Annotated in this window: 47 protein-coding genes (2 of these 47 only partly in view); 33 read left to right on the top strand and 14 right to left on the bottom strand. The window is 62.1% G+C overall.

The annotated features are described in order from the left end of the window. Positions 1-519 carry the start of a homogentisate 1,2-dioxygenase gene (locus AAFP29_RS14125; protein ID WP_419217981.1) on the bottom strand. It extends 564 nt beyond the left edge of the window, so the window shows 519 of its 1,083 coding nt (coding positions 1-519); its start codon is at positions 517-519; the stop codon falls past the left edge of the window. Between the two features lie 161 nt (positions 520-680). Between AAFP29_RS14125 and AAFP29_RS14120 the strand changes: the two genes are divergently transcribed. The 8 genes from AAFP29_RS14120 to recD all read left to right on the top strand — a co-directional run bounded on the left by AAFP29_RS14120 (position 681) and on the right by recD (position 13,017). Then, on the top strand, positions 681-1,073 hold the full coding sequence (locus tag AAFP29_RS14120; RefSeq protein ID WP_419217980.1) for a VOC family protein: 393 nt from the start codon (positions 681-683) through the stop codon (positions 1,071-1,073). Continuing rightward, the gene (locus tag AAFP29_RS14115; RefSeq protein ID WP_419217979.1) at positions 1,046-1,849 is read left to right on the top strand and encodes a helix-turn-helix domain-containing protein; all 804 of its coding nucleotides are present in this window, start codon (positions 1,046-1,048) and stop codon (positions 1,847-1,849) included. Before AAFP29_RS14120 ends, AAFP29_RS14115 begins: the two co-directional genes overlap by 28 nt. Positions 1,850-1,950: 101 nt before the next feature. Continuing rightward, the gene (locus AAFP29_RS14110) at positions 1,951-2,385 is read left to right on the top strand and encodes an Rrf2 family transcriptional regulator (RefSeq protein WP_419217978.1); all 435 of its coding nucleotides are present in this window, start codon (positions 1,951-1,953) and stop codon (positions 2,383-2,385) included. A gap of 81 nt (positions 2,386-2,466) precedes the next feature. Beyond that, complete coding sequence (locus AAFP29_RS14105) at positions 2,467-3,693, top strand: globin domain-containing protein (RefSeq protein WP_419217977.1); 1,227 nt, start codon at positions 2,467-2,469, stop codon at positions 3,691-3,693. 113 nt (positions 3,694-3,806) lie between these two features. After that, the gene (locus AAFP29_RS14100; RefSeq protein ID WP_419217976.1) at positions 3,807-4,202 is read left to right on the top strand and encodes a hypothetical protein; all 396 of its coding nucleotides are present in this window, start codon (positions 3,807-3,809) and stop codon (positions 4,200-4,202) included. 136 nt (positions 4,203-4,338) lie between these two features. Continuing rightward, complete coding sequence (recC, locus tag AAFP29_RS14095) at positions 4,339-7,722, top strand: exodeoxyribonuclease V subunit gamma (RefSeq protein WP_419217975.1); 3,384 nt, start codon at positions 4,339-4,341, stop codon at positions 7,720-7,722. After that, positions 7,719-11,153, top strand: coding sequence for a UvrD-helicase domain-containing protein (locus AAFP29_RS14090; RefSeq protein WP_419217974.1), 3,435 nt, complete (start codon positions 7,719-7,721; stop codon positions 11,151-11,153). Before recC ends, AAFP29_RS14090 begins: the two co-directional genes overlap by 4 nt. Further along, positions 11,146-13,017: an exodeoxyribonuclease V subunit alpha gene (recD, locus tag AAFP29_RS14085; protein WP_419217973.1), complete on the top strand. Its 1,872-nt coding sequence runs from the start codon at positions 11,146-11,148 to the stop codon at positions 13,015-13,017. Before AAFP29_RS14090 ends, recD begins: the two co-directional genes overlap by 8 nt. 56 nt (positions 13,018-13,073) lie before the next feature. Here recD and AAFP29_RS14080 read toward each other — a convergent pair whose 3' ends face one another. Beyond that, positions 13,074-17,513 (bottom strand): amino acid adenylation domain-containing protein, encoded by a 4,440-nt coding sequence (locus AAFP29_RS14080; RefSeq protein ID WP_419217972.1) that lies wholly within the window; start codon positions 17,511-17,513, stop codon positions 13,074-13,076. Between AAFP29_RS14080 and AAFP29_RS14075 the strand changes: the two genes are divergently transcribed. Then, complete coding sequence (locus AAFP29_RS14075; protein WP_419217971.1) at positions 17,512-18,603, top strand: iron-containing redox enzyme family protein; 1,092 nt, start codon at positions 17,512-17,514, stop codon at positions 18,601-18,603. The genes AAFP29_RS14080 and AAFP29_RS14075 overlap by 2 nt on opposite strands. On the opposite strand, the gene AAFP29_RS14070 is transcribed toward AAFP29_RS14075, so the two are convergent. Beyond that, a complete protein-coding gene (locus AAFP29_RS14070) occupies positions 18,546-19,367 on the bottom strand; it encodes a HemK2/MTQ2 family protein methyltransferase (RefSeq protein WP_419217970.1) in 822 nt (273 codons plus the stop codon). The genes AAFP29_RS14075 and AAFP29_RS14070 overlap by 58 nt on opposite strands. Before the next feature lie 204 nt (positions 19,368-19,571). Here AAFP29_RS14070 and AAFP29_RS14065 point away from each other — a divergent pair, with 204 nt between their 5' ends. From AAFP29_RS14065 to AAFP29_RS14035, 7 genes are all read left to right on the top strand, one after another. Continuing rightward, the gene (locus AAFP29_RS14065; RefSeq protein WP_419218110.1) at positions 19,572-20,456 is read left to right on the top strand and encodes a metal ABC transporter substrate-binding protein; all 885 of its coding nucleotides are present in this window, start codon (positions 19,572-19,574) and stop codon (positions 20,454-20,456) included. Further along, positions 20,453-21,196 (top strand): metal ABC transporter ATP-binding protein, encoded by a 744-nt coding sequence (locus AAFP29_RS14060; RefSeq protein WP_419217969.1) that lies wholly within the window; start codon positions 20,453-20,455, stop codon positions 21,194-21,196. Before AAFP29_RS14065 ends, AAFP29_RS14060 begins: the two co-directional genes overlap by 4 nt. Continuing rightward, entirely contained in the window at positions 21,193-22,071 is an 879-nt protein-coding gene (locus tag AAFP29_RS14055; protein WP_419217968.1) for a metal ABC transporter permease, read from the top strand. Before AAFP29_RS14060 ends, AAFP29_RS14055 begins: the two co-directional genes overlap by 4 nt. Before the next feature lie 51 nt (positions 22,072-22,122). Beyond that, positions 22,123-22,890: a crotonase/enoyl-CoA hydratase family protein gene (locus AAFP29_RS14050; protein ID WP_419217967.1), complete on the top strand. Its 768-nt coding sequence runs from the start codon at positions 22,123-22,125 to the stop codon at positions 22,888-22,890. Between the two features lie 206 nt (positions 22,891-23,096). Continuing rightward, positions 23,097-23,726 carry a hypothetical protein gene (locus tag AAFP29_RS14045; RefSeq protein WP_419217966.1) on the top strand — a complete coding sequence of 210 codons (630 nt, stop codon included), beginning with the start codon at positions 23,097-23,099 and terminating at the stop codon, positions 23,724-23,726. A 7-nt stretch (positions 23,727-23,733) separates the two neighbouring features. Next, positions 23,734-24,369: an RES family NAD+ phosphorylase gene (locus AAFP29_RS14040; protein ID WP_419217965.1), complete on the top strand. Its 636-nt coding sequence runs from the start codon at positions 23,734-23,736 to the stop codon at positions 24,367-24,369. Positions 24,370-24,415: 46 nt separating this feature from the next. After that, positions 24,416-25,456 carry a hypothetical protein gene (locus AAFP29_RS14035; protein ID WP_419217964.1) on the top strand — a complete coding sequence of 347 codons (1,041 nt, stop codon included), beginning with the start codon at positions 24,416-24,418 and terminating at the stop codon, positions 25,454-25,456. Position 25,457: 1 nt separating this feature from the next. Here the strand turns inward: AAFP29_RS14035 and AAFP29_RS14030 are convergent, their stop codons facing one another. From AAFP29_RS14030 to acnA, 4 genes are all read right to left on the bottom strand, one after another. Further along, positions 25,458-25,790, bottom strand: a complete 333-nt coding sequence (locus AAFP29_RS14030) for a hypothetical protein (RefSeq protein WP_419217963.1) — start codon at positions 25,788-25,790, stop codon at positions 25,458-25,460. Positions 25,791-25,819: 29 nt separating this feature from the next. Beyond that, positions 25,820-27,352: a GMC oxidoreductase gene (locus AAFP29_RS14025; RefSeq protein WP_419218109.1), complete on the bottom strand. Its 1,533-nt coding sequence runs from the start codon at positions 27,350-27,352 to the stop codon at positions 25,820-25,822. A 165-nt stretch (positions 27,353-27,517) separates the two neighbouring features. Further along, entirely contained in the window at positions 27,518-28,084 is a 567-nt protein-coding gene (locus AAFP29_RS14020) for a TetR/AcrR family transcriptional regulator (protein ID WP_419217962.1), read from the bottom strand. 35 nt (positions 28,085-28,119) lie between these two features. Next, on the bottom strand, positions 28,120-30,924 hold the full coding sequence (gene acnA, locus AAFP29_RS14015; protein WP_419218108.1) for an aconitate hydratase AcnA: 2,805 nt from the start codon (positions 30,922-30,924) through the stop codon (positions 28,120-28,122). A 339-nt stretch (positions 30,925-31,263) separates the two neighbouring features. Here acnA and AAFP29_RS14010 point away from each other — a divergent pair, with 339 nt between their 5' ends. The 8 genes from AAFP29_RS14010 (at position 31,264) to AAFP29_RS13975 (ending at position 40,050) form a co-directional block, all read left to right on the top strand. Next, positions 31,264-31,989, top strand: a complete 726-nt coding sequence (locus AAFP29_RS14010; protein WP_419217961.1) for a DUF6676 family protein — start codon at positions 31,264-31,266, stop codon at positions 31,987-31,989. Positions 31,990-32,294: 305 nt separating this feature from the next. Next, a complete protein-coding gene (locus AAFP29_RS14005) occupies positions 32,295-33,743 on the top strand; it encodes an NlpC/P60 family protein (RefSeq protein ID WP_419218107.1) in 1,449 nt (482 codons plus the stop codon). 198 nt (positions 33,744-33,941) lie between these two features. Then, a complete protein-coding gene (locus tag AAFP29_RS14000; protein WP_419217960.1) occupies positions 33,942-35,345 on the top strand; it encodes an AAA family ATPase in 1,404 nt (467 codons plus the stop codon). After that, complete coding sequence (locus AAFP29_RS13995) at positions 35,332-36,282, top strand: DUF58 domain-containing protein (protein ID WP_419217959.1); 951 nt, start codon at positions 35,332-35,334, stop codon at positions 36,280-36,282. Before AAFP29_RS14000 ends, AAFP29_RS13995 begins: the two co-directional genes overlap by 14 nt. A 5-nt stretch (positions 36,283-36,287) precedes the next feature. Continuing rightward, complete coding sequence (locus tag AAFP29_RS13990) at positions 36,288-37,256, top strand: VWA domain-containing protein (RefSeq protein ID WP_419217958.1); 969 nt, start codon at positions 36,288-36,290, stop codon at positions 37,254-37,256. Between the two features lie 64 nt (positions 37,257-37,320). Further along, positions 37,321-38,058, top strand: coding sequence for a 3-oxoacyl-ACP reductase FabG1 (fabG1, locus tag AAFP29_RS13985; RefSeq protein ID WP_419217957.1), 738 nt, complete (start codon positions 37,321-37,323; stop codon positions 38,056-38,058). A 49-nt stretch (positions 38,059-38,107) separates the two neighbouring features. Further along, on the top strand, positions 38,108-38,947 hold the full coding sequence (inhA, locus tag AAFP29_RS13980; RefSeq protein WP_419217956.1) for an NADH-dependent enoyl-ACP reductase InhA: 840 nt from the start codon (positions 38,108-38,110) through the stop codon (positions 38,945-38,947). 11 nt (positions 38,948-38,958) lie between these two features. Beyond that, complete coding sequence (locus AAFP29_RS13975; protein WP_419217955.1) at positions 38,959-40,050, top strand: ferrochelatase; 1,092 nt, start codon at positions 38,959-38,961, stop codon at positions 40,048-40,050. 252 nt (positions 40,051-40,302) lie between these two features. Here the strand turns inward: AAFP29_RS13975 and AAFP29_RS13970 are convergent, their stop codons facing one another. Further along, positions 40,303-41,127, bottom strand: a complete 825-nt coding sequence (locus AAFP29_RS13970; protein ID WP_419217954.1) for a hypothetical protein — start codon at positions 41,125-41,127, stop codon at positions 40,303-40,305. A 39-nt stretch (positions 41,128-41,166) separates the two neighbouring features. Between AAFP29_RS13970 and AAFP29_RS13965 the strand changes: the two genes are divergently transcribed. The 3 genes from AAFP29_RS13965 to AAFP29_RS13955 all read left to right on the top strand — a co-directional run bounded on the left by AAFP29_RS13965 (position 41,167) and on the right by AAFP29_RS13955 (position 44,066). Further along, on the top strand, positions 41,167-42,045 hold the full coding sequence (locus tag AAFP29_RS13965; RefSeq protein ID WP_419217953.1) for a DUF3097 domain-containing protein: 879 nt from the start codon (positions 41,167-41,169) through the stop codon (positions 42,043-42,045). 208 nt (positions 42,046-42,253) lie between these two features. Next, positions 42,254-42,682 (top strand): NfeD family protein, encoded by a 429-nt coding sequence (locus AAFP29_RS13960; RefSeq protein ID WP_419217952.1) that lies wholly within the window; start codon positions 42,254-42,256, stop codon positions 42,680-42,682. Between the two features lie 31 nt (positions 42,683-42,713). Continuing rightward, on the top strand, positions 42,714-44,066 hold the full coding sequence (locus AAFP29_RS13955; protein ID WP_419217951.1) for an SPFH domain-containing protein: 1,353 nt from the start codon (positions 42,714-42,716) through the stop codon (positions 44,064-44,066). 18 nt (positions 44,067-44,084) lie between these two features. Here AAFP29_RS13955 and AAFP29_RS13950 read toward each other — a convergent pair whose 3' ends face one another. Both AAFP29_RS13950 and AAFP29_RS13945 read right to left on the bottom strand, forming a co-directional pair. Beyond that, positions 44,085-44,846 (bottom strand): ATP-grasp domain-containing protein, encoded by a 762-nt coding sequence (locus tag AAFP29_RS13950; RefSeq protein WP_419217950.1) that lies wholly within the window; start codon positions 44,844-44,846, stop codon positions 44,085-44,087. A gap of 4 nt (positions 44,847-44,850) precedes the next feature. After that, positions 44,851-45,579 carry a TVP38/TMEM64 family protein gene (locus AAFP29_RS13945; RefSeq protein WP_419217949.1) on the bottom strand — a complete coding sequence of 243 codons (729 nt, stop codon included), beginning with the start codon at positions 45,577-45,579 and terminating at the stop codon, positions 44,851-44,853. A 188-nt stretch (positions 45,580-45,767) separates the two neighbouring features. Between AAFP29_RS13945 and AAFP29_RS13940 the strand changes: the two genes are divergently transcribed. The 5 genes from AAFP29_RS13940 (at position 45,768) to AAFP29_RS13920 (ending at position 53,846) form a co-directional block, all read left to right on the top strand. Continuing rightward, entirely contained in the window at positions 45,768-47,678 is a 1,911-nt protein-coding gene (locus AAFP29_RS13940) for a methylmalonyl-CoA mutase family protein (protein ID WP_419217948.1), read from the top strand. After that, entirely contained in the window at positions 47,675-50,023 is a 2,349-nt protein-coding gene (gene scpA, locus AAFP29_RS13935) for a methylmalonyl-CoA mutase (RefSeq protein WP_419217947.1), read from the top strand. Before AAFP29_RS13940 ends, scpA begins: the two co-directional genes overlap by 4 nt. After that, a complete protein-coding gene (meaB, locus tag AAFP29_RS13930; RefSeq protein WP_419217946.1) occupies positions 50,024-51,010 on the top strand; it encodes a methylmalonyl Co-A mutase-associated GTPase MeaB in 987 nt (328 codons plus the stop codon). A gap of 285 nt (positions 51,011-51,295) precedes the next feature. Beyond that, complete coding sequence (locus AAFP29_RS13925) at positions 51,296-52,669, top strand: hypothetical protein (protein ID WP_419217945.1); 1,374 nt, start codon at positions 51,296-51,298, stop codon at positions 52,667-52,669. 10 nt (positions 52,670-52,679) lie between these two features. After that, the gene (locus tag AAFP29_RS13920) at positions 52,680-53,846 is read left to right on the top strand and encodes a lipase family protein (protein WP_419217944.1); all 1,167 of its coding nucleotides are present in this window, start codon (positions 52,680-52,682) and stop codon (positions 53,844-53,846) included. A gap of 75 nt (positions 53,847-53,921) precedes the next feature. Here AAFP29_RS13920 and AAFP29_RS13915 read toward each other — a convergent pair whose 3' ends face one another. Further along, positions 53,922-54,509 (bottom strand): TetR/AcrR family transcriptional regulator, encoded by a 588-nt coding sequence (locus AAFP29_RS13915; RefSeq protein WP_419217943.1) that lies wholly within the window; start codon positions 54,507-54,509, stop codon positions 53,922-53,924. A gap of 95 nt (positions 54,510-54,604) precedes the next feature. Here AAFP29_RS13915 and AAFP29_RS13910 point away from each other — a divergent pair, with 95 nt between their 5' ends. Further along, a complete protein-coding gene (locus tag AAFP29_RS13910; RefSeq protein WP_419217942.1) occupies positions 54,605-55,474 on the top strand; it encodes a haloalkane dehalogenase in 870 nt (289 codons plus the stop codon). Between the two features lie 113 nt (positions 55,475-55,587). Here AAFP29_RS13910 and AAFP29_RS13905 read toward each other — a convergent pair whose 3' ends face one another. The 3 genes in view from AAFP29_RS13905 to AAFP29_RS13895 are tightly spaced (at most 35 nt apart) and all read right to left on the bottom strand, a layout consistent with a single transcriptional unit that may run on beyond the window. Continuing rightward, positions 55,588-56,565 (bottom strand): ABC transporter substrate-binding protein, encoded by a 978-nt coding sequence (locus AAFP29_RS13905; RefSeq protein WP_419217941.1) that lies wholly within the window; start codon positions 56,563-56,565, stop codon positions 55,588-55,590. Positions 56,566-56,600: 35 nt separating this feature from the next. Beyond that, positions 56,601-57,314 (bottom strand): SDR family oxidoreductase, encoded by a 714-nt coding sequence (locus tag AAFP29_RS13900; RefSeq protein WP_419217940.1) that lies wholly within the window; start codon positions 57,312-57,314, stop codon positions 56,601-56,603. Between the two features lie 5 nt (positions 57,315-57,319). Continuing rightward, a protein-coding gene (locus AAFP29_RS13895) for an isochorismatase family protein (RefSeq protein WP_419217939.1) crosses the window boundary here: on the bottom strand, positions 57,320-57,671 show its 3' portion. The gene runs 305 nt beyond the window's last position; the window shows 352 of its 657 coding nt (coding positions 306-657); the start codon falls outside the window, past its right edge; its stop codon occupies positions 57,320-57,322.

Here is a 57,671-nt window from a genome sequence, read left to right as displayed (position 1 = left end):
GAAGTGGCGGCCGAGCGTGCCAGCTGGCGGTACGCGGAACTCCTCGGTCGCCTCGATCATGAACAGATACGACTGATTGTCGGGAATCTGCCGGTAGGTCAAGGCTTTCGGTAGATACACCCAGTCGCCGGGGCGGTAGTCCAGCGGCCCCATCTCGGTCTCAAAGACGCCATTGCCTTCGTGCACGAAGATCAGCAGATCGCCGTCGATATGTCTGAGATGAAATGGCATCTGCGTGGTGCGTCGACTCAGCGAGATTCGACAATCGTCGTTGTGGAACAACAACATTGGTTCGCCGCGGGGGTCTTCGGCGTCGGTGGGAGTCAGGTCGGCGCATTGGGCGTCGATAGGACGCAGGGGGCCAGCTGATCGATACTCGGTTGGATCATTGCGCCGGTAAAGATGAGCGGTGCGCCCGGTGAATCCGTTGCGTCCGAGTTCGTCGTCTTTGAGCCCGTCGAGGTCGGCATGGACCCGGCGCGGCGTGACGCCCCGGCGCAAGTGGACGAACGATTCCATCAAAACTCCTCGGTGTGGCACCCGGGCAACGATCGGCATCGCGTCGGTCTTTGGTCAGAAAACTGAATCTGACATTAGATTAAGGTTACGGCACTGACAAGGGGGATCCGCCCTGCCGATTTCTTCAAGACAGTCCGGTCGCTGCCTGCGAAGGTTGACATATGAACACACGACACGACATGAATATTTGGCCAGGGCTGTCCTACAACGACCCCATTGCGCAGCGGCAGTGGCTGGCAGCGCTCGGTTTCGGTGAAGGGATTTGCGTCGACGGTGACGGGCCGGGGGAAGTGATCCACTCCGAAATGCTCTGGCCCGATGGCGGCCGCGTCATGATCTCCAGCGTCTGTAAGACTGATCCGACCTTCGTCACCCCAACCGGATCGGGCAGCGTCTACGTGGTGGTCTCCGATCCGGACGCAGTCTGGACGCGTGCGATAGATATCGATGCGACGGTTGTCCGCGAAATGCGCGACGAGGACTATGGATCGCGAGGGTTCTCCATCGCCGATCCGGAAGGCAATAAGTGGAGCTTCGGTACCTACGCGGGTTAAGCGCATCGCTGGGAATCACGTCGGTGGTGGACTACGACATCACCGGTGCGCTTCCGGGCACCCACTTGGGGATGCCATCGCCAAACGTCACGGTGGTCATCGATCTGCGCGACGGTCTTGACCTCTCCGGTCCTGGGCTAAGCGACATAACCCGTTTCCGGGTTTGTCTGGGTGGGCTTCACTCAGCGCCCTATCTCATCCACCACGACGGTACTCAGGTTGGCGTTCAGATTGGCCTCTCGCCAACCGGCGTCCGGCGTCTGTTCGGTCTTCCAGTCGCCGAATTGGCCGACCGCGCAATCGATCTTGACGAACTCGGGCCAGCTCGCGCCGACGAGTTGGTTGGCCGGATCGCCGCTGCGCCAGCCACTGATCGTGCCCGAATCGGCGCCGAGACGATGCTCAGCTGGGCCAGCGATCCCGGCGTGGCCGATGGTCGGTGGGCTCCGCAGCCAGATGCCGCCGCCGCGTGGGGGCATATTGTGGCAACGGGTGGTCGGTGTGCGGTATCTGAGCTCACGTCACGGTCGGGATGGTCGACGAGATATCTGACGACTCGATTCGTCGCCGAATACGGCATGGGTCCCAAGCAGGCTGCCCGCTTGGTTCGCTTCGACTGTGCGTTCCGGGCCCTTCGTCACGGCGTCGCGATCGACGCGGTTGCGGCCGGCTGCGGTTATGCCGATCAGGCGCACCTCACGCGCGAGTTCGCCGACTTCGCGTCGATGTCGCCGGCGCGCTACTTGGCTCGCGAGGAGTTCCCGCCCGCCAGCTGAACGCCTATCTGCGCAGGTAGAAAATCCGCAGCAGTTGTCGTGTTTAAGGCCACCGTGCGCAAGTCTGGTATCGGAGGGTTGCGGTTACTACCGTTTGTCGTATGCAGCTCAGCAGATTCAGCGACCTCGGCCTCCGAGCGATGATGCTGCTGGCTGCCGCGGATGACGGGCGTTCGACAACGAAAGCGATTGCCGCGGCCGCGCAGGCATCTGAACACCACATAGCCAAGGCGATTACCAGACTGTCGGCATTGGGCTGTGTGTCGTCCTTGCGCGGCCGCGGCGGCGGTCTGCGGATCACCGATACCGGGCGTGACATGCGGGTGGGCGAGTTGATTCGTCTGCTTGAACACGACCGGCCCGTCGTCGAATGCGGTGGCGACAAGCCGTGTCCGCTGGTGCCCGCGTGCCGGCTGAGGCGTGCACTCGCCGATGCGCAGGCATCGTTCTATCGCGAACTCGACCAGTACACGGTTGCCGACCTCGCTGGGCCAACCCTTCTTCCGCTGACTGGACTGCGCACAGCGGTCGGCTAGTCATTCCGAATTTCCAACAGGACTGTGTGACAGCACATTCCTCTCTTCAACGATCCCGCAGAACCACAGAGAGAGATATCAATGACGATCACCCGCGATCCAGTACTGGTCGACACGCTCAGTGACGAACACGCCGCGATCATCCGCACGACACTGCCACTTGTCGGAGCAAACGTCGACACGATCACCGAGACGTTCTACGACAGGATGTTCACTGCCCACCCGTCGTTGTTGCGTAACCTGTTCAATCGGGGCAATCAGGCGCAGGGCGCTCAGCAGCGCGCGTTGGCCGCATCGATCGCGACGTACGCGACGCACCTGGTAGATCCCGCTTTGCCGCATCCGGCCGAGTTGTTGTCGAGGATCGGGCACAAGCACGCATCGTTGGGTATCACGGCTGATCAGTACGGCATCGTCCGCGAGCACCTGTTCGCCGCCATCGTCGAGGTGCTCGGAGCCGATACGGTGACTGCCGACGTCGCCGAGGCCTGGGACGCGGTGTACTGGATGATGGCGCGCACACTGATAGAGCTCGAAGCGAAACTCTACGCCGACGCCGGGGTCGCGGCGGGCGATGTGTACCGCCGCGCAATAGTGACCCGTCGTGTCGACGACCCATCCGGTGTGGTGTTGGTATCGGTAGCATCCGGCGACGACGGAGCTGCTGAACATAGTGCGGCGCAGTATATTTCGGTCGGTGTGACTCTCCCGGATGGAGCGCGACAACTGCGTCAGTACAGTATCGTCAATGCCCCTGGCGAGCGCGAAACCACGTTCGCCGTCAAGCCGGTCGGGGCAGGACGGGGAACCCCCGCGGGTGAGGTGTCGAATTGGATCGCCGACCATCTGGCCGTCGGAGACCTGATTGATGTCACGATGCCATTTGGTGATCTACCGACAGCCGGTCTGGGATCGGCGCCAGTGGTATTGATTTCGGCGGGTGTCGGCATCACGCCGATGGTCGGGATTCTCGAGCACCTGGTTTCGGCCGCGCTTCAATGTCCGGTTCAGGTACTCCATGCCGACGAATCTGCGGCGTCGCATCCGCTGCGCGAGAGGCAACGAAATCTGGTGACGAGCCTTCCCCATGCCACCCTCGATATCTGGTACTCCGACGGAGGCGAGCGCGATTCACATGCGGGTTTCATGAACTTGTCGGCGGTGACCATCGACGACGTCGCTGACATTTACCTGTGCGGCAATAATGCCTTCGTCCAGAACATTCGGGCGCAGTTGACCGACCGGGGGGTGGCGGCCGATCGAATCCACTGTGAGCTGTTCTCACCGAATGACTGGTTGGTGAGTTAATAACCTTGGCCTCAAGCGATTTCCTGGCGCGCATTCGTAAAGACCCGACTCGGTCGCGGCTCATGAGGCATGATTGACCACCGAACGTGACCCGATCAGCAGCAGGAGAGTCGATGTCGAGAATCCGGATCGCCGCCGCAGCCGGCGTAGTGGCAGTCGGCGCGGCGACGCTGGTCAGCGCCCCCGCGCCCGCGGCGCCGGCAGGCAAGGTCGACCCAGGTGCCATGTTCTCATCGGTGCACTACGGAACCGGCTGCATGTACCAGATGTCGGTGCCGGTCAATTCCTCAGGCTGGGTGGCCTTCTACGAACGCAAAGGTCCAGGTTACCCGGTCCGGTTGATCGGCCGCGCCAAAGCGAACGGTGCGCAAGCAGTCGTTTCGTGGATACCGAACCGACAAGGACTGCGCCAGCTCTACGCGGTTCAGAACGGCAAGCGCGGACCCATCGCATCTGCGCGCGTCACCCAGGGGTACGGCTCTGGCCCAATGTGTTTCGCGTGGCCGTGATCATCGCCTCGACCATCGATCGGAATGCTCACACTATTCCTTCACATTCACCCGTAATCGAGAGGTGTACGTGAGATAGCGGGACTCGTTAGCGCCTGGCGCCCATACCCTGTCTCACTCGATAGGATGGTCAGCGATGTTTACGGTGCATAGGGCGGAGCGGGCCGACACGCTGGCGGACGCGTTGGCTCGGGAGTTGGCTATCCCGCTGGCCGACCCGATGCAGACCGAGATCGTCGCGGTTCCGGCTCGCGGCGTCGAGCGATGGTTGCAGCAGCATCTCGCCATGACTCTGGGTGCGGCGGACGGGGACGCCGATGGGATCGCGGCCAACATCGATTTCTCCGCACCGAGGAGGATCGTATCCGATATCGTCAGTTCGTTGTCCAAAGATGCTGCCGGAGAAGAATTTTGGCGCGCTGACCGACTTATCTGGCCGGTGCTCGCGACGCTCGACGATCATATCGACGATCCCCGGCTGGCGGTGATAGCCCATCACATCGGGCATGACGAATCTTCTGACGCGCGGTTGCGTCGCGGCCGGCGACTGTCGGCGGCGCGCACTATCGCCAATCTCTTCGATTCGTACTCGTGGCAGCGCCCCTCGATGCTGCGCGAGTGGGCGGCGGGCCGAGACATCGACGGAGCTTCGGAACTGTCTGACGCTCTGGCGTGGCAACCCTGGTTCTGGCGGTTGGTTCGTGAGCGCGTCGGCGTGCCGCATATCGCCGAGGAATTGGATGCGATTGTCGCGCATGTGACCGAACATCCCGAGTCAGTTGATCTTCCCGCACGCCTCGCGCTCTTCGGTCCGTCCCGCATTCCGCAGACGATGCGGGATATCGTGCGGGCGCTCGCTGTTCATCGCAACGTCAACCTCTATCTGCCACACCCCAGCGACGCATTGTGGCAGTCGGTGGCTGCTGCCGGCCGTACCGCGGATATGGTGCGCAGATCCGCGAATGGTCCTGTGCCAGTGCGAAATCCATTGCTGGCCAGTATGTCTCGCGATATCATCGAGTTGCAGCAGTGCCTGAGCGGACTCGCCGACACAATTCATCACGCCGGTCCCGCTATGGTGCCGCGAACACTCCTCTCGCATGTGCAATCCGCTCTGCGCGACGACGTTCACAGTTCGGCCCCCGGCGCGCGTGCTGACACCTCGCTTGAGGTCCACTCCTGTCACGGCCCTGAACGCCAAGTCGAAGTCTTACGCGATCGGCTCCTGCATTTGTTCGCCGATGATCCAACGCTGCAGCCACGAGATGTTCTCGTCATGTGTCCCGACGTTGAGGTCTACGCACCGCTCATCCGTGGTGCGTTCGGTCAGCTCGGCCTCGGTCACCCGGCGTTCAAATTGCGTGTGCGCCTTGCTGATCGCGGACTGCGGCAAACCAATGACGTGCTCGATGCTATTGCGGCTCTCCTTGAAATGGCTGCGGGGCGCGGCACCGTCGGTGAACTCCTCGACTTCGCCGGGCACGAATCGGTACGTGGTCGTTTCGATTTCACCGACGACGATCTCGACACTCTGACCAATTGGGCGCAGCGCGCCAATTTCAGGTGGGGCATCGACGACACTCAACGAACTCGCTTCGGGCTCAGTGGGTTTCCGCAGGGAACCGCGCAGACCGGCTTGGACAGAATCGTCCTCGGCGTCGTCGCCGACGAATCTGAGGACGAATGGTTATCGACGGCGCTGCCGCTGTCCGGTGTTGACTCCACCGACACTGACCTGGTCGGCCGCTTCACGGAGTTTGTCGACCGACTCGGTGGCCTGGTGACGACTCTTGGCACATCGCGGCCGGCCAGTCGGTGGGCCGAGACCCTGTTGACTGCTATCGACCTGCTTACCGCTACCGACTATGAGACGGAATGGCAACGGGCACAAGCGGTGGGATTACTCGGCGATGCCCTGACGCTGCCACCTGGAATCGACCCGCCAGACCTTGAACTGAACGATATCCGCGACCTGATGACGAGCCTGCTGGCCGCGCGACCGACCAGGTCGAACTTCCGCACCGGCGAATTGACTGTGTGTTCAATGGTGCCGATGCGATCGGTGCCACATCGAGCGATCATCCTGCTGGGTATGGATGATGGTGCTTTTCCCCGCACGCAGGGAATCGACGGTGACGACATTCTCGCGGTGGTTCCGCTCGTCGGTGAGCGCGACATTCGTACGGAGGACCGTCAGGTCTTCCTCGATGCCATCACCGCGGCGAGCGATCATCTGCTGGTGTTCTACAGCGGCGCGGATCCGGTGTCGGGCAGAGTGATTCCGCCAGCCGTAGTGGTCAACGAACTGATCGATGCCGCCGACACAGTTCTCGACGCGCCCGACCGAGCGCAATCACCAATTCTGCGGCGACATTCACTACATGCGTTTGAATCGGCCAATTTCGAAAGCTCGGCGAATTCGGCACCGCGCAGTTTCGATGCCGCGCTGCTGCCCGGCGCACGGGCACTCGCGGCACTGAACGCCTCCGGTGACAAGGGAATCGAGAAGGTTCATCTCGCTGCTGCGCGGCTGCCGCCGCTGCGACATTCCGATATCACCCTCGACGATTTGGTGCGCTTCCTTGTCAATCCACTGGAAGGCTTTGTGCGACAACGACTCGGTGGGCAGATCCCGGAAGTCGCCGTCGGCCAGCCCGACCAGTTGCAGGTCACCCTCGACCCGCTTGATGCCTGGGGGATCGGTGACCGGTTCTTGGCCGCGCTGCTCGCCGGCGACGATGTCGGTGTAGCGCAGCAAGCCGAGATGCGGCGGGGTACGTTGCCGCCGTTTGCTTTTGGCACGCAGGCGATGAGACCGATTGTCGATCGCGCCACTTCGGTGTACCAAGCAGCACGATTGTGGCGTGCGGGTTCGGCAGATGCAATCGATATACGGGTGGAGCTGCCCGATGGACGCCGCATCTACGGCACCGTCGGCGACATCTACGCCACCGAATCTGGGTCACGGCGACTGTGCAGTGTCACTTACTCGTCATTGTCGAGTAAGCACCGCCTGCAGACATGGATCAAATTGCTCGCATTGGCGGCAAATAGCTCGTCCGCGCCACGGGTGACCGAGGCGGTCGTCGTGGGGCGAGGCAAGGGGAGAGGACCGGCGACAGCATCGAGCACCTTTCACCCACCCGCCGACGCGGTAGACATTTTGACAATGCTCGTCGCCTTCCGCGACGCCGCGCTGTGCAGGCCCATCTCTTTGCCACTGTCCGCCGCGAACGCATGCGCGCAGGAATTCGATCGGACCGGGAATCACACCAGTGCCCGCCGTCGCGCTGGATATGCGTTCAGCAACTCATTCGCCGATCGCGACGACGGTTATCTGGGTCTTGTTTTCGCCGACCAGCCAGGTGCCGCAATCGATTTCGATACCGTCGTCGCAGCTATGCCCGATGACCTGACAGCTCTGACTCATTGGCTGCCTGGTGAGGACGATGTACCGATGTTCGTCCGGGTAGCGTCGGCAGTTTTCGGACCACTGCTTGAGCACGAGGACGCACGATGACCACGCCTGTTCCCTTCGACCTGGCCGGACCGCTGCCTACCGGCACGACCGTGTTGGAGGCCAGCGCGGGTACCGGCAAGACCTATGCGATCGTAAGTCTCGCGGTGCGCTACATTGCCGACGGCGTTCCTATCTCCCGGCTCCTGATGGCGACATTTTCCAACGCTGCATCGGCCGAATTGCGGGATCGGACCCGATCCAGGCTGCTCGAATCGGCTGCGGCACTGTCAGATCCGGCGACAGTTGATGGTGCGGACAAGCTACTTTCCGTGCTCGCCGATGGCACGAACGCCCAGATCGCGCTCCGCCGCAGACGAATCGCCGACGCACTGTCCGATTTCGATTCGGCGACGATGGCCACTACGCACACCTTCTGCAATCGGATGCTGGCGGCACTGGGCTTTTTGGGTGAACGTGAACAGCAGTTCCCGATTCTGGAAAATGTCGACGACTTGGTTTCCGACGTCGCGCGTGATCTATACATCCGGAAATTCGCAGGGGCGCCTAGTGATTCATTGTCGTTCAACGATGCGGAGCAGATAGCCAAGGACGCGGTGCGCAATCCGGTGGCGACTCTGGCACCGATCGAGTATGAGGGTAAGCCACTGTCGGAGACGACGACGATGCGCATTCGGTTCGCCGAGGCCGTTCGCGCAACTACCGCCGAACGTAAACGGCTCGCTCGCGTTCGGACTTATGACGATCTGCAGGGCACGTTGCATCATATCGTGACCGACGATCAGGTGGGTCCTCAAGCGCGCCAACGGATTCGCGAGCAGTTCGATGTCGTATTGATCGACGAGTTTCAAGACACTGATCCCCAACAGTGGGCAATTGTGCGGCACTGCTTTCACGATGCGGACGACGTCACCTTGATTCTTGTCGGCGACCCGAAGCAGTCCATTTACGCGTTCCGCGGGGCCGAAGTGCTCAGCTATCTGAATGCGGTCGCAACCGCAGGTGAACGGCAGATCCTCACTACCAATTACCGTTCTGACGAAGACGTCGTCCGCGGTGTCGGCACGTTGTTCGCCGATGCGACGCTGGGCCATCCGTTGATAGCGGTTCACCCGATCACCGCCAAACAAGCCGGTAGCAGAATTTTCGGAGCGCCCTCGGTGCGCCTGCGCGCCTTCACCCGGGGAGATTTCCGAGTACATACCCAGGACGGCACCACGCCGTTGGTCCCGGGTGTGCGAGCGAAGGTGACTGACGACGTCGCCGACGACATCGCCTCCCAGCTCGCCGGCTCTGCCACACTCGAAGTAGCTGGAGAGCAGCGACCGATCCAGCCGGGCGACATCGCAATCCTGTTGCGGCAGAACAAGTCCATCGAGCCACTGCAGCTAGCTTTGGCCAGACGTGGCGTCGCCTCGGTCGTGCGGTCGGGTACCTCGATTTTCCAGACCGCGGCTGCGCGGCACTGGTGGTATGTGTTGCAAGCGATGGAGCAGCCATCACGGGTGACCCGGGTGCGGATGGCCGCGCTGACTCCGATTATCGGCTTTGACGCTCTGTCACTCGACGCGTATGGCGACGCTGGCGTCGGAGAGCTTTCCGGTGAACTCGCGCAGTCGGCACGGGTATTCGCAGAAGGCGGGTTCGCAGCTATGGCGGCTCGACTCCTCGATGATCGGCGTACGCACGAACGTGTGCTCGGCTCGGAGGATGGCGAGCGAATGTTGACCGATCTGCTCCAGGTCTCCGCGTTGTGCAATCGGCAAGTGGCCGAAACCTCTTGCGGGCTAGCCGGCCTGGTTGCCTGGTTGGGAGAGAACATCGCCGACGACTCGCGGTGGAGTCAGTACGCCGAGGCCACCCGCCGCCTTGATCGCGATACCCAAGCCGTGCAGATCATGACGATTCACGGCAGCAAGGGACTCGAATTCCCGATCGTCTACGTCCCGTTCGGGTGGGACGGCGCGCGCAACTTCAAGCCGACGACATTCGTCTACCACGAGGGGACTGAGAGGCGTTTTCTAGATATCGGCGGACAGTCCGCAGCAGGCTTCGCCAGTCGATGGGCGGCGAATACCGAGGAGAATGCCGGTGAGGATCTGCGGTTGCTCTATGTCGCCGCGACTCGGGCACGATCTCAATTGGTGTTGTGGTGGGCGCCGAGCACTACAACACGAAGCGGCGCTCTACACCGACTGCTGTTCACCAGAATTGATCGGACGGCCGCCGCTCGCGCCAGCGAAGTCGCCTCCATTCCGGAATCGGTAGCGATCCCCGACGATCATCAGTGCGTGCAGGTGTTGCGAGATATCGCCGCTGCTGACCCGGCGATTAGTGTCGAGCGGGCCGGGCAGCACGATTCGGTCCCGCGTTGGCGGTCGATCGATTCAGTTGGGGCACAGTCGCTGTCGGTCGCGGTCTTCGATCGGCCGATCGATGAACAGTGGCGCCGAACGTCGTATTCGGCGATGACAGCGGCGGCTCACGCTGCTCGTGGTGCCGCAGTGGTGAATTCGGGCAGCGAGCCGGAGGAAGGACAACTCACCGATGAGCCGGCACCAACCCCCGCGGGTGCCGACGATCCTGCTGGTCGAGTGCCGTCGTCCGAGCTTGCAGGTGCGGGTGATCTTCCCGCTGGTCGAGTGCCGTCGTCCGAGCTTGCGAGGATGCCGGTGTATCGAGACCACACCCCCTCGCTGATGAACGGGCTGCCCTTCGGTGCCGCGTTCGGAACCCTCGTCCACGAGGTTTTGGAGAATGTCGATACTGCCGCACCGGATATCGAGCGCCACATCCGCGAGCAGGTTGCGCAAGGTGCTTATCACCGCGGCTTCGCGGTGGACTACGCGCAGCTGACCGCAGCCCTCGTTGGTGTGCTGACGACGCCACTCGGACTCGACGGTGCGGCAACGCTGTGGGAGGTCGAACCACGAAATCGGTTGAGTGAGATGGACTTCGAGATCCCACTCGCCGCCAAAGATGGTGGTTTCTCGCTGGACCAGGTCGCCGATCTTCTCCAGCGGCACCTGCGCGCGGATGACCTGTTGTGGCCGTTCGCCGACGCGGTACGCACGATCAACGACGACCGTTTTCACGGTTATCTGACTGGCAGTATCGACTCGGTATTGCGGACCGGTGAAGGATATGTCGTCGTCGATTATAAGACGAATCGGATAGAACCGGGCGATCTCATGGTGGAGAATTTCACTCAAGCCGCGATGGCGCAGGAGATGATTCGCGAGAACTATCCTCTGCAAGCATTGCTGTATTGCGTTGCGCTGCACCGATATTTGCGCTGGCGACTGGTCGACTATCGACCCGACCGGGATTTGGGGCCGATTCAGTATCATTTCGTCCGTGGTATGGCCGGTCCTCAAACCGCCTCGGGTTGTGGAGTTTTCGAGTGGCGAATTCCGGCGGAGTTGGTCGTCGAGTTGTCTGATTTGTTGGCAGGGAAGGCAATCCATGTCTGAGAGCGGCGACGATGTCGCCGGACAGCGGGTACAGTCGGCGACGGGGGTGTTGAAGGCATTCAACAGTGCCGGTGTGCTCTCCGCGGCTGACGTCCATGTAGCGGCGCGGCTCGCCTACTTGTCGAAGGCTGATATCGGCGACGAAGTCTTGTTGGCGGCAGCGCTTGCCGTGCGCGCGGTGCGGAGCGGTTCGACATGCGTCGAGTTGAATCGAGTCGATGACTTGGCCAGTGATTTCGCCGACGATGAATTGTCGTGGCCGACGACTGAAGCGATGGTCGCCGCGCTGTCGACGAGTCCGCTGGTGATCGGCGGTGAGGCTGGCCCGCTTCGGCCGTTGGCGCTGGCACAGTCGGTTGATGGCCCCCTGCTTTACTTGCGCAAGTATTTTCGGCAAGAGTTCATCATCCGCGAAATCTTGACCGAACGCGTCGCGTCGCGTCCCGACGTCGACGTCGTCGCGCTGCGGGCCGCGATGCGCGAGGTTTTCCACGCGGTGGACCCCATGGGACAGACACAGAACGGAGAGTTGTTCTACAACAGGCAATTTGCGGCGACGGTGCTCGCCGCGACATCGTGGACGACCGTAATGGCTGGCGGACCGGGTACGGGTAAGACATACACCGTCGCGCGGATATTGCATGTACTGGAACTCCTGGGCGGTGAGGCATTGCGGATCGGTTTATGTGCTCCGACCGGACGTGCCGCGGCGCAGTTGCAGTCCTCGGTGACCGACTACGGGCGGTTGCCGGCGGGCACCTCAGCGGTAACGGTGCACCGGCTGTTGGGATCGCGGCCCGATGGCACCTTCCGGCACGGACCGTCGAATCGGTTGCCGTATGACGTTGTGGTGGTTGACGAGACATCCATGTTGCCGATGACGATGATGAGTCGGTTGGTCGCATCGCTGCGGTCAGACACGCGACTGATCCTGGTCGGCGATCCCCATCAACTGGCCTCCGTCGAGGCAGGTGCTGTTCTTGCGGACCTGGTTGCCAGGGATACGTCGGGACCGCCGAATCCGGTATTCGATCAGGTGGCGTTGTCGGGTCGTGGTGACTTCTCGTCCGCCGAGAGGGCCGTTCTGTCCAATGGCGTGATCACTCTGGCGCGAGGGCACCGTTTCGGCGCGCAGATTGGCGATGTGGCCGATGCGGTGAATGCGGGGGACGCGGACAAAGTGTTGGAGTTTGCGGCCGACCCCGCCTATGACCGAATAACGATGGTCAGTCCCGAGGATCTAGACGGAGTCCGTGATGATGTGCTCGGTTGGGCACGCGAGCTGCACGACCGCGCGGTGGGCGGCGACGCGGCGGGTGCGTTGGACGCACTCGACCGCCATCGAGTGTTATGCGCGCATCGAGACGGGAATTCTGGGGTGAGCGGCTGGTCGAGAAGGATAGTCGAGTGGATCGCGACGGTCGATGGCTATCGGCAGGCGAGCTTGGAAGCGGCGAATTGGTATGCGGGACAACCTTTATTGGTCACGGCAAACGATCGCCAGCATGAAATCTACAACGGCGATAGCGGTGTGGTGGTGTCGTCGGACTCTTCGGTGAGTGCGGTGTTCCGGCGAGGTAAGAAGGTCAAGACGCTACATCCGAGTCAGTTGGGCGATGCGATTCCGGTGTATGCCATGACAATTCATCGGAGCCAGGGCAGTCAGTTCGACGTGGTCACCGTAGTCCTTCCACCGGAACGCTCGGAGCTGCTGACACGGGAATTGCTGTACACGGCGCTCACCAGGGCCAAGGAACGTGTGCGGATCGTCGGGACGTCAGAGGCATTGCGAGCTGCGGTCGGGCGACGGGTGCAACGAGCGAGCGGACTGCGGGGCGAGGTTACCCAGCATGACTCGGCCTAGTCCGCCTGAAACTGTCCTCGTGGCGTGCGCAGACTGTTCCACCCAGCGGGACAGCTTCAGGAGCCGAGCCGGTCGATGACCTCACCAATGAGGTCACGTACTTCGCCGATCTTGAATGTTTCGGCGGGATAGAGGATCTCGAGCGACCCCGGCTGGCTGTTGGTCGGCGCCGTAACGGCGACGTGCAGATCGCATTTGGCTATTCGGACGGGGAGCGGTTCCACACGCAGTGATCGCTGGGGACCCAAATCTATTTCCGCGGCGGCGTCGGTCGACTCCGCGGATACCACTAGCTGAAACAGTGGATGATGTGGACCATCGAGGTCCTTGACTGCGGCGGCGATGTCGACGTACCCGACATCGCTGTGGCGGAAGGCTTCGCGTTCGGCCTGGATATGGTCGCCGACGATGGCTGCTACCGTCGTGCCATCGGCAATCCGGTATCGCAACGGCAGGGTGTTGACGAACATCCCCACCACTGGGTTGACCTGTGCACTACGTCGGCCGGCGATCGGAGTGCCGATCACAAGATCGGGAGACTGAGCGTGTTTGGCAACGACCAGGGCGACGGCTGCTCGGACTACCCCCAACGGGGTCGACTGACTATCGATCGCGATTGCACGGGTGCGCTCCCACAGTGACGCGGGCAATTCGGCCGAGATAGTCGCTCCTGCGGTGATAGAAGACGTGGGTCGTCGGCGACCGTCGATGTCACCGAGCGGCACGATACCGTCGAGTGCCTGACGCCAGTAGGCGAGTTGTCGGGAGTGCCGGCTTGTCGGATCGCCGGGATCGCCCAGGAAAGTGCCCATCCACCGTGCATAGTCGAGGTAGTCGATTCGGGGCCGGTTGAGTGGCTGTCCGTAATACGCCGCGACGAGGTCGGTGAGGATTATCCGCAGCGACGCGCCGTCGATCGCGGCGTGGTGTGCGCAAATAGCGATGCTGTTGTCGCGCAAACCTATTCGCAGCGCAGACTCGGCACTGAGATCGAAACCGCGTTGTGCGAACTCGGTCACCGAGCCGGTGATCTCGACGAGCGCCGGTGCTGGTACCGCATCGGGGATCATGAACTCGCCGGAGAAGCCGACGGTAAGTATGTGGTGTGCGATACCAAGTGCGGCAACGGCGTCGGCCAGCCGGGCCCGATCGACCTCGGGTAGATGAACCGCGAATGGCATGAGATTCGACACGGAGCGGTCATCGCGATCGACATTGCGCTGTGCGGGCGTGAGGGCGACTAGTTCGCCGGACTCGATGTGAGTCAGAGTCGGTTCCGGCGAGGTGATCAGTGCGGCGACGCCAGCTGGTGTCCGACCGTCGAAGATGTCGCGCACTGTCAGAGCGGTCCCGAGGGTCCGGTTGATCTTCGCTACGACTGTCGTCGCGGACAAGGAATCCCCACCGATACTGAAGAAGTCGTGATCGACGCCGATTGTGTCGATGGCGGTGACGGCGGAAAAGGCTTCGACACAGGCGGATTCATCAGGAGTGTGCGGTGGGCGATACGCGATCTCCGCGGCGAAGGTCGGTGCGGGGAGTGCTGACCGGTCGATTTTTCCGTTCGTTGTGAGCGGCATCTCGGGTAGCACGGTGATGGCACTCGGCAGGAGAAAGCCGGGGAGAATTCGTGTCAGCGCCGACCGCACCGTGCTGGCGGACAACCCGCGGCCAGTGACATATGACGCCAGAACGGTTGTGGTGCCGCGGCTCAGCGGGATGGTGACCGCATCCTCGACATCGCTCACTGTGCGCAGCACGGCATCGATTTCATTCGTCTCGACGCGAAAACCCCGAATCTTCAACTGGTGGTCAGTGCGGCCGACGAAGTCGAGCGAGCCGTCGGCTCGTCGGCTCACGATGTCGCCGGAGCGGTAGAGGCGAGAGCCATTGTGGCCGAAGGGGTTTGCGACAAAATGGGCGGCGGTGGCCGCTCCTGACTGATAACCGCGCGCTAGTGACGGCCCCCCGACATACAGTTCGCCGACGGCACCCACGGGCTGTGGACGCAACCGGGCGTCGAGGACCCAGCAGGTGACACCCGGCATCGGAATCCCGATGGGCACACGCTGCGCCGACGCTGCAACGTCGAGTGCCGGGGTGATGGTCACACTGCAGGTGGTTTCGGTCGGCCCGTACGCGCACCGCAGGCGGACGCCACTGTCGACCCATCGTCGCGCAACGCTCGGTGGACAAACATCGCCACCGACGATGACGTCACGCACGGTAGGGATGGCGGGCGGATCGAGCGTCGCCAGGGCCGCGGGTGTGATCAGAAGATGTGTTACGCCACCGCGATTGAGTGCCGTGGCAAGCTCGTCACCGCCGACGATATGCGGATCAATGACGCATAACCGTGCACCGCTGACTAGCGCGGCGACTACCTCGACGAAGGCCGTGTCGAAACTGGTCGAAGCGAAATGAGCTATGACGCAGTCGGTTCCGAGACGATAGCTGGCATCGATCTCGGCAACCAATGCGGCGAGTCCGGACCCGCTGACTACCACCCCCTTGGGTACTCCGGTCGAGCCGGAGGTGAATATCTCGTAGGCGGCGTTGTCTGGCCGGTTCGCGCGGTCTGGTCGTCCTGCGCCGCGGGCGTCGATCGACAACCCCCGTCGAATGATCACCCGTGGCTCGCAGGAGGCGATGATCTGATCGACTCTCGTCTGTGGATACCGGGGATCGATCGGGACATGAATGCCTCCGGCGAGTGCGACTGCCCATAGCGCGATCACCGACTCGGGCGAGCGTGGCAATACCACTGCCACTGCCGATTCGGGACGTACGCCGGCGGCGCGAAGTCGGGTGGCGAATTCCGTTGCGCGAGTCCGCAAATCACGATATGTGAGATTGCCCGATGACGACTTGACGGCGCTGGTGTCATCGTTGGGAGCGCGTTCGAGAAGCTGCGCCAAGGTCGAAGCAATTGGCGATTCGACGCCAACGAGCGGGCGGCTGCCGAACGTCAGCGTGCCAATCGGAGTCGCAGTTGGCAGGCTTGCGAATCTCTCCAGAAAGTCGACCAACTGATCATGATGTGCCGCAAGGGCTCCCGGTACGAAGCCGGCCGGGTTGCCTTCGACTTCGATGCGGCTGCCGCCGTCCGGGGCCGGGTACAGGTTGACATTGAGGTCGGCGACCGGCCCGGTCCTCAACACCGTGTAGTCAGCGTCGATATCGCCGAGCGGTATTAGCGGATCGAACGGGAATACATTGACAACCGGACCGAATTGGTGAAGCCCGGCCGCGACGACACCTGCGTCACGCAGCATATCTTCGTGCCGGTAGCGCTGATGCCGGAGAAGTCCGGACAGGCCGCGCGATACTTGGGCCACGTAGTCATCGATGGTGAGCTCAGCCGATGCGGTGACTACGAGCGGGACAATATTGGACATACTGCCCGCGACAGAACGCACAGCCGCGTTGTGACGAGCCGATACCGGCAGCGACAGGACGATTCGGTTGCGATCGGTCACTCGCGACAAGTACGCGGCGAGACCGGCGATGACGACCGCGGAGGGAAGTGCGCGCAGTCGCGTCGAACAGTGTTCGATCGCCGAGGCTGGCCCGCGTCCGAGGCGACCGCCGACACGGATCGGCTGTACTGACGGAGTATGTCGCCCTATGCCAATGGTGACGGGATCGGGGAGGGCGGACACTACGTCGCGCCAGTAGTCGCGATCGCGCTGGCGTCGAGCGGAGGTCGCGTACTCGTTATCCGCGTCGACAAGGGTGCGAGGATCGCCGATTGTCGAACTCGGCGCGGCGATTTCCTCGCTTGCCATACCCCGCTTTGCTGCCCGGTAAAGCTCGGCAGTGCGCTGGATCAGCTTGAGTGCGCCGTAGCCGTCGAGGACAATGTGGTGCGCGCGGGAGAACAAGAACCATCGATCGTCGGCGACACGGAGCAACGACGTCTGAACCAGCGCGTCACTGTGCAGATTCATCGGGCGTGTACACGCCTGGTCCATCCATGCGCGAGCCGACTCGATCGGTTGATACTCCTGGCGACAGTCGATCTCGTCGATGACGAAATCGCGACGTGACAGTGATATCTGGGGGCCGTCTTCGGTGTCGACGATGCGCGCCGACGTTATGCCGAATTCCCTGCCGGCTTGATCGGACGCCGCGACGACGATGTCCGTGTCAACCTGCCCCGACAGGTCGATGACGTGTGCAATTGCCAGCGGAACGGCCCCGATGAGTTGCTGGGCGAACCATAGGCTCTGCTGCGCCGCGGTCAGCGGCAGAGTCGAGTGAATCAGCGGACCGTCCGGCGCCGGCTCAATCGGCCAATATCGGCGATGGCTTCCGTCGCAAAACGGTTTTCGTTCGCTATGCCCGCACCGGCACAGCGCGATGGTCTTGCGATCACCGGCGAGCGGACTACCCTCGTCGTTCAGGAGGTGAAAGTCGCCGCGTACCAGCAGTGGACCGTTGCGGCACACAGATATGGACGTCGCCGTCTCATCGACCGGAAGCTCATCGGCCATGACACATCCAGGTCTGGTCGCGTCGTTCACCGAGATGCCGCTGCCGCCCGCCCGCGGCGAACTCAGCGCCGACGTCATCGCCCGGCTCCGCGGCCGAGGTCCGGAAGTCGCAGTGGCGCAGGTTGATTCGGCTCTGGACCGCATTGGGTCGGTTCTCGACGACGAAGACTGCCAACTGACGCTGACACTCTTGTACGAGCTTCACCTGCGAGGCATAGCGGATGTGGCCGATCGCCTGCAATGGGCGCCCGACCTTCTCGCCATCCGGTCCATTCTGGAAGACAAGATGTGGGCCGAGGTCACCTCTCTGTTGCGCGGTGATTCTGTTGACGGAGCGAGCGATGCGACCGCGCGAGCTACCACGCATATCGAGAACCAGGCCGATCCAGCTTCCGCGACGGTTGAGCACCTGTGGCGGATGACTACCGACGACGACGGACCGGGCCTGTCGAGTCGAATACGCGACGACGCGACACTGTCTGAACTTCGCGAAGTCCTGATCCATCGGTCGCTGTACCAGCTCCGCGAAGCGGATGTTCACACGTTGGGCATTCCGCGCCTCGCGGGCAGGCCCAAGGCGGCGCTCATCGAAGTTCAGGCCGACGAATATGGCGGCGGTCAGCTGTCGCATATGCATTCGGTGCTTTTCGCACAGACCATGATCGCAGCCGATCTGTCGGCCGGATATATGCACTATTTGCCGCGGGTGCCCGCCGTGACGCTGGCATCGCTGAACGTGTTGTCCTACTTCGGACTGCACCGAAACCGCTTGGGGGAGTTGATCGGTCATCTCGCCGCCATCGAGATGACGTCGTCGGCACCGGCCAAACGCTATAGCGCCGGACTCGCGAGGCTGGGTTTGGACGCCGACGCGCGCAAGTTCTACGACGAGCATATCGAGGCCGACGCGGTCCATGAGCAGATCGTCGCACGCGACCTCGTCGCCGCATGGGTTGGCGACAGCGCGGCCAGGTCGCGCCAGATCCTCGATGGCGCAGCGGCATTCCTGTTGTTGGAGCAGGGAATTGGCGATCATGTGTTGAGCTCCTGGACGGCCGGGCAATCGTCGCTGCTGCCCGAATTATCTTGAGCCGCAGGCGCGGTCGCCACGATCGCGCTCACTCGCTCGGTGCGCTCACCCGGAGGGATCAATCCTGCCTCGACAAGGTAGGGAAGCCGTCCGGACAGGACTGGACCGAATGGCACATCGATTGATTCTTGGATCGTCACGGCGAATCCGTCGGCGCGCAGTTGTCGGCAGGTGATCTCAGGTTTGCTGAGGTCGGACTGGACGATGATCAATGTCCCGCCTGGACGGACTAGTCGATGTGCGCGATGGCAGATGGGATCGAGGAGCTCGCGGCCGTCGGGCCCGGCATTCCAGGCCAGCCCGGTATCGCTGTTACGCGTCGCCGATTCGGTTGGGACATATGGCGGATTCGCGAAGACGAGATCATACCGCCGAGTTGTCTGCATCGTTCGGAGATCAGCGCGGCGAGCGGTGACGGGCAGACGATTGAGTCGTGCGTTGAGGCGGATGGTGGCGACTGATCGGCGGTCGACGTCGATAGCGGTGACGATAGCTCCCATCCGGGCCGCCAGAAGTGAGACGTAGCCCGTCCCGGCGCATAATTCGAGGGCTTCGGCTGGTGTATCGCTGCGATCGATGGCTGCGGTGACCGACTTGGCGAGAAGCATGCTGTCGGCGGCTGGCCGGTATACGCGAGGTAACCGGACAAGCCGGACGTCGTCGGGGGGTAGTGCCCATCGACTTACGGCGCGCACTTGCTCGAAGAGCAATTCGGTCCTCCCGTCGGTGGTCAGGGACTTAAGACGGTCGTTAGTGCTACTCACAGCCAACCTACAGCAAGAGGTGCGGTCGCTCCGGCGGAATGCGTTGGAGCGATGGCGGGATGCGGGGCGAACCTTGTAGTGCGATGAGTTCGGCGCCCCACGCCGGGGCGCCACCGCGACTAGACAAGTTCGGGTAACCGAAACTATTGTGTCGACATGCCACAAACCCAGTCGCGCGTTCGTATGCCCCTGGCTGCTTCGGTAATGGCGGTGATCGGTGTACTCATCGCCGGATGTTCGGTGCCAGGTACAAATTCCGACGGCAAACCAGTCGTCCTGACAACTTTCACCGTTCTGTCTGACATCGCTGCGAAGGTCGCCGGTGACCGCTTGCACGTCGAGTCAATAACCAAGCCGGGCGCGGAGATTCACGGTTACGAGCCGACTCCTGGTGATATTCGTCGAGCATCGACGGCATCGCTGATCGTTGATAACGGCCTAAATCTGGAGGCGTGGTTCGCGCAGTTCGTCGAAGGGCTCGACGTGCCGCATGTGGTTGTCAGCGATGGGGTGGCGCCAATCGATATCGCGTCGGACGCATATGCGGGCAAGCCAAACCCGCATTCGTGGATGAGTCCGCTCAACGTAGAGATCTACGTCGACAATCTGGTGCGAGCGTTCACCAGCCTCGATCCAAACGGAGCCGGCGCCTTCAAAGCCAACGCCGCCGACTACAAGTCGAAACTTCAAGGCGTGCAACGGGAATTGGTCGCCGCACTCAAGTCGCTGCCGGCGAACGAGCGGGCGCTAGTCACCTGCGAAGGCGCCTTCTCGTACCTTGCCCGCGACGCGGGCCTCACCGAACGCTATATCTGGCCGGTCAATGCCGAGCAGCAAGCCACACCACAGCAGGTCGCCTCGACAATTGACTTCGTCAAAGCCAAGAAGGTGCCCGCCGTGTTCTGTGAATCGACAGTCTCCGCAGCGCCGATGAAACAAGTCGTTTCCGCGACCGGCGCCCGATTCGGCGGCACGCTTTACGTGGACTCGCTGTCGGAAGCAGAGGGCCCGGTACCTACCTATCTCGACCTCATCCGTCATGACGCAAGGACGATCGTCGCAGGCCTCACCGGGAAGGCTGCCGCGTGAGCGCCATCGTCGTCGAAAATGTCAGCGTCCACTACGGCACGGTCCCAGCGCTTCAAGACGCGTCGTTCACGCTGGAGTCGGGAACTGTGTGCGGGTTGGTCGGAATGAACGGGTCAGGAAAGTCGACCCTGTTCAAGACCATCATCGGGATGATTACCCCGGACAGCGGGCGGGTAACCGTCAACGGAGGTAGCCCGGTAGCGGCGCGGAAGGCCGCCGCGGTCGGCTACGTGCCACAGTCTGAGGCCATCGACTGGGCATTCCCACTCACCGTGCGCGAAGTCGTGATGACTGGCCGCTACGGCCATCTTGGGCTTACCCGCCGCCCTCGTCGGGCGGATCAGGCCGCGGTCGACACCGCGCTGGAGCGCGTGGAACTTACCGACTACCAACACCGTCAGATTGGCCAACTCTCCGGTGGCCAGCGTAAGCGCGCCTTTGTTGCCCGCGGCATCGCCCAGGACGCATCTGTCTTGCTACTCGATGAACCGTTCGCCGGAGTCGACAAACGAACCGAGGCCACCATCACCACGTTGCTAAGGGAACTTGCCGGTGCGGGCGCGACGATCCTGGTCTCCACCCACGATCTGCACGCTCTTCCCAAACTCGCCGACGAAGCGGTACTGCTCATGCGTCGCGTCCTCGCCCAAGGACGCCCCGACGAGATTCTGACCCCAGAGAACTTGGTTCGTGCGTTCGGCCTCGATCCGCTCGACCGTCAGCCGGAGGTCAGCTCGTGAATATCGTCGATCTGCTGCTCGATCCGTTCGCGTATCCGTTCATGTCGCGCGCTCTCGTGGCGACGCTGGTCGCCTCGGTGGTCTGTGCGCTGCTGTCGTGTTGGCTGGTGCTGATCGGGTGGTCGCTGATGGGCGATGCCGTGTCGCATGCTGTGTTGCCGGGAGTCGTGCTCGCCTATATCTTCGGCGCTCCATTCGCTTTGGGCGCAATCGTTTTCGGTTTTCTCGCTGTCGGCTTGATTGGCGCGGTCCGCGATAGTGGTCGGATCAAAGAGGATGCGGCGATCGGCATCGTGTTCACGACGCTGTTCGCGCTCGGGCTCGTGCTGATCTCCGTGACACCTAGTCAGACCGATCTCAACCACATCATCTTCGGCAACTTACTCGGTGTCTCGACGTCGGATCTGGTTCAGATCGCGGTGCTGGGTGCCATCGTGGCGGCCGTCTTGCTCGTCAAACGACGCGATTTCACCCTGTACGCATTCGACCCGACTCACGCTTTCGCGATCGGTCTCAATCCGCGGATTCTTGGTGCGACACTCCTCGGTCTGTTGGCACTTACCGCGGTGACCGCCCTGCAAGTGGTCGGCATCGTGCTCGTCGTCGCGATGCTCATTATCCCCGGCGCGACCGCGTATCTTCTGACCGATCGGTTCGGCCGAATGTTGATCATCGCACCGACAACGTCGGCGCTCGCCGGCGTCGTGGGGCTGTATGTCTCGTATTACCAAGACACTTCGCCGGGCGGGATGGTGGTGCTGATACAGGGAATTCTCTTCGCGCTCGTATACCTGTTCAGTCCCAAGTACGGGGTATTGACCGGGCGAAAGCGGCGACCCGCGAGCGACGTTACGGTGGTTGTGACTGCGGGCTAGAGACCCTGAGGTCGACAATGTTCGCGCATTCCCACTGAGAGTTGCTCACCAATGAACGACATTCGTATCGAGAACGACGGCGACGTGACTGTAATCGTCATGAATCGGCCCGAACGTCATAACGCCGTCGATGGGCCGATGGCAGCCGAATTGGCAAGGGCCTTCAGGGAATTCGAGGATTCCGACGCCAAGGTTGCGGTGCTCGCCGGGGAGGGGCCGTCCTTCTGCGCAGGCGCCAATCTCAAGGCGGTTGGCACCGAGGACGGCAATAAGTTGAATCTCGAAGGCGATGCCCCGATGGGGCCCACTCGGATGGACATATCCAAGCCCGTCATCGCCGCAATCAATGGGCACGCGGTCGCGGGTGGATTGGAATTGGCGATTTGGTGCGACCTGCGAGTCGCCGACGAAGACGCCACGCTCGGCGTCTTCTGTCGCCGCTGGGGCGTGCCATTGATCGACGGCGGAACTGTTCGACTTCCACGTCTCATCGGGCACAGTCGCGCAATGGATCTGATCTTGACCGGCCGTCCGGTCGATGCGGCTGAGGCGCTGTCGTTCGGGTTGATCAATCGAGTTGTGCCGACTGGCACCGCTCGGGCAGCTGCCGTCGAGCTCGCCCGTGACATCGCTCGTATGCCGCAGACATGTATGCGTAACGACCGTCGTTCAGCCCGCGCGCAATGGGGCGACGACGAAGAGTCCGCGCTGCGGCGCGAGTTCGCGATCGGAATGAGTTCACTGATGGCCGACGGCGTCGGGGGAGCGGCGCGATTCGCGTCCGGAAAAGGTCGTGGCGGCTCGTTCGACGACATTTAGCCCAGGCCATTCTCTTCCTTGCGCGGCTGCTCTGCACGTGATGTGAATTTCGTCCCCCGCGATGAGCCCGAAGGGCATATTGCCCTTCATACTCGCCGACGGGGACGAGAATTCTTCTGCGGCGCAATGCTGGCGTAGAACTCGACCGACTCGGCGGTCATGCGCTAACATGGATTTATACATGTAAATTGGCGTAAGGATAACTGATGACTTCGGCCGAGTCGCTCGACGCGCGTGCCCAGTTCCGTTCCGGTGCTATTAGTTTCGAGGATGCCCTCGGGAGACTGTCGCGGTTTCCGCTCACGCGTGACCAACTCGCAGAAGTACTCGACACACTTGCCGACGACACCTCGCCACCGTCTGCGGCGCTCTCCGAAGCCGACGCCGCAGTACTCGATGCCGCAGGTTTCAGTGAACGACCAGGCGCACTGACTACAGCGACGGTCGCCCGCGATATTCAGATGCAGCAGTTGGTTGCCGAGTCGTTGACCGTCAATGATGCTGCCGAGCGGGCTGGCGTGAGTACCGCGAGGGTGCGTCAGCGGCTCGCCGCCCGAACGTTGTGGGCATATAAATGGGGTACGCGTCGCCTGCTCGTCCCAGCGCAGTTCACCGACGACGCCGTGGTGCCAGGAATCGACGCCGTGGTGTCACGTATTCGACCCGACGCCCATCCGCTCGAGGTCCAGTCATTGCTCACGCTGCCGCAACCCACCCTCGCGGTTGGCAGTGAGCCCGCGTCGATCGTCGCGTGGCTGTTGTCGGGCCCGCGCTCCGATCAAGAAGTCGAGCGCGCCACCGACATCGTCGATGCCGCGTCGTGGGGAGCGGTGTAGCCACCCGATGCTACCGCCGCCGCCCTCGGTTGCCGACCTGAAATCCACTGGCATCCGAAGCAAAGAAGCTCTGACCTGGAAAACGAGCATGCCGGTATGGCGTGTACACGCCACCGTCGGCTCCCATGTGCTGCCCTGGGATGCTCATCGCACTTGGGGACCCGTACTGCGCTTCGACCAGCATCCGTTGCCGGTGGGCGAGCACCCGAGATACGGGATCTGGTACGGAGCGGCCGATCCGCGCGGTGCCCTGGCGGAAGTGTTTCAGGAAACCCGGGTGATTGATCGGCATACCGACGCGAAATATCTCACCGGGTTGCGTTTCACGCGACCACTGCGATTACTCGACGTCGGTGGCATCGGCGTCGCGACTTGGATCACGCGTGCCGGCGGCAATCACGGTCTCGACTCCGCGCCTCATCGACGATCCCAGCAGTGGGCTCGAGCGATACATTCCGCATTTGACGAAATCGACGGTATTGCCTATCGCGGACGATTCGCGGGTGGCACCTGTGTCGCCCTGTTTGAGCGGACGGCGGGTGATTTCCCGGCGAATCCGCTTATCTCGTTGCCACTTTCGCATCCCGGGCTGGAAGGACGGATTGCGACGGCGGCGATGGACCTGGGTTACAAGTTCTTGTAGGTCCAGTCCGGTGGGCCGTCGCCCGACGATATGACACCCTTGAGTCATGGCAGAGAGCATCGAGGGAACAGACCCGGCCACCGAACTCGCGGCCCGGCTTCTCGACGCGCAAGTAGCGTTCGCGAAGGAGCAGGTGCTGTCGTCGGAGGCATTCAAAGCCCTGGTGATTGAGGAAGTCGACAGCTTTCTGGCATTGACGAGTGAATTAACTCTCGCCGAAGCTGTCACTGATCGTCAGATCAAAGACGTCGCACACAAGTATGCGGTTCAGCTGCCCGTTGAGGGGGCTATCCCCGAACTCGTCGGTGAGATCGCCGCGCGTATCTATCGGCATCGGGCAAATGACGAGATCCAGATAGAAGACCTAGTCGATGGTCGTCACTTCGATGAACTGCTCACCGGCGCTGCCGAACTTCAGGTGACACAACGGCTGATCCGGTTGGTGCTCGACAGTCCGGTAACCGTAGATGCCTGCGTCGAGATCGTGCAGCGGGCAGTGGAGTCGTCGGTGACCGAGTCGGCTCGAGATGATGCTGCGGCCGGTCGTCGCGGCGTGGTCGATATTGTGCGTAGTCGACTCGCGCGCGCAGTCGAACCGGCCCTGCCGGTTATCGAATCAGGGGTCGACCGATTGACTCGGTCCGGAGCGCGATTCGTGTTGCGCGGCAACCGAGACACAACCGACGAAGCATTGCTGGAGACGGCGCGTGAATTCTGGCGCCAGCGCAGTGGTGACGCGGTGGGTAGTTATCGCGATCTGGTCACCGAATCGGATCTGGAAGATATCGTCGTGCTGGCCTTCGAGTTCTGGCGCACTTTTCGCGACACCGACTATTTCCGCGCGATGCTCGACGAAGGCATCCAGCACGTCTTCGACAAGTACGGCGACACTCCATTGGCAGAACTGTTGGCGGAGTTGGGAATCGAACGTGCGGACCTCATCGAGGAGGGACTGCGCTTTGGGCCATCGGTATTCGCGATACTCGACGAGCGAGGCTATCTCGATGAACTGTTCCGCCGTCGCCTCGCGCCGTTCTACTCGTCGGCGCTGTTCCGCGACGCCGTCGGCACGCGAAAGACGAATTGACCTACGGGCTGGTGCGCCAGCGACCACTGGCGCAGACCAAGGCCTTACCTTTACGAGTCACCGCCACTGAATACTTGCCGGTACACGGTTGTCCGGAGCTACGCCGAACAGGGTCGGCTTTCGCGACGCGCACCCACTTGTAGGCGCCCGACCCGACGTGCGCGCACACCGTCGGCGTTCCGGCTCTGGTGTGTCGGTAGTTGTTGGCTTCCGACGCCGAGCATTTGCTGCCAATGCGCGGTGTGCTGGCATCGGCGGTGGCCGGGACCGCGGCCAAAAGTCCGGCCGCGATGGCCGCGGACGCGAATAGTGTTGCGGTGGCTCGTTTCATCACGTGGTGATAGTACTCGTGCCCGACGGTGATCAGTGTGACGCCACGAACCGGGCCATCGTCCGTTCCGCGAGCGCGGTGATGGTCAACGCCGGATTGACGAGGCCGACCGCACCGGGTGCGAACGAACCGTCGACGACGTAGAGGTTGTCGTATCCGCGGACACTGCCGTCGAAGTTGGCCGCGCGGTTCATCACCACGCCGCCGAGGCCGTGATACGTGCTGGAGGAACCGAATCCGACGGCACGCGAATACACCGGGATGCCGCTCAGCGGACGCCCGTGCCCAACTTCGGCGCGTTGGCGGAAGCGTTCGGCGAAGGCCGCGCCCCGTCGATCGAGAGCGTTGCCTTCGGGGAACGGGTAGTTGATCTCGGCTGCCCTGGTCGCATGGTTGTAGTCGACCGTGCCGCGCTCATCGCTATGAACCTGAATTAGGTTGGTAGTAGCCGCTTTTCCCAGTGGAGAGGGCAACGGAGTCGAGTGGTACACCATCGATACCGGCCCGCCGGGCAGGTCGTCTTCGTAGATGCGGCCGAATCCCGGACCACCTTGCTGGGTGCCGTAGTCGTCGGATACCGCCGTTCGTGCGGTGAGGAAGTCCCCATTTGCGCCAAAGCCCTCGCCGACCTTGTTCGACAACTTGGGCAGGCGGCCCTCGGCCCGTGCCTCGACAAGCATTCGGGTGGTGTGGAACGACCCGGCGGCCATGAACAGGTAGTCAGCTTCGGCGCGCACAACGCGGACCGTCCGATGCGCCTCGTCGATGACCCGGGCGGTGACGACGAAACCGGGCTTACGCGTACGCGGCACGATGTCGAAGACCTCGTGCAACGGTTTGATGGTCACGTGGCCGGTGCGTTCGGCGGCTGGTAGGTAGTTGTGATCGACCGAGTTTTTGGCGCCACTGTTGACGCCGAAACCAAGTTCACCATCGATGATGGAAGACCTTGCCTTACCGGCCAATTCGGCCCGAACAATATCCCAGTCGATGGCGTAGTCGAAGGAAACCGGCTCTTTGCCGTAGCGGCGGCAGGTCGCAAGCCACGAACGGGTGCCGACGTAGCGAGGATGATTCATGATGTCTGTCGGCAGTTGCGATGCGTTGAGCATCTTCTTCGCACGCGGATAGTAGGTTGCCGCCAGCTCGTCGAATCCGGCGCCACCGGGGAAGACATCGTTGAAATCCTGTTTGCGAGGAACCGGGGTGAACGAGCCGAATGCCAGCGATCCACCGCCGACCCCAGCGCCGTAGACGGCGTCGATCCCGTTACCCTTTATGCGATCGAGGAGACCCGGGTAGTAGTTCACCGGAATCCCGACCGAGGATGTCACGCCGACGGTATTCGAGAACCACGACGCGCGACCGTCGGGTGCGCTGAAGGTGGCGAAAGTGTTGCCGTCCGGGCGAATTGGCCACCGGCGACCCCGCTCGAACACTGTCGTTTTGATACCGGCTTGGCCCAGACGGAGAGCGGCGACCGCGCCGCCGAATCCGGTACCGATCACGATCGCGGATTTCCCGGTCGATGGCGCGGCAGATACGGATCCACCCAAAGATGCCATCGCGCCGAGTGCCCCGAGCCCCGCCGCTGATGTCAGCACCGAGCGTCGCGATACGGGGTTTACGAGAGGATTGTCAGAAGTCACCCGGCAAACTGTAATCTAGTGCCAAGGCAAGGCAAGCCTAAGGGTCGACAACGCGCCGACTGCGGAACGGTCTCGCGACCGCTACCGCTCCAATCGAACCGAGGCTTCCACCAGATCCAGCACGGCGTCGAGATTCGCGGTCGACTGACCCATCGCTAAGCGGGTGATCAACCCGTCGAGCACGAGGTCGAGGTATTTCACCAAGACTTCGGTCGGAATGTCGTCGCGCAGGCGCCCCGCTGTGCGCTGTCGCTCCAACCGGGCGAGCGTCGCGGAATCCAATTCCGCTGAGCGAGCGACCCATTCGTCACGGAATGAGACGTCCGTACGAATCTTCCGCGCGATTTCCAGTCGCGTCCCGAGCCAGTCGAAATCCTCCGGACGAGCCAGCATATTGCGCATGACCTGGACGAGGCCCTCTTCGGCGGCGACATCGGCCATCCGCTGGGCATCCTCGTGGGCAAGTGCGAGGAAGAGTGCTTCCTTGTCGCGGAAATGATGGAAGATCGCACCGCGCGACAGACTTGTCGCCTCTTCCAGGCGTTTGACGGTGGCACCGTCGTAGCCGAACTCCGCGAAACAATGCCGCGCGCCGTCGAGGATCTGACGACGACGCGCGGCAAGGTGGTCTTCAGAGACCTTTGGCAACGTTTACATCTCCCGTCGCTTAGCTCGCCTCTGAATTAGCTCTTCAGCATGTTTCGCAGCACGTACTGCAGGATGCCGCCGTTACGGTAGTAGTCGGCCTCACCGGGGGTGTCGATGCGAACCTTCGCATCGAATTCGACCTTGGTGCCGTCTTCTTTGGTGGCAGTGACCTTGATCGTCTTCGGCGTCCGACCCTCGTTTAGCTCGGTGATCCCGGCGAAGTCGAATGTCTCGGTGCCGTCGAGGCCAAGCGATTTGGCCGATTCGCCCTCGGGGAACTGCAGTGGGATGACACCCATGCCGATGAGGTTCGAGCGGTGGATGCGCTCGAATGATTCGGTGATGACCGCGCGAACGCCGAGCAGGCTGGTGCCCTTGGCAGCCCAGTCACGCGAGCTACCCGAACCGTATTCCTTGCCACCGAGAACGACTAGCGGAATGCCGGCCTTCTGGTAGTTCTGCGACGCATCGTAGATGAATGACTGCGGTCCGCCGTCGAGAGTGAAGTCGCGGGTGTAACCACCCGAGACGCCATCGAGAAGCTGGTTCTGCAGACGGATATTGGCGAAGGTGCCGCGGATCATCACCTCGTGGTTGCCGCGACGTGATCCGAGCGAGTTGTAATCCTTGCGCTCAACACCATTGGCATCGAGGTACTGCGCCGCCGGCGTGCCGGGCTTGATCGGACCGGCCGGGCTGATGTGGTCGGTAGTGACCGAATCGCCGAGCAGCGCGAGCACGCGAGCACCGGTGATTTCGGTGACCGGAGACGGTTCGACAGCCATCCCGTCGAAGTACGGTGCTTTGCGGACATAGGTCGAATCCTCGGCCCACTCGAAGGTCGCGCCCTCGGGAGTGGACAGATTCTGCCATCGGCTGTCGCCCGCGAAGATCGTCGCGTAGGACTTGCGGAACATGTCCTGGCTGATCGCGGTCTGGATAGTCTCTTCGATTTCCTTCGTGGACGGCCAGATGTCCTTCAGGAAGACCGGGTTGCCATCGTTGTCGTTGCCCAGGGAATCGGTCTCGAAGTCGAAATCCATGGTTCCGGCGAGGCCGTAGGCGATCACCAGTGGCGGGGAGGCCAAGTAGTTCATCTTGACGTCGGGCGAGATACGTCCCTCGAAGTTACGGTTACCCGAGAGCACCGCGGTGACCGACAGGTCGTTCTCATTGATCGCCTTGGAGATGGCGTCGGGCAGCGGGCCGGTGTTGCCGATACACGTGGTGCAGCCGTAGCCTCCGAGGTAGTAGCCGAGTTTCTCGAGGTAGGGCCACAGGCCAGCCTTCTCGTAGTAGTCGGTGACAACCTGCGATCCGGGAGCCATATTCGTCTTGACCCACGGCTTGGTCGTCAGACCCTTCTCGACCGCATTGCGGGCGAGCAGAGCGGCGCCGAGCATGACCGACGGATTGGAGGTGTTGGTACACGAGGTGATACCCGCGACCACCACGGCGCCGTGGTCGAGGACGAACTCGCCGCGCTCGTCGTCGACGACCTTGACCGGCTTGGTCGGCCGACCTTCAGCACCGTTCGCGGCGGAGAGAACGTTGACCGCGCCGTCATCGGCGAACGACAGGGTGGCGGGGTCGGAGGCGGGGAAGCTCTCTTCCACGGCTTCGTCGAGTTTGGTGTGGGCCGGGGTGAGGCCCTCTTCGACGTAGTTGTGGATGTCCTTGCGGAAAGCGACCTTCGAGTCGGACAGCAGGATGCGGTCCTGCGGACGCTTCGGGCCAGCGATGGACGGGACGACCGTGCTCAGGTCGAGTTCGATGTACTCGGAGTAAACCGGCTCGCGCTCCGGGTCGTGCCACATGCCCTGTTCCTTGGCATATGCCTCGACCAGTGCGAGTTGTTCGTCGCTGCGTCCGGTAAGTCGTAAGTAATCGATCGTTTCCTCGTCGATCGGGAAAATGGCTGCGGTGGAGCCGAATTCGGGACTCATGTTGCCCAGCGTCGCGCGGTTGGCAAGTGGAACCTCGGCAACGCCGGCGCCGTAGAACTCGACGAATTTGCCGACCACGCCGAGCTGACGCAGCATGTCGGTCGCCGTCAGCACGACGTCAGTTGCAGTGACGCCGGGCTGGATCTCACCGGTCAGTTTGAAGCCGACGACGCGCGGGATGAGCATCGACACGGGCTGGCCAAGCATGGCGGCCTCGGCCTCGATGCCGCCGACGCCCCAGCCAAGCACGCCGAGGCCGTTGACCATGGTGGTGTGTGAGTCAGTGCCGACGCAGGTGTCGGGGTACGCCTGGCCGTTGCGGGTCATCACCGTGGGCGCCAGATATTCGATGTTCACCTGGTGGACGATGCCCATGCCCGGCGGGACGACTTTGAAGTCGTCGAATGCGCCCTGGCCCCAACGCAGGAACTGGTACCGCTCGCCGTTGCGCTGGTATTCCAGGTCCACATTGCGCTCAAGCGCATCGGCGCGACCGAATACATCGAGGATCACCGAGTGGTCGATGACCATGTCGGCGGGGGAGAGTGGGTTGACCTTGGTGGCATCGCCACCGAGTGCGGTGACGGCTTCACGCATGGTCGCGAGGTCCACGATGCACGGAACACCGGTGAAGTCCTGCATGATGACGCGGGCCGGGGTGAACTGGATCTCGGTGTTCGGATCGGCACTGGGATCCCAGTTGGCGATGGCCTCGATATGGTCTTTGGTGATATTCGCGCCGTCTTCGGTGCGCAGCAGGTTCTCGGCCAGAACCTTCAGCGAGTAGGGGAGTTTCTCAGTGCCGGGAACCGCGTTGAGGCGGAAGATCTCGTAGGAATTGTCGCCGACTTCAAGTGTGCCGCGGGCGCCAAATGAATCGTTACTCACGTGTATGCATCTCCTCTTGCCGACGGGCTGAGTGTCGGCGGTTTACTTCTACCGGTACGTGGCCGCAAGGGCCGACGGGCTGAGTCGGCTGCCTTGGTGGTGTTGCATCGAAGACAACTCTTGACGCGACATAGCTCAGTCTAACAGTACGGGCGTACTGTTACCACCCGTTGGGGGTGCGTGTCGTCGGTGGGCTCGCCGAGCGTCGGGAATTCTCTTCTCGGGCCCATTGTGTCGTAGTGTGCAGCCATAAGTCGGCCAACACCGGATCTTTCGTTGGCTGTTAACTTCCAGACCGGGTTATCCGTCGACAATCCGACGGATTCGCTAGGAGAGGTGTTCTCGATGAGTCCTGAACCCATCGTTGTGGGGCGTGTGGGAACTTCGGTGACACATCTGGCTGAGCCGGAAGATCCGGCAGCGACCACGACTCCGGCGGCTCCTGGTGAGGATCCGGCGTCGTCCAATACTGGTGGCACGACCGTTGTCGGAATTCCCTACGGCGCCAGCGTGCCGGCCGGCGTCGATATCGAGAAGATCCGCAAAGACCTGCTGACGACCGGGGTATCCGGTCCGGCCGACCAGGTGTCCCAACTGAAAGAAGTTGTGGCGCATGCGAAGTCGAAAGGCCACGACATAAAGATCGTCGTCCTGACCGAGAAGCAGCCGAAGTTCACCTACTACCGCGACGTCGCCATCGAATTGCAGTCCAGCACCGGCGGCAACGTTCTGGTTCTCGGTCCCAACTCAGTTGGCAGTCAGGGACCCGACTTCTCCCGCGTCGATCAAGAAGAGGCCGCGGCTAATAATCTGACCCTGACGAATCCGCCGCAGGCGGCCCGCCAGATGGTCGACTATCTCGACGGTCCGACCCTGGACTGGACTGCGATCACGCTGGTGCTGATGGTCGTGGTGTTCATCGGCGCGGTGATCGCGCGAATCCTTGGCCGACGTCGTGCCCAGGATGGCGACAAGTCGTCGGCTACGCCGGCCCCGCGCAAAGACACGGCCGACGAGGCCTCGAATGGTGCCGAGCGTGACTCTGTGGAGAGCCCAGTCGACGCCTCCTGACGTCGCCTATGTGCTGTCAGTGTGCGAACTCGCACCCAGCACGTCACTGTTGCAAATTTGAGACCTTCGGCCATCGTGGGCCTTCTGTGCTGTTCACAGCATTGTCGCAGGTAATCACCTGTATGTAATTCTGTTATGGGAGTTTCGGAATGCTTTGAGAGTGACGTACGGTTCTGTTGTCATCTATGGGACTCAAGCGTCGGCTGTGGCCGATGTGACATAGGTGAATGGATCTGTGCGACGCAAGCAAGGGAGTTTCCGTGAAACGAGCCGCCACCCGGGAGATCGGCGAAGTAGCCTTCGTCATGCCCGCGCGCCGCACGGCCCGCATGTCGTGGGGGCGACGTATGGCGACGATCGCCATGTTGTCGCTCGCAGTTGTCGTAGGTGCGGCGCAAGCAGACGCGGCACCCAAGAAGACCGACCATAATTCCGTGTCCGGTCTGGTGAATCAGATCGCTCAGGTCAACCAGAATCTGGCTGATCTCGATCAGAATGTCGCGGTTAGGCAGGAGAATGTCAACCGCGCACTGGTCGACTATCAGAATGCGATCGCCGCTCAGCGGTTGGCGACAATCGCCTCACGCGGAGCGAAGAAGTCGTTGACAGCCGCTGACGGTGCGGTTGCCGATGCGCAGACCAAATTTAATACGCTGGCCCGTTCCATCTATCGCAAGGGTGGCAATCCAGGTTCGCTGTCGAGCTACGTCTCCGGCGACGATCCGCAGAAGGTCATGGACCGGGCCACGGTCGGCGATCGACTGGCCCAGCAACAACAGGCGACGATTCAGAAGTTGCGTATTGCGCGCAACCAGAAGGCTAACCGCGTCGCAGCCGTGGAAGCGGCTCGGCGACAAGCTGTTTCGGCCACGCGCGGTGCGGCGACGCGCAAATCCGACGCACTGTCGGCGATCACGGAGGCCCGTCAGGCGGTCTCCAGCGAGCAAGCTCGACGTAAGCAACTCGTCTCCAATCGCGACGTCGCGCAGCGACGGCTCAACGTCCTCAAGGGTGTGCGGTCGACCAAGGTCGACGCGCCGATCATCGCGAAGCTGCCTCCCGGCATTCCGGTAGCCGGTGGCGACGATGCCGCTCAGCTCGCGATCGAGGCCGCAGCCAAGTTGGCCCTCGATGTCGGGCAGAAGTTGGTCGCCGCGCTTGTTGGACAGCAGCAGTTGCCGCATTCGCAGTTGCTCGATGAACTGGGTGTGGGTGGCAGCGACCTTACGAGTACCGGACCCAATGGCTCGCTGTCGAAGCTTGGATCCGGTTCGCTGGGAAGTCTGTTCGGCAGTTCCGGCGGCGGCGGTCAGGTCCAGCCGGGCCTACGCGGCCCGCAGGCTGTCGAGGTCGTAGTCAACCGTGCGCTCTCCCAGCTGAACCTGCCCTATGCGTGGGGTGGTGGTGATGCCAATGGCCCGACGAAGGGTATCCGGGATGGTGGCGTCGCGGACAGTTACGGCGACTACAACAAGATCGGCTTCGACTGCTCGGGTTTGATGATCTATGCGTTCGCCGGTATCGGCTACGACCTGCCGCACTACACCGGTTATCAGTACACGTCTGGTCCGCAGGTGCCGTTGTCGCAGATCCAGCGCGGCGACATGATCTTCTACGGTCCCAGCGCGAGCCAGCACGTCGCCCTCTATTTGGGTGACAACAAGATGGTCGAGGCGCCGGAGTCAGGCAGTGTCGTGAAGATCTCGCCGTTGCGCACCGATGGGGCCATGCCGAACGTAGTGAGGCTTTGGTAGTTGCAGCCGAACGTAGTGAGGCTTTGGTAGTTGCAGCCGAACGTGGTGAGGCTTTGGTAGTTGCGCGGCACCTGTGAACCTCGTTTGAACACGCGACCGGTGCTCGCACAGAGGGTTGCGCGCGGCTAGTGTGGACCAGATCGGATTTTCGTTCCCACGACAAACACACGACTAATCAAGACCAGGGGAGTAAAGGGTTTGACTTCATCGTCTCCGGCCGCGACCACCAATACGTCTGCACCGGGTGGTTCGGCCACGCTCAGTGATGCCGACGTCAAACTACTGGAGCGTGCGACCTACGAGGTCAAGCGCGTGATCGTCGGCCAGGATCAACTTGTTGAACGTATCCTGGTCGGTCTGCTCGCGCGTGGACACATTCTGCTCGAGGGCGTGCCGGGTGTAGCCAAGACTCTCGCGGTGGAAACCTTCGCGAAGGTTGTCGGCGGTAGCTTCTCGCGTGTCCAGTTCACTCCGGACCTGGTACCTACCGACCTGATCGGTACCCGCATCTATCGGCAGGGCAAGGAGCAGTTCGACACTGAGCTCGGCCCGGTCGTGGCGAACTTCCTGCTGGCCGACGAGATCAACCGTGCGCCAGCCAAGGTGCAGTCGGCACTGCTGGAGGTGATGGCCGAACGACATGTGTCGATCGGTGGTACCACCTACCCGATGCCCGATCCGTTCTTGGTGATGGCGACGCAGAACCCGATCGAGAATGAGGGTGTGTACCCGCTGCCCGAGGCGCAGCGCGACCGTTTCTTGTTCAAGGTTCACGTCGACTATCCCTCCGTAGAGGAGGAGCGGGAGATCGTCTATCGGATGGGCAATAAGCCGCCGACGGCGTCGCAGGTTCTCGATCCGGCGGCGATGCTGCGTCTGCAGGACACCGCCGCGAATGTCTTTGTCCACCATGCGTTGGTCGACTACGTCGTGCGTGTCATCAATGCGACGCGCCGCCCCAAAGAGGTCGGACTGACCGACGTCGCTTCGTGGTTGTCCTATGGTGCGTCACCGCGTGCGACGCTGGGCATCGTCGCTGCGTCTCGGGCGCTCGCACTCGTTCGTGGTCGCGATTATGTGATTCCGCAGGATGTTGTCGAAATTGTGCCCGATGTGCTGCGTCACCGTCTGGTGTTGAGCTACGACGCGCTTGCCGACAACGTCGATGCCGATCAGGTGATCACCCAGGTTCTGCAGACCATCGGTTTGCCGCAGGTCAGTGCTGCGCCGGTGAATCCGGGTTATCCGGCGCCGCAAGGGCAGGCAGCACCCTCGGCGGTAACTCCTGCTGGCGTGCAGCAGCCGCCCGCAGTGTCGCCGTCGACAAACAACGCTGGGGTCGCGCCGAGCGGCTACACCGCCCCGGGAAACAATGCCGGAGCGAGCCCGACTGGTCAGCCGAGCGGCTACACCGCCCCGGGAAACAATGCCGGAGCGAGCCCGACTGGTCAGCCGAGCGGCTACACCGCCCCGGGAAACAATGCCGGAGCGAGCCCGACTGGTCAGCCGAGCGGCTACACCGCCCCGGGAAACAATGCCGGAGCGAGCCCGACTGGTCAGCCGAGCGGCTACACCGCCCCGGGAAACAATGCCGGGCGCTAAGGACGCGAACAGTCAGCTCCCGTCCTTCGGTGCGGGACTGCTCGAAGACCCGAAACTGAGCGCCGCGTTGCGAACCTTGGAATTGACCGTGCGCCGCAAACTCGACGGTGTGCTGCAAGGTGAGCATTTGGGTTTGATCCCGGGACCGGGTTCGGAGCCGGGTGAGGCTCGCGCCTATCAGCCTGGCGACGATATCCGGCGGATGGAATGGTCGGTGACCGCGCGGACCACTCAGCCGCATGTGCGTCAGATGATCGCTGACCGTGAATTGGAGACTTGGCTGCTGGTCGATGTCTCGGCGAGTCTGGATTTCGGCACGATCAACTGCACCAAACGGGATCTCGCGGTTGCCGCTTCGGCCGCGATGGTTCATCTGACGGCTGGCGGTGGCAACCGGATCGGCGCGGTCATCATCACCGGTGACAAAGTTGTCCGGGTGCCTGCTCGTGGTGGGCGCGCGCATGCACAGAATCTGTTGAAAACCATTGCTACGACGCGACGTTCGAGCGATAACGTCCGTGGCGATCTACGCGAGGGGCTGGAGGCGTTACGCCGTCCGGAACGTCGACGCGGGTTGGTTGTGGTGATCAGTGACTTCCTTGGCCCGATTACGTGGGACCGTCCGCTGCGGGCACTTGGTGGCCATCATGAGCTGCTTGGCGTTGAGGTTCTCGATCCGCGGGATCTCGATCTGCCCGATGTCGGGGAGATCCGTCTCGCCGACGCTGAGTCCGGTGAGGTGCGCGATATTGTCATTACCGATTCGGTTCGTCGGGACTTTTCGGCTGCGGCACACGATCATTCGCGCAAGGTGCAGCGCGAGTTTCGCAGTTGTGGTGGCCCGACGCTGACGCTGCGTACCGATCGTGACTGGATCACCGACACAGTTCGCTTCGTCGCTCAGCGACGTCGCGGGCTGGCCGCCGGGGTGGGGTGATCTCGGTGTTCTCCAATGCCTGGTATCTGCTCTTCTTGCTCGTTATTGTCGCGCTTGCGGTGTTCTACGCGTACATCATTCGGAAGCGCAAGCAGCGAGCGTATCGTTTCGCGAATCTTGATTTACTGAATAAGGTTGCGCCGCAACAGCGTAACCGGTTTGAGCATGTGCCGATCGCAGTCTTGCTGGTGTCGTTGGTCTTGCTGACGATCGCGATGGCCGGTCCGCAGAGTGATCGTAAAGTGCCGCGCGACAAGGCAACTGTCGTGTTGGTGATCGACGTTTCGCGGTCGATGAACTCGACTGACGTTGCTCCCTCGCGGATCAAGGCGGCGCAGTCGGCTGCCAAGAAGTTCGCCGATGACCTCACCGACGGCATCAATCTCGGTTTGGTTTCCTTCGCCGGCACGGCGTCAACACTGGTCTCGCCGACGCCTGATCACAATGCGACCAAGGTCGCGGTCGACAAACTTCAGTTGGCCGATAAGACCGCGACTGGCGAAGGTATTTTTGCCGCGCTTCAGCAGATCAAGACTCTGAACTCTGCTCTGGGTGGCGACGAAGCCGCGCCGCCCGCGCATATTGTGTTGCTCTCCGACGGAAAGCAGACGGTTCCGGATCGTTCCGACGACCAGCGCGGTGGGTTCACCGCGGCTCGTAAGGCGGCTGAGGACAGGGTGCCGGTGTCGACGATTTCGTTCGGCACGATGACCGGAACGGTGACGCTCGACGGTGAACAGATCCCGGTCCCGGTCGACGACCCGTCGTTGAAGAAGATCGCCAACTTGGCGCATGGCTCCTTTTTCACGGCGTCGAGTCTTGATGAATTGAATAAGGTTTACGAATCACTCCAGCGCCAGATCGGCTATGAGATGAGACGCGGCGACAACTCGAGGCCGTGGCTGATTTGGGGTAGCCTGCTTGCCGTTCTCTCCGCCGCGCTCGCATTGACGATCAATCGCCGATTGCCGTAACGCGGCGGGCCGCTACGCGCCCTGCCGTCGGCGCCCACCACCTCTACCGATAGGTTCTTCGACTATGGCTGACACAACCGATACCCCGACCCAGACGTCCCGATCGGTGCTCGTCACCGGTGGTAACCGCGGCATCGGACTTGCCGTGGCGCGAAAGCTTGCCGCGGACGGGCATAAGGTCGCGGTGACCCATCGCGGGTCGGGTGCACCCGAGGGCCTTTTCGGTGTGCAGTGCGATGTCACCGACAACGATTCGGTGACTCGGGCGTTCAAAGAGGTCGCCGAGCATCAAGGACCAGTCGAGGTGCTGGTGTCCAATGCGGGCATCACCGACGACACACTCGTGATGCGGATGGATGTCGAGCAGTTCGAGACAGTCGTCAACGCGAACCTGACTGGCGCGTTCCGCGTGACCAAGGCGGCTACCCGCGACATGTTGAAGAATCGCTGGGGTCGGTTCATCTACCTCGGTTCGGTGGTGGCACTGATGGGTACGCCGGGACAGGCGAATTACGCGTCGTCGAAGGCTGGTGTCATCGGTCTGGCCCGATCCGTTACCCGCGAGCTCGGTAGCCGCAACATCACCGCGAACGTCGTCGCACCCGGCCTGATCGACACGGATATGACGCGTGCGTTGCCGGCTGAGTACACCGAGACAGCGGTAAAGCAGGCCATCCCCGCCAAGCGGATGGGCCAGCCGGAGGACGTCGCCGCCGTTGTGTCATTCCTAGCTTCCGACGGCGCCGGGTATGTCACCGGCAACGTGATCAACGTCGACGGTGGATTGGGTATGGGCCACTAGGTCCCGCCGCATCCGCCAACAATTCTGACCCTCGATTTCAGGAGCATCCATGACCGGCATTCTCGACGGCAAGACAGTACTGATTACCGGCATCATCACCGACGCCTCGATCGCGTTCCACACCGCAAGGGTCGCGCAGGAGCAGGGCGCGAAGGTGATCATCACCGGTATCCCGGATCGGCTGCGGCTGATCGACCGCATCGCCAAGCGTTTGCCGAATGAGGTGCCGGCGGCGATCCCACTCGACGCCACCGACGAGGAGTACCTGGGTACGCTCGCGGATAAGGTGCGCGAACTCGCGCCGGAAGGACTCGATGGAGTCGTGCACTCCATCGCCTTCGCGCCGCGCACCCTGATGGGGCCCGACGCGTTGCCATTCCTGGAGGGCCCAGGGCCCGATGTCGCGAAGTCATTCGAGATCTCAGCGTGGAGTTACGCCTCCCTGGCTCGAGCGGTGTTGCCGGTTATGAACGAGGGCGGCTCGATCGTCGGGATGGATTTCGATCCGCGTACCGCGCTGCCGGATTACAACTGGATGGGTGTGTCGAAGGCCGCCCTGGAGTCGGTCAACCGGTACGTTGCCCGTGAAGTGGGCTACGCGAAGAAGATCCGCTCGAATCTCGTTGCCGCTGGCCCGATCAAAACCCTTGCCGCGAAGGCGATTTCGGGGACCGCGACTGATGGTGCCAAGAAGCTGAATATGCTCAACACCTACTGGGATGGCGCGTCGCCGATCGGGTGGGATGTCAATAATCCGGGTGTGGTCGGCACGAGCGTTGTCACACTGCTCTCCGACTTCCTGCCGGCGACCACCGGTTCTATCGTGTACGTCGACGGCGGCGCAAGCCACAACACCTGGTTCCCCGACAATTTCCTCAACGAGGACTGACGTCTGCCGCGATGCCTGTCGACTTCGACTCGATCCTGTTCCTGTCCTTCGGTGGACCGGATAAACCCGATGATGTGCGCCCATTCCTGGAGAATGTGACGCGCGGTCGTGGGGTGCCACCGGAGCGACTGGACGAGGTGGCTCAGCACTATCTGCATTTCGGCGGTGTCTCGCCGATCAATGAGCTGAATTTGGCGATGATCGATTCGATTCGTGCTGAATTATCGTCGCGCGCAATCGATCTGCCAGTGTTCTTTGGAAACCGCAATTGGCATCCGATGGTCGAGGACACTATCGCGCGGATGCATGACGCCGGCCATCGGCGGGTGCTGGTCTTCCCGACGTCGGCGTGGGGCGGCTACTCGGGCTGTGCGCAGTATCACGAAGATATTGGCCGAGCACTCGCCTCGCTCGGCGAGCGCGCCGCAGATATGGTCCTGCGGAAACTTCCGCAGTACTGGCATCACGCACTGTTCGGCGAGGCTGCGGGTGACGCAGTGCGTCGGGCGGCGGCATCGTTGTCCGGGGACTTCGAACCGCGGCTGGTTTTCACCGCGCATTCGATTCCCGATGCGGCAGACCGCAATTCGGGTCCTCCGGGTGACGAGTGGACGCGCACGGGCTTGCCGGCGTCTGATGACGGTGGCCGCCTGTACAGCAGCCAGGTGCTCGCGGCGTCGCAGCGGGCCGCAACGGCTGCCGGGTTCAGTGATTTCGATCAGGTCTGGCAGTCGCGGTCGGGGCCGCCGCAGATTCCGTGGTTAGAACCCGACATCGTCGATCACCTGGAAGTCATTGCTGCGCAGGGTATTCGGTCGGTGATTGTGAGTCCGATCGGGTTTGTGTCCGATCATCTGGAAGTGGTGTGGGACCTCGACAACGAAGCGCGCGAGAAGGCCGCCGAACTGGGGCTGGAATATGTGCGGGCCGATACTGTCGGAACTGATCGGAGATTCATCTCGATGGCAGTGGATCTGATCGAGCAGTACCGTAGCGGCGAGCTGCCCGCGGGGGTGCCGCTTGGGGTCGCGGACAATGGAATGTATTGCGTTGGCGGAACATGTTGCCGAGCAGCAGTGCGGCGGCCTCACGCTGTTGGTTGAGTGTGGGTTGGGGCGCCGGGCGGTCGCGCTGTTCGCGTAGGGCCCTAGTTCTTGGCCGGTATCTGCGTGCTCAATGTTGGGGAGGGGACTGTTCCCTCAGGGCCGCCCAGAGCGCAGGTTTGAGTTGCGATGTGACGGTTACTAGTATCTGCGCGGGTGACGTTGGCGAGGGAAATGTTCCCTCGGCGCCGCGAAGAGCGCAGGGTTCAGCCTGCGCGACAACAGGACTGATCGAAGCCGACCCGTCGCGGGCTACTCGCCCGGCGCACCCAACAGTTCGATGATCAGTGCGTTTACGCCGACTGTTACTGCCCTGCGGGTGATCGCGCGAAGCTCCCGAATCTGGGTATCGCCGCCATCGCCTTGACGGGCGGTCAGCCCGAAGGTCGCACCCCGAGCGGTTGCGACGTCGAGAATGGCGTCGATCCGCGCAGCCTGTGCGAGCAGGTTGTCGATCCGCGAACTGTCATGCGGCGGAAGAGGTATCGTCCGACGTTCGGTGGCCGCGGCCAATTCGAGGCGCAAGGTGTCTTTGGCGCCCGACGACACCGTCGGCAAATCGCTGAGGACGTCGGCGGCGGTACGCGTCGCTTCCTTCAGGTCGCGGGCGGCCGCCCCCACCTGGAAGTCGGTCAGTGAGGTAGCTGGATCCTCGAATTGAGATACGTACCAACATAATTGGTCACCGAGCTGGCGGCCGGGAAACAGCAGCGTCGGCGCGACGTCATCGGGCGTGGTCAATAGCAACACCTCACCGGCGCGCATCACCTGCCGCGCGACGTTGCCCGGCGGCAGACCATGGGGGTCGCCGGGGGCGGGTAGCCGGAGTTCGATGAAGGTGGCCGACTGCAGCAGCGAAAGGATCTCGGTGGTACCGGTGTCCGCGGGTCCCAGCGGATCCGCTGCGGGATCGCCATCGACGTCGGTGATCAGTCGATGCCGCGGAGCGATCGCGGTGAGTGTGTCGAGTACGGCATCAGGCGACGATTCGCCGCACAGCCATGAGGCGGCCCAGGCCCCGAGGGTGGCCGTTGGGCGGAGCAGTGACAAAGATTCAGAAGCGTTGGCGCGAGTCATCGTTGGACTACTTTACTCCGCCCATTAATGTGATCTAGCGTGCCCGATCTTTCGCCCCGACGCGGGCCCAACGACCGCTATGGACGTGACGTGTTGTCGTCCTCGAGCCCGAGTTCCAGTGCGCAACGTCGGCAGCGCGACGACCCACCGATGCTCGTCGCGGATCGGGGACTCGTCGTCGAGGATGCCCAGTCGGGTTTCTGCGGCGCGGTGGTGGGATTCGAGAAGTCATATGACGGATTATTCGTGCGCCTGGAGGATCGCCACGGGCGCACCCGAATCTTCGCGATGCGCAAGGGAGCCTTCCTCGTCGACGGCGAACCGGTGACACTTAAGCGGCCGGCTGCCCAAGCAAGCCAACCGGTTCCGACGCGTACGGCGTCGGGATCGCGGGCCGCACCAGCACAGCGAGCGCGGACTGCCCGAGCGAGCCGTCTTTTCGTCGAGGGCGTTCACGACGCCACGCTCGTTGAACGGGTGTGGGGCGACGACCTGCGGGCGGAGGGGGTTGTCGTGGTGAGTCTCGACGGTTTGGACAACCTCGACGCCGCACTTGACGAATTTGGCCCGGCGCCGCACCGGCGCGCCGGAGTACTGGTTGATCACCTGGTCGCTGGGTCGAAAGAGGAACGGCTGACCCAGCGACTACCCGACAACGTACTGGTGACCGGGCATCCCTATATCGATGTATGGGAGGCGGTGAAACCGGCGTCGGTGAAGATCGCCGGATGGCCGACCATCCCACGCGGCATCGATTGGAAGACCGGCATCTGCGACGAATTAGGTTGGGGGACACCGCAAGACGGTTGGCGCCGAGTATTGGCGGGGGTCTCGAGCTTCAAGGACATCGAAGTGCCGCTCCTGCGCTGCGTCGAGGAGTTGATCGATTATGTGACTGCCGCGCCGGGGGATACCTAGCGATGACCGACGGCCCCACCGCTCGACGACAGTGATTCGGGAGCAAGAACTGGCGTGCGCGACCCGGGCGATCTGGTGCCGATGCCTGGCCGTCACCTGCGCGGTGATCGGGCTCGTGGTGTTTTTGGCGTAGCCGAAACGGGTCTGTTTCGACGATCCGGCGGCAATCTGTGATCGGTAGCACTCCGAACAGTGGCAGACTGGGCATATGGCAGCGCTGGTGTGGGTGGTTCTGGGCATAGTTCTCGTCATCGCCGAGATGTTCGGCGGTGAACTTGTGCTGCTGATGCTGGCCGGTGGTGCGTTCGCGGCCGCAGGCGTCGAAGTCGCCGTCGATCCGCCGCTCTGGGTCGATTTCGCTGTCTTTTCGGCGGTATCGATCTTGCTATTGGGTGCGGTGCGGCCAATAGCGAAGCGTCACTTGCAGACTCGACCACGTGTGCTCACGAATGTCGAGGCATTACCCGGGCGTCAGGCGATGGTCCTTGAGCAGGTCGACGAGCGGGACGGTCGAGTCAAAATCGCGGGCGAGATCTGGTCGGCGCGCACTAGCCATCCGGCCGATGTGTTCGAGGTCGGGGCGTCTGTGCTGGTCGTAGAGATCGATGGGGCGACCGCGGTCGTCGCGCGTAGCTGAATTCAACCATATTCGACTAGAGGAGGACCTCGTGGAAATAGCCATACTTGTAGTTCTTGCACTGATTGTACTGTTGGTGGCGGTCACCCTATTCAAATCGGTTGCCCTCATTCCGCAGGCCGAAGCAGCGGTCATCGAACGACTTGGTCGCTATACGCGAACCGTCTCGGGGCAGCTCACGTTGCTTCTGCCGTTCATCGATCGGATTCGCGCGCGAGTCGACATCCGCGAACGCGTGGTGTCTTTTCCGCCGCAGCCGGTGATCACCGAAGACAATCTGACACTGGGGATCGACACCGTCGTATATTTCCAGGTCACCAATCCCCAGGCGGCTGTCTACGAGATCAATGACTACATCATCGGCGTGGAGCAGCTCACGATTACCACGCTGCGAAACGTAGTCGGCGGCATGACTCTGGAAGAAACTCTGACCAGTCGTGACTCAATCAACGCTCAACTCCGCGGTGTCCTCGACGAGGCCACCGGGCGGTGGGGACTGCGGGTCGCACGCGTCGAGTTGAAGTCGATCATGCCGCCGCCATCGATTCAGGAGTCGATGGAGAAGCAGATGAAGGCTGATCGTGAGAAGCGCGCCATCATTCTCACCGCCGAAGGGCAACGTGAAGCTGCGATCAAAACCGCGGAGGGCGGCAAACAGAGTCAGATACTCGCAGCCGAGGGCGCGAAACAGGCCGCGATCCTGGCGGCCGAGGCCGACCGCCAATCACGCATCCTGCGAGCGCAGGGCGACCGCGGCGCTCAATACTTGCGTGCGCAAGGTGAGGCGAAGGCGATCGAGAAGACCTTTGCGGCGATCAAGGCGGCCAAGCCAACCCCTGAACTGTTGGCCTACCAATATCTGCAGCAGTTACCGGAGATGGCCAAAGGGGAGGGGAGCAAGGTGTGGGTGGTGCCGTCCGACTTTGGCTCCGCACTTCAGGGATTCGCGAAATCCTTTGGAGCGCAAGGGGAGGACGGTGTATTTCGATATGAGGCACCGTCGTTCGACGCACAGCCGGTTGACGATTCGGATACTGAGGATTGGTTCTCGCTGACGTCGGATCCCGCGGTTGCGAAAGCCGTGGCCGAAGCAGAGGCGGTGGCCCGCACTCCGGTGGACGCCGCTCCGCTCACCCGGGCCCCGGCGATCACACCCTCGACGCAGTCAGAACCGCGATCGGTGGCGAATACCGCTTCGCCGCAACATGATCCGGTCGGAAACTATCCTCCCAATGTGCCCCAGCAGCAAGGCTATCCGACCCCGCCCGCGCAACCGCAGGGCAATTTCTACAGTGGGCCGACTGACAATGCCACCACCGAGACCGTGGCGCGGCATTCGGCTGACCCGGCTGCCGGTTGGCCACCTCCGGCAGATCAGCGATAGACCCAACGCGCGAACGGCTCAATCGCGAACTCGACGCAGCAGGATTGGATCGGGGATCCACGCGGCATCGGTATCGGAGGTGAATTCGTGCTGGAGCGCCCGTTTCAGGTTCGCCGTAGACATCGAGTACCAGTTCGCGCACCACACGGGGTTCGCCTCGATAATCGACAACTCACCTTTCGTCGTAATCCCGACATCGAGCATGTACGACGCTGGCAGAGACCTGGCCCCCGACTGCGCCGCGTCGGTGGCGAATTTCTCGATGTCTCGGAAGCTGGGCAGGTTGGTCTCGATGTCCCGATGTGCGCGGACGTACTGGCTCGAATCTATCGCCGTACCCTCCACGATCAGCACGCGCCATTCCTCGACGAGGTCGATTAGGTCGGAGACGATAACCCGCGAATCGAGTGCGCCGAGTGCGAGGAGCGACTGCCGCAGCCCACTCTCAGTTCCCGGGCCCGCGGGTAACTCCGACACCTTGGCATCGGCGAGTTTGACGAAGACGGGTACTTGCGCCGACGTCAGCTCGTCGCCTCGGCACATCCGCACCGTCCTCTTCAAGAACTGGTCGTCGAATGCCGACGGCCAGTGCAAAGTCGTCGTCAGCCGATACTGCCGACCGTGCGCATATGCGCTTGCCGCGTAGTGCTCAGGGATCCACAGATAAGTGTCGGGCGGTAGCGGGTGGGGAAGTTCGGCCGCAGTCTTTTGCTGCGCCCCGAGCGACTCAGCGATCCACGGCTTGTTGGTGACGGCGATGTAGTGCGATGTCGACTCCACGGAGCTAGACGACTTTCGGCGACAATGGTTTCGGCTCGTTCGCCGGTACCGGGAGTTTTGAATCGAGCACCAGGCCGAAGATGCCAAGGGCAAAGAATGACACGGTCAGCGCTATGAGCCAGAGGTTCCGGGTGCCGGCTAACGCATCACCGAGAAATACGACCGCAGCCGTCCCCGGTGACATGCAGATCAGCGTCGCCACCGTGTAGGGAAGCAGCCGAACCGATGACAGGGCCGAACAGTAATTAGCAAGCGCAAACGGACATGCGGCGATCAGTCGCAGGGACCCCACCGCAAGCCAGCCCCGTCGACTCAGCCGTGCCTCGACGGCACGCACCACCGGCTTATCCAGATAAGGCTGAATACGGTCGCGACCGATGCGGCGAACGAGCAGGAATGAGACGACGGCTGCGACCATCGACGCGATGATTGCCCCGACGAATCCCACCGCGGAGCCGAACAAGATTCCCGACATCACGGTGAATGCCGAGCGCGGGAAAGGGAAGATCGTGACTACCGCGTACAGGGTGAAATACAAATAGGGGAACCACCCACCCAGGCCGTCGCCCCAGTCGCGGACCCAGTTCACCGACGGGATCGGAATGACGTACGACCCGATGATCACCAACAGGATGACCGCGCCGATGACTGCGACCCGACGACGAACCGTTGAGCGAATGTCAGTTGCCAACACGGCGTCGCTGCCAGCGGGGCGTTCGTGCTGCGGTTTCACCGGAACGACTCTACTTGGCGATACTTTGAGACCTGATGTGTCGACGACGTCACACGAGACCTGAGTCACCAGCCGAGCGTTCGATCGGCTATCGTTCACAGCGAACGCAAAACCGTGATCGGCCGCGCGTGACAGACCAACAGGTCGTGGGCCCACAGCTGGACCGGCGAGGACGAGGTGCGAGGTTGATGAGCGAACCGCTAGACGCGCTCTACGAGAAGTGGTCGGCATCGGCCGCGCAGGTGTTGGCCAAGGGCAAACGCATTGAGGTCGACCAGTTGACCGGGACGCCAGCGGAGTTGCTCGCGGTACGGACCCGCGATGATCTGGTCATCAACCCGCTGTACACGAGGCGGAACGAGACCGTCGAACCCGGATTGCCCGGTAGTTTTCCATTCGTCCGGGGCGCCGACCCGGTTCGGGACGTGGTGCAGGGATGGCGGGTCACCGAACGGCACGGCGACGACGCGCAGAAGGCGGCTGACGTCAACGAAGCGATCCTCGACGCGTTCAATAGTGGGGCGAGCGGACTGTGGTTACGCGTTGGCAACGGCCTCGCCGCCGACGATCTCGCGAAAGTATTCCAGGGGGTGTACCTCGATCTGATTCCGGTGACTCTTGCCGCTGGTGCCGATGGTATCGCCGTCGCGCGGTCGTTCCTCGATGTCAAGGCGGCATCGGCAGGCGCCCCCGAGTCCGTCGAGCCGACCGTCGCAACTATTGCCTCCCTTGGGTTTTCCCCGCTGACGGCTGCCTACTCGGGCCGTTACGACGTGGACGTTGACGAGGCGACCGCGTTCGCAGCCACAACGGTCAACGCACTACGCGGAGTACGAGCTTTCCGCGTCGACGGCACCGACTTCGCCACCGCGGGTGCTACCGATGCGCAGGAGCTCGGTTATCTCGTTGCCGCCGGGCTCACGCATATCCGTGACCTCGTTGCTGCCGGACTAACTGAAGCAGAAGCGTTGCGGCAGATAACCTTCGCGGTATCGGTTGGGGATGATCAATTCGCGGTGACCGCGAAGTTGCGTGCATTGCGCAAGGTGTGGTCGCGGGTCGCGCAGGTCATCGGTGCTCCCGATGACGGGGCAGCGGTGATCCACGCAGTCACCGACCTGTCGATGCTCACCCAGCGCGATCCGTGGGTAAACATGTTGCGTACCACCGTCGCCGCATTCGGCGCCGGTGTCGGCGGTGCCGACCAAGTGACCGTGCTCGGTTACGACGCGGCTATTCCAACCACGCAACGCACATCGAGAGCGAGTTTTTCACGACGCATCGCGCGCAATACTCAGCTGCTGCTACTCGAGGAATCGAATATCGGCCGTGTCTTGGACCCCGCGGGCGGTTCGTGGTTCGTGGAATCCCTCACCAACGATCTCGCCGCTGCGGCCTGGTTGGCGTTGCAGGGCGTTGAGCGTTCGGGTGGGTACCGAAAGGCATTGGCGGATAGTGTAATCGCCGAGAATATTGCCGCGGCTCGCGCCACTCGGGACGAAGATGTCGCGCATCGGCGGACTTCAGTCACCGGGGTCAACGAGTTCCCGAACCTTGATGAAAGGCCGTTGGATGGTGCCGCGGTGACTACGGATCTGGAACTCGCCACTCCGCGGTTGGCGCGCGTCGCGCAGGCCTTCGAAGAATTGCGCGATCGTTCCGATGCTGTATTCGCGGCCACCGGTGTGCGTCCGTCGATCGAGTTGGTGCCGCTGGGCAGCGTCGCAGAACACAACGGCCGCACCACATTTGTGGCGAATTTGCTCGCTTCTGGTGGGATCAAAGCCGTCAATCCGGGGCCGGTCACCGCTCAGAGTGTGGCTGCCACGTCATCGATCGTGGTGATCTGCGGCACCAAAACGCGCTACGTCGACGAGGGGCCCGCGGTGCTTGCCGCCTTGCGGGCCGGCGGCGCGCAGCAGGTTCTGCTCGCCGGCCCGCTTAAGGAATGGCCGGAGGCGCAAGCAGATAAGCCCGACGGTTCACTGCGCGTGGGTATCGACGCAGTGGCGACTTTGACCGATCTGCTTGACCAGTTGGTCGGCGCACCAGGCGCCACCGAGCCGAACGAGTCCAACGTCGCGGGAGCACGCGCATGACCGACACTACGAACGCCCGCAGTGCAATCGACAGTTTTGCCGATGTGCCCCTTGATGATTCGGCGAGCATCGTCGCCGCGGAGCCGGGCGACAGTGCCGCATTGCTGGACGGGTTGAGCAGCACCCACGGGTACACACCTGAACAAATCACCTGGAATACGCCCGAGCAGATCGACGTGAGCCCGGTCTACACGCGCGCCGAACGCGACGCCATTGTCGAGGGGGAGCACCCCTACCCCCTCGACTCGATCCCCGGTGCCGCCCCGTTCATCCGCGGCCCGTACCCGACGATGTACGTGAACCAGCCGTGGACCATCCGTCAGTACGCCGGATTCTCCACGGCGGCAGAATCAAACGCTTTCTACCGTCGCAACCTGGCGGCCGGGCAGAAGGGACTGTCAGTCGCTTTCGACCTGGCGACACACCGAGGCTACGACTCCGATCATCCACGCGTCGGCGGCGATGTCGGTATGGCCGGTGTCGCCATCGACTCGATCCTCGACATGCGTCAGCTATTCGACGGTATTGACCTGAGCAGTGTGTCGGTGTCGATGACGATGAACGGCGCGGTGCTGCCGATCCTCGCCCTGTATGTTGTTGCGGCAGAAGAGCAAGGAGTTCCGCCGGAGAAGTTGGCGGGGACCATCCAGAACGACATTCTCAAAGAATTCATGGTCCGAAATACCTATATCTATCCACCCGAGCCGTCGATGCGGATCATCTCCGACATCTTCGGTTACACCTCGGTGCGGATGCCGAAGTTCAACTCGATCTCCATTTCCGGCTATCACATCCAAGAGGCCGGTGCCACAGCAGATTTGGAGCTCGCCTACACGCTCGCCGACGGCGTCGAATACATTCGGGCCGGCCTCGCAGCCGGCCTCGACATCGACAAGTTCGCACCCCGCCTATCCTTCTTCTGGGGTATCGGGATGAACTTCTTCATGGAAGTCGCCAAGCTCCGCGCCGCGCGTCTGATCTGGAGTGAATTGGTCGCCGAGTTCGATCCCAAAAGTGCGAAATCGCTGTCACTGCGCACACATTCGCAGACATCGGGCTGGTCGCTCACCGCGCAGGACGTGTTCAACAACGTCGCCCGCACTTGCGTCGAGGCGATGGCCGCAACACAAGGGCATACCCAGTCGCTGCATACCAACGCGCTCGACGAGGCGATTGCCTTGCCGACCGACTTCTCGGCACGAATCGCTCGCAATACCCAACTGCTGCTGCAACAAGAATCGGGTACGACGCGGCCGATCGACCCGTGGGCGGGGTCCAACTACGTCGAGTGGCTCACCGCGCAACTCGCCGAAAAGGCGCGTAAACATATCGCCGAAGTGGAAGAAGCCGGCGGTATGGCCCAGGCAATCAATGAAGGGCTTCCCAAGCTCCGCATCGAAGAAGCCGCAGCCCGCACACAAGCGCGCATCGATTCCGGTCAGCAGCCGCTGGTGGGAGTCAATAAGTACAAGGTCGACGACGACGAGCCGATCGAAGTTCTCAAAGTTGAGAACTCGCAGGTGCGTGCCGAGCAGCTGGCGAAGTTGACGAAGCTTCGCGCAGAACGTGATTCGGCCGCAGTGGAGGCGGCGTTGGCGGATCTCACGCGGGCTGCGGGCACTGCGGCCGGTGGCATGGAAAACAACCTGATGGCATTAGCCATCGAGGCGGCCCGGCACGGTGCGACCGTCGGCGAGATCTCCGATGCGATGGAGAAGGAGTTCGGGCGACACCAGGCCGAGATACGTACCATCAGCGGTGTGTATCGACACGAGGCCGGTAACGTGAGCAATATCGAGGCGGCTACGGCCATCGTCGCGGAATTCGCCGATGCCGAAGGTCGCCGACCCCGTGTTCTGGTCGCGAAGATGGGACAAGACGGCCATGACCGCGGGCAGAAGGTGATCTCAACGGCTTTCGCTGACTTAGGCTTCGACGTCGACGTCGGCCCGCTGTTCTCGACGCCCGAAGAGGTTGCCGGCCAAGCCGCCGACAATGACGTACACGTTGTTGGCGTGTCCTCGTTGGCCGCCGGTCACCTGACCTTGGTGCCCGCATTGCGCGACGCATTGAAAGCCGTTGGGCGAGAAGACATTATGATCGTAGTCGGGGGGGTCATCCCGCCGGGTGACTTCGACGAACTCTACGAGGCAGGCGCCGCGGCGATATTCCCGCCGGGCACTGTCATCGCCGATTCCGCCGTCGAATTGGTCACCAAACTGGCCGCCAATCTGGGCCACGAGCTGTCCGGCTCCACTGGTAATTCTGATGGCGGCTCCGCGGGTAACTCTGATGGCGGCTCCGCGGGTAACTCTGATGGCGGCTCCGCCGCGGCGGGGCAGTAGTTGGCGCGCGTCGTCGACCCGCAGGCACTCGCCGACGGGGTGCTTGCCGATCGACGGGCTGACCTGGCCCGGGCGATCACTCTTGTCGAATCGTCGCGAGCCGATCACCGTGCGGCAGCACAGGAAATGTTGCTAACACTAACTCCGAACGCTGGCAAGTCTTTTCGCGTGGGCATAACCGGCGTGCCGGGAGTGGGCAAATCGACGACGATCGAAGCGTTGGGCATGCGCCTGATCGAACTCGGCCACAAAGTCGCGGTATTGGCTGTCGACCCTTCGTCGACACGCACCGGCGGTTCAATCCTCGGCGACAAGACACGGATGGGCCGACTCGCCGTCCACCCGAACGCTTATATCCGGCCCTCGCCGACATCTGGGACGCTAGGAGGTGTCGCCAAGGCGACCCGCGAGTCGATCGTGCTGGTCGAGGCCGCCGGCTTCGACGTTGTGCTGGTCGAGACGGTCGGGGTGGGACAGTCGGAGGTGGCTGTGGCGAATATGGTCGACACTTTCACTTTCCTGACTCTGGCCCGGACCGGTGACTCGTTGCAGGGAATCAAGAAGGGAGTGCTTGAGCTGGCCGACGTTGTCGTCGTCAATAAGGCCGATGGCAAACATCAGCTCGAAGCACGTTCGGCGGCAAGAGAATTGCGCAGTGCACTGTCGCTCATCTATCCGCATGACGCGTTTTGGCACCCGCCGGTATTGACTATGAGCGCGTTGGAGAACGACGGCGTCAACGAGTATTGGGATGCTGTGCTGGCACATCGCCAGGCGATGGTCGACGACGGACGTTTCGACTCGCATCGAAGTAGTCAAGAGGTCGGCTGGATGTGGGCCATGGTGCACGACATCTTGTTGTCGCGGCTGGGACAGAGTGCCGACGTTGGGAGTGTTCGCTCAGGAGTCGAGGCTGCCGTCGCATCTGGAGAACTCACACCGACGCTCGCCGCCCAGGAGATCCTGAACGCCTTCGATAAGCGATAGTCGGCTCCGAACCCCGAAATCTCGGCTCGGAACGGCGTGGCAACTGTGATGGAGTCAACGTCAGATAACGACATCGCAGAAAATGACCTTGGGCAAATCGGGCTCGCTAACTCTCCTACCTGCGGCGAAGTGAAATCAGCTATGGCAAAGGTCACACTAGTTGGCCTTACCGTGACACCCCTGTTACTTTCCTAAGGATTACCTAAATTAGGTTATCCTTCTGTCGGATTTGTCGCGTGACTTACGCCGCCGGAAGTCAGGGTTGGGCAGGAGGCAAACCGGGTGATGCGCCGGATTCTGATTGTGGTGCTGTCGGTGCTGGTGTCAATTGCCGCCGTGGGGAGCGGGGGATCGATTTCTTCGACCGCAGGCGCGGCACCATCGGTGACATCACCGAGCGCCCAACCGTCAGCTGACCTTCCGAAGGAATGCGTCGGCTCAGATTTCGCGACCCTGGGCAAGATCTACGACGCGGTATTCGATTCGGTTGTTCCGTACCTTCCGGCGAATATCAAGAAGAACAAGGACAGCATCAAGGCCCAAACCCACCGAGATATGAATAAGCTTCGTATCTCGAACATGCTGGTGTCCAACAACCCCAAGCAAATGGGTGCCCAGCGCGACGATCCGGTGATGAAATACCGCGACCCGATCTCGCTCTATGTCATCTCGCAACTCCTGAATGTGCGCCACGGCAAGCAATTCCAGGCGATCACCGTAGAGAATCTGACACTCGCGCAGGCGGTCGAGACGGTGTGGATGTTCATCCACATTACCGTCATCATTCCGCTCACCGTGGTACTGAGCACTATCCCGAATATCGCGGTGCTGTGGGGGCCGATCACGGTGCGGTTCCTGATAACTATGCCGTTCTACATCGCCATCTACGGTGCCGGGTATGCCTACCGCACTATCTCGGGCTACCTGCTCAACTCCTGTCTCGTGTCGATGACCAAGGCGGAAAAGGACCAGGCGGGCAAATCGATCAAGGATCTGCGCTTCGCCGGTAAGGTGCCCGGATGGATCGAACAGATCGCGCGCGACGTGGACTTGGCCGACACCACCGATTGCAAGCCGATCGGTGACCAATCGATGTCGCGGATCGTCGATCGCACCACGAAATATCTGACGGATACCAACAAGGACGCTGCCACCAAGGCGAAGATTCTCGCGGTCAGCAAGGACGTCGAAAACCGGATGCGAAATATCTGGGTGCCGGTCAACCTGATTCCCGCCGACCCCGCGGACTTCAACCAGATCGAGTCGCTGATCTCGTTGCTGGGCGGCTATCTTTCGCCTGATATCCCGCTCGGCGATATCTCGCTCGGTACCTCAGGTGCTCCGCTGGATATCCTCATCGGACTCATCCACAACTTCAACAAGGGCGACAATATGGGCAAGACGGTCCGCCTGTGGGACCTATCGGTCACCAAATCGATGACAGCGGCGTTTTATACGATGTATTTCACGATCTATCTCGCCCAGGTGGTGTGGAGTAACGGCCTGTCGATGCTGCTGCCGGGTGTCGGTCAGTACATCCCGAGGCCATTCGGCTTCTTCTACGCACCGCTGAACTTTGGGTTCAACGCATACCACAACGTGCTCCGGTCGATGTGCTTCGCCGAGGATCGCAAGGTTCGCGACGCAGTCGTCGGGTAGTAGCCAGAATATGAAGGGTAAGAAGACAATTCGCAATCGAATCGCAGTGGCGCTCGCAGCGGCGGTGCCCCTTGTCGGAATCGTCGTCACGGCGCCTGCCAGCGCGCCAGCGGCGCCGCAGCAAGCGGGGACGGTCCTGTCGTCAACGGATATCACGTCCCACGTGGACGCCAAGGTGGCCGGCGCACAGACTGTTGTGGCCATGACGTACCTGTCGCCGGGCTCCGACGGAAAACTGGTCCCTGTTCGCGGCACGGTGATGATCCCCAAGCAGAGCACTCGACCGCACGGACTGCGCTACGTCGGCTATGCCCACGGCACCGCTGGACTGGGCGACGGTTGCACGGTCACTGATCGGATGGGCCACGGCGGCCGATATGACGATTGGCTTGGACCGTGGTTGAAGGATGGCTATGTCATCACCGCGACTGAATACGCGGGCATCGGTGGTCCAGGGCAACACGCCTACCTCGACGGGCCGACTGCGGGGAAGAACGTACTGGATTCGGTGCGGGCGGCGCGTTCGATCGTCGCGCAGCGAAACCTCAAGTCTTCCAACGGGTTTATTACCAGTGGCGGATCGCAGGGTGGTCACGCATCGCTGTGGGCGTCGAATGAGGCGCAGACATATGCGCCTGAAATCAAGAATGTCGGCGCGGCCGTGAGTTCACCGCCGGTCGATATCGCCGACTACTTCAAGCTGATTCGCCCAGGCGTGCCGCCGGTCGCGGTGCCCGACTATGTCACGTATTTCTCGTATGTGCTCGCCGGACTCAAGTCGGTCCGGCCCGATGCGCAGGTCGACTCGTACCTGACGCCGTTGGGGCGCAAGGTGATTGCCGACGCGAAGACGCTGTGCTACCCGAATCAAGGTCGTGCGACTAAGGGAATGACCGTGGGCCAGTTGGTTTCTCGGCCGTTCGATCAGGGTCCACTCATCCCTGCGTTGCGGGCGGTCACCAGGGTGCCAGTCTCGGGTTACCGTGCTCCGATCCTGATTCAGCAGGGCAATCTGGACCCGGTGGCGTTCGCGCCGCTGACGAAGAACTTCGTCGATGCCGCACGCAGGGACGGGGCAACGATTGACTTCCGGCAATCCAACGCCGGTCACGGATTGGGCCCCTGGTCGGAGACCGCGGCGCTGAAATGGAGCAATCAGCAGCGCTGGCCAAGCTAGATTGATACCCCGAAGGGCCCCAACCGGTCTCATCGGTTGGGGCCTTTTGGCGTTTGCCGGTCTGGGGTGCCGTGGTCAACTGCTTGCGGCGCCGCGCAGATACTTGAGAATCGCACTGTGGGAACTAGCCTTCTCGTTGATCGCGGTGCGGTAGAACACCAAGGCGTCGGTAAGGGCCAGCAACTCATCGACGTCGGCGAGGGAGTGGGGCAGACCGGCGCTGGCAAGGGCCTGAGATGTTACCGCGCGAGTTATCGTCTGAACTTCAGACTGACTCGTCAACCTCTGTCGCAAGTGGGGCATATCGTCGAGTTCCAGAATCAGGGCGTAGCGGGCTCTCATGTCGTCGCGCCGAGCCGCGAGAGTATCGACCAGTCCGGCGACGAGCATCGCCAGCTGAGTGATATCGAATTCGTGTGCGGCGTCCGACTGAACGGCGAGCCCCACCGTGTCACGGAGTGTATGACTGGCGAGCGCATCGACGATGAGTTCGAGCAGCGCGCGCCGTGTTTTCGCGTGATACGAGGTAGATCCCTGTGGTAACTCGGCTTCGCGATCGACGGCTCGGTGGGTGAGGGCACGGACCCCGTCGCGCGCAATAATCCTGATCGCGGCGTCGGCAATTGTTTCCCGACGCGTACGTGGGGCTGAACTCACTGGCACAGATCGATACTACAGCTGTAGAGTTTGGCGTAACGCGCTCTACAACTGTAGCGCTGCGCCCCGAAACAGTCGGGACCTGACAGGAGGGGAGACTCATGTTGATCGACTTTGCGCCCGATCCCACGCTGTATCCATTCGAGTCGAGGTGGTTCGATTCGTCCGGCGGCCGGATTCACTACATCGACGAGGGAGCCGGGATTCCGATTGTCATGTGTCACGGTTCTCCCACCTGGAGCTTTCTCTACCGCCATATCGTGACGGGGCTTCGTGATCGATATCGCTGCATCGCAGTCGACTATCCGGGTTTCGGACTATCTGAACGCCCACCTGGATTCGACTACCGAATTTCAGATCTCACCGAAGTAGTCGGCGAGCTGATCGACCATTTGCAACTCGACCAATTCATCGTGATGGGGCAGGACTGGGGCGGCCCGATCGGACTTGGGGCGGCCGTCGAACGCGCGGACCGCGTGCACGGAGTCATTCTCGGTAACACGGTGTTCTGGCCAATCGACCCGCTGGCGAACCGGACCTTCAGTGTGGTGATGAGTAGTCGCCCGATCCAGAAACGGATTGTCGAGCAGAACTTCCTTGTTGAACAATTCCTACTCGGAAAGACAGGTCCCGCGCTCAATCCCGCAGAGGCGGATCACTATCGGATGGTCCAGCCCACCCCCGAGGCCCGGCGCGGACTCGCGGTCATGCCGGGGCAGATCCGCGCTGCGCGGCCGCTGCTCGAGAAGCTGGCGGTAGATGTGCCGCGGGTACTCGGGGCGAAACCGGCTCTGGCGGTATGGGGTATGCGAGACATGGTGTTTCGGCCAAGAGCATGTCTGCCGCGAATTCGCGAAGCGTTTACCGATGTCGAAGTCGTCGAGCTGCCGGAGGCGAAACATTTCATTCAGGAGGATGCACCGAACGAGATCGTGGCGGCAATCGCCGGGCGGTTCGCAGGGAACCATTAGGCCGGCCATAGGCGACGGCCAACCGGTTGGTCGCGTACCGACGGTGGGGTGCACGCGAAAGTCCCAGGTCCCGCGGTCGTCGCGGGGCCTGGGACTCAAGAGTGCGCTCCCAGCTATGCCAACTTTTGTGCAATCGGCGTCAGCAGGTCGATCACGTAAGAGACTGACGGCGCGCTCGGCACCCCGAAGGCCGGCACGTTGTCGTTGGATACTTCCAGTACGGTGCCGTTGCGTACGGCGGTGAGGTTTGTCCAGCCTGGGATCTTGTTGAAGTCGAAGTTCGCCGCCAGCGGCCAGGCGATGAGCAGATCCGAGTTCAACAGGTCTACCCGCTCGCTGGAGATTAGGCTGCGCGTCGGGCCGCCCTTGTTCTGGGCGGCAAGCGGCGGATACAGCTTGAATCCGAGCTGAGTGAGCAGCCCAGCCGACGGATCTTTCTCGGCGTTGTTTACCGCGCCGATGCCGCCGGTCGGCTGGAACTGTGCGAACACGAAGGTCTTACCCATCGCTCCGGCGTTATCCGTTTTGAACTTCTCGATCTTTGCGTTCGTATCCGAGACGAGTTTCGCCGCCTGATCCTGCTTACCGAAGATCTTGCCGGTAGTGGTGGCGATATCTTCCCAGGTGTCGACGGTTGCGCCCTTCTTCATCACGGGAATGGTCGGAGCCAGTTTGGAAAGTCGGTCATAGGTTTCCTTCTGGCCGACGTATCCGGCGAGAATCAGGTCGGGATTGAGCTGGGCCAGCTTGGTGATATCCATGTCGGCCAGCGATTTGACGATGATCGTTTCGCCGCCGTGCGCGGGGGTCCACGGGAACTTGTTGTCCTTGCCGGAATAGCCCTGCTCGCCGAACTGTGCGGTGATCGGAATATCAAGCGCGGCAAGGGTATCGGTCCAGTTCGTCAGCAACGTGACCACCCGGGTCGGACGCTGCGTGATTTGGGTTGACCCGAACTCGTGGTTGACGGTCACCGGCGTGTACGCAGTCGAGGATTGCGCTTCATCATCCGGGGTGGAGCATCCTGCCAGAAACCCGAAGAGGGTGACTGCCAGTGCTATCCCGATGGCCTTGTTCAGTTTCGATTTCAAGGATTGCCTATCTGTTGAGAGGGAATTGCGTTGGTTTACATATCGAGCGTCGCGCCGCCGTCGACGCGCAGGTCGTGCAGCGTGACGTGGCGCGCGGCGTCGGACGCCATGAAGACGACCGTTTCGGCAATATCGGCGGGTGCGGCGATACGGCCGATGGGAATACCGAGGCGGAACTGGTCAGGCGTGCCAGCCACTACCGCGTCCTGATCGGATGGATCGCGCCACATGTCGCGGAGCATCGGCGTGTCCGTCGATCCTGGGGAAACGATGTTGACTCGAATTCCATTGGGGGCCAACATGAGACCGACGCTGCGGGCGTATGACGTAGCGGCCGCCTTCGATGCGCCGTAGGCGGCGAGTCCGGTACGGGGCGTGGCTCCGGCATTACTGGAGACCACCACGATCGCTCCGCGGCCGCGCGGCTTCATCGTCACTGCGGCGACGTCGAGGACGTTGCGAACTCCTGTGGCGTTAACTGCCATACATCGGTCCCAGTCATCGGACAGGACACCCGCGGCACTGACGAGAATGTCGATCGGACCCGCGGATTCAGCACTGAGCCAAGCGTGTTCGACAGCGTGGCGATCGCGTATATCGACACCGCGAATATCTTCGGTGTCCGCGATATCCCACTGGTGCACGATTGCTCCTGCGGCGCGCAACGCGGATACTACTGCGGCGCCGATACCGCCAGCGGCTCCGGTGACCACGGCGCGTCGACCGGTGATTCCGGCTACGTCGACCACGGTGATCAGCGGGTGCCCGACGCCACCGCGACGCGAGGTGTCAGGGCAGTCACGACATCGGCGGCGCGCAATACCCGGCCGGCGCGTTTGCCGACATAAGTGCCTGCCATCTCGTGCTCTTCGGGGGAGAAGTCGCCCATCGCGTCGATGACGAAAAAGGGAGCGACGTCGCTCATGAATGCTTCGGTCGCGCTGATCATGCAACCCATATGGGCGTATACGCCGACGACGATGAGTTGATCCCGACCGTGGTGGCCGAGCAACTGCCGTAGATCGGTGCGCTGAAAGCCGGAGTAGCGCCATTTAGTGACGGTGATATTCCCGTCGCGTGGTGCGAGCGCGTCGACAATCTCTTCG

It is taken from the genome of Gordonia sp. CPCC 205333 (assembly GCF_048537885.1).
GTDB lineage: Bacteria > Actinomycetota > Actinomycetes > Mycobacteriales > Mycobacteriaceae > Gordonia.
This window is presented reverse-complemented; position numbering and strand designations above follow the sequence as displayed.

What these genes read in the sequence shown, in the direction of transcription:
- AAFP29_RS14045 (WP_419217966.1), top strand. Translation starts at nt 23,097, where the DNA reads ATGACTTCGGCCGAGTCGCTCGACGCGCGTGCCCAGTTCCGTTCCGGT.
- AAFP29_RS14090 (WP_419217974.1), top strand. Translation starts at nt 7,719, where the DNA reads ATGACCACGCCTGTTCCCTTCGACCTGGCCGGACCGCTGCCTACCGGC.
- AAFP29_RS14075 (WP_419217971.1), top strand. Translation starts at nt 17,512, where the DNA reads ATGACACATCCAGGTCTGGTCGCGTCGTTCACCGAGATGCCGCTGCCG.
- AAFP29_RS14120 (WP_419217980.1), top strand. Translation starts at nt 681, where the DNA reads ATGAACACACGACACGACATGAATATTTGGCCAGGGCTGTCCTACAAC.
- AAFP29_RS14050 (WP_419217967.1), top strand. Translation starts at nt 22,123, where the DNA reads ATGAACGACATTCGTATCGAGAACGACGGCGACGTGACTGTAATCGTC.
- AAFP29_RS14105 (WP_419217977.1), top strand. Translation starts at nt 2,467, where the DNA reads ATGACGATCACCCGCGATCCAGTACTGGTCGACACGCTCAGTGACGAA.
- AAFP29_RS14025 (WP_419218109.1), bottom strand. Translation starts at nt 27,352, where the DNA reads ATGGCATCTTTGGGTGGATCCGTATCTGCCGCGCCATCGACCGGGAAA.
- AAFP29_RS14035 (WP_419217964.1), top strand. Translation starts at nt 24,416, where the DNA reads ATGGCAGAGAGCATCGAGGGAACAGACCCGGCCACCGAACTCGCGGCC.
- AAFP29_RS13975 (WP_419217955.1), top strand. Translation starts at nt 38,959, where the DNA reads ATGCCTGTCGACTTCGACTCGATCCTGTTCCTGTCCTTCGGTGGACCG.
- AAFP29_RS14080 (WP_419217972.1), bottom strand. Translation starts at nt 17,513, where the DNA reads ATGGCCGATGAGCTTCCGGTCGATGAGACGGCGACGTCCATATCTGTG.
- AAFP29_RS13920 (WP_419217944.1), top strand. Translation starts at nt 52,680, where the DNA reads ATGAAGGGTAAGAAGACAATTCGCAATCGAATCGCAGTGGCGCTCGCA.
- AAFP29_RS14065 (WP_419218110.1), top strand. Translation starts at nt 19,572, where the DNA reads ATGGCGGTGATCGGTGTACTCATCGCCGGATGTTCGGTGCCAGGTACA.
- recD (WP_419217973.1), top strand. Translation starts at nt 11,146, where the DNA reads ATGTCTGAGAGCGGCGACGATGTCGCCGGACAGCGGGTACAGTCGGCG.
- scpA (WP_419217947.1), top strand. Translation starts at nt 47,675, where the DNA reads ATGACCGACACTACGAACGCCCGCAGTGCAATCGACAGTTTTGCCGAT.
- AAFP29_RS13940 (WP_419217948.1), top strand. Translation starts at nt 45,768, where the DNA reads ATGAGCGAACCGCTAGACGCGCTCTACGAGAAGTGGTCGGCATCGGCC.
- AAFP29_RS13925 (WP_419217945.1), top strand. Translation starts at nt 51,296, where the DNA reads ATGCGCCGGATTCTGATTGTGGTGCTGTCGGTGCTGGTGTCAATTGCC.
- recC (WP_419217975.1), top strand. Translation starts at nt 4,339, where the DNA reads ATGTTTACGGTGCATAGGGCGGAGCGGGCCGACACGCTGGCGGACGCG.
- AAFP29_RS14040 (WP_419217965.1), top strand. Translation starts at nt 23,734, where the DNA reads ATGCTACCGCCGCCGCCCTCGGTTGCCGACCTGAAATCCACTGGCATC.
- AAFP29_RS14100 (WP_419217976.1), top strand. Translation starts at nt 3,807, where the DNA reads ATGTCGAGAATCCGGATCGCCGCCGCAGCCGGCGTAGTGGCAGTCGGC.
- AAFP29_RS13910 (WP_419217942.1), top strand. Translation starts at nt 54,605, where the DNA reads ATGTTGATCGACTTTGCGCCCGATCCCACGCTGTATCCATTCGAGTCG.
- fabG1 (WP_419217957.1), top strand. Translation starts at nt 37,321, where the DNA reads ATGGCTGACACAACCGATACCCCGACCCAGACGTCCCGATCGGTGCTC.
- AAFP29_RS14110 (WP_419217978.1), top strand. Translation starts at nt 1,951, where the DNA reads ATGCAGCTCAGCAGATTCAGCGACCTCGGCCTCCGAGCGATGATGCTG.
- AAFP29_RS13970 (WP_419217954.1), bottom strand. Translation starts at nt 41,127, where the DNA reads ATGACTCGCGCCAACGCTTCTGAATCTTTGTCACTGCTCCGCCCAACG.
- AAFP29_RS13960 (WP_419217952.1), top strand. Translation starts at nt 42,254, where the DNA reads ATGGCAGCGCTGGTGTGGGTGGTTCTGGGCATAGTTCTCGTCATCGCC.
- AAFP29_RS14005 (WP_419218107.1), top strand. Translation starts at nt 32,295, where the DNA reads ATGCCCGCGCGCCGCACGGCCCGCATGTCGTGGGGGCGACGTATGGCG.
- inhA (WP_419217956.1), top strand. Translation starts at nt 38,108, where the DNA reads ATGACCGGCATTCTCGACGGCAAGACAGTACTGATTACCGGCATCATC.
- AAFP29_RS14010 (WP_419217961.1), top strand. Translation starts at nt 31,264, where the DNA reads ATGAGTCCTGAACCCATCGTTGTGGGGCGTGTGGGAACTTCGGTGACA.
- AAFP29_RS13995 (WP_419217959.1), top strand. Translation starts at nt 35,332, where the DNA reads ATGCCGGGCGCTAAGGACGCGAACAGTCAGCTCCCGTCCTTCGGTGCG.